This is a genomic window from Kitasatospora sp. NPDC059812, from assembly GCF_042732075.1.
GTDB lineage: Bacteria > Actinomycetota > Actinomycetes > Streptomycetales > Streptomycetaceae > Kitasatospora.
Genome location: NZ_JBHWIO010000015.1, coordinates 35666 through 90755, shown reverse-complemented (window position 1 = coordinate 90755; position 55090 = coordinate 35666). Strand labels below are relative to the sequence as shown.

Below are 55090 nucleotides of genomic sequence, written 5' to 3'. Positions count from 1 at the left end.
GTCCACGCCCCGGGCGTCCACCCGCCCGAGGCGGCGATCGACGCCGAGCGCTTCTTCGCCGACCTGGTACGCCACTGGCCGGGCGTCGGCGTCGTGGTGGAGGAGCGCCCGGGGGCGTGATCAGGGCGTCGGCGTCAGCGCCGGCGAGGTCAGGACACGACGGCCCAGCCCTGTCCGGGGACGGCGCCGTCGGCCGCGTCCGTGGTCACGGTCGAACCCGCCGTGCCGGTGCGGGCGTTGAGGACCAGGCCGGTGGCGACGTTGGTGATGGTGAGCTTGCCGGTGGCGCCGTCCTGGGCGACCCGCCACTCCTGCCAGCGGTTGCCGGGCGAGTAGCCGAGCAGGTAGGCGCTGTTGCCGGGGTCGGTGCCGGCGGCGAGCACGGTGTGCGCGTGGGTGGCGGTGGCGCAGTTGTCGGCGATCCGCACGGTGCCGTCCGGGTTGCTGGTGAAGGTCCACTGCTCGGAGGTGTGCGTGGGCCACCAGGTGTTGACGTCGGCGACGGCGCCGAGCGGCGAGCTGCAGGTCCCCGCCACTTCGAGGACCAGGCCGCCACTGCCGCCGGCGCCGATCGCGTGGTAGCGGCCGTCGTCGACCACCGCGGCCGGCCCGGTGGCCGGCCGGGCGCTGAGCCGGTACAGCGCCACGCCGTGCGGGGCCACCGAGGCGCCGAGCGTGCCGGTGACGGTCGAACTCGCGCCCGTCCACAGCTCCTTGGCGGTGTAGCCGGGCCCGGTGAGGCCGAGCTCGCCGAGGCTGGTGCTCACCGTGCGGCTCGCGGCCGGGTCCTGGTTGACGAGCAGCACGGCGGTGTCGCCGTTCGCCAGCCGCCGCTGGAGGACGACCGGCGCGGTGGCGTTCGCGGGCTTGGCGCCGACCAGGGTGGCGGGCTTGGCCAGCGCGTCCTGGTCGATCGCTATGACGTCGCGGTTCTTCAGGACCGCCAGGCTCGCGGCGTCGATCCCGGTGGACCAGGTGTGGCCGTCCGCGCTGTGCTGGGACTGTGCGGCGGTGCGCAGGTCGGCGCCGGAGACCAGGGGGGCGGCGAGCATCGCGAGGACGGAGGTCTCGGTGCGGGACTCGTCGTCGGTGAACGGCTTGTGGCAGGTGCAGGTGTCGGTGGTGCCCCAGGCGCCGTAGACGTCCTGCCAGCCGGTGAACATCATGTCGAGGTCGTTCCAGCTGCCCGGGCGCACGTTGCCGGGGTACTGCAGCGCGGTCTGCAACTGCCCGTTCCAGAGCACCCCGTCGAGCTCGCTGTCGCGGTCGCCGCCGATCCGGCAGAGGTTGGCGACCTGGCCGCACCAGACGCCGGTCGGCGCGTAGCCGGGCGCCTGGAACGGCGCGGTGCCGGCGGCCTGCACCACCGGGTCGGTGCGCGCCGGGTCGTCGGCGGCGAGCAGGTATGGGACGCCGGTGTGGGCGGGCTGGGCGGAGACGCTGAGGGTGACCTTGGGCCGGCCCTGCGCGGCGGAGGCGGCGTCGAGGGCGCGCTGGAAGGTCTGGACGCGGGCGTAGATCGAGCGGGTGAGTTCCTTGCCCTCGCCCTGGGTGAAGTAGTTGTGGCCGTCCGGGCCGGTGATCTGCGGGCCGTAGGGGCAGTCGTCGTACTTGACGTAGTCGACGCCCCAGGAGACGAAGTCGCTCGCGTCGGTGCTCTCGTGGCCGAGGCTGCCGGGGTGCATCTGGCAGGTGAGGTAGGTGTCGGTGGCGTAGAGGCCGAACTTCATGCCCTTGCCGTGCGCGTACTGGGCGAGGTACTCGATGCCGTTGACGGTCCGCCCGTTGACGGTCTGCGCGGGGAAGTGGTCCGGGCGGGGGAGGAGGTGGCCGGTGGTGGGGTCGTTGCCGGTGCCGTCGGTGCCGCTGACGGGGTTCCCGGCGGCGTCGTGGAGCTGGAGCCCGCCGTCGGCGTTGCGGACCAGGTCGGTGGTCTGGCCGTCGCGGTGCCAGAGCGACCAGCCGTCGTCGATGGTGACGGTGTCGTAGCCGGCCGCCACCAGGCCGTTGGCGGCCATGAAGTCGATGGTCTGGACGACCTGGTCCTCGGTGACCTCGGTGCCGAGGGAGTTCCAGGAGTTCCACCCCATGGGCGGGGTGAGGGCGTTGCCGTTGCCCAGGGCGGCGGCGGGGGCGGCCGTGCCGAGTGTGAGGGCGCCGAGGCCGGTGGCGGCGAGGGCCAGCGCGAGCACGGGTGCCGCGAGGCGGTGGGGGATGTGGCGCATGCGCGCTCCTGAGGGTGTGGGGGTGGTGACGGTGCGTCGGGTGGAGCGGGGTGTGCGGCCGACCGGTTGGGGGCCGGTCGGCCGGAAGGGTGGTGCGCTGGGGGGTCAGTCCGTGACGGCGGCGCTCGCGGTGCGCCCGGGGGCGACGGTGACGGTGGCGTAGGTGTAGCTCACGCCGTCGACGGTCCTGGTGCGGGTGGGCCGGGCCTTGCCGTCGACGGTGATCCCGCCGTGCGGGCCGGCGAAGCGGGCCTCCCAGGTGAGCGGCGCGCGGCCGGTGTTGGTGACGGTGCTGCTGCGGTGGCCGTCGTGCCGGACGGTGACCGAGCCCGCGCCGACCGGGATGTCGGCGACCTCCAGCCAGCCCATCGAGGCGGGCAGCCGGGAGGCGGTCACGAGGGTGTGCGCGGCGGCGTCGGGCTCGACGCCGAGCAGGCCCTGCACGGTCTGGCCGAGCAGCGTGAACGGGACCTCGGGGTAGTCGCCGTTGAGCAGCCGCCCGGTGGCGTGGAGCTGGTCGACGCCCTGGTAGATCTGCCGCATCCACTTCCAGGCGGTGTCGCCGTCCTGGTTGGCGAAGAAGGCGTCGGGCAGGTAGGTGTAGGCCTCCAGGTTGGTCGAGCGCTGCGGGCCGGAGTCGGCGGCGTCGATGGCGGCGAGGAGGGCGTCCCGGCGCGGGCCGGGGTCGAGCAGCTGCTTGACCGGCATCAGCACGCTGGACTCGTAGCCCCAGCCGGTCACCGGCTTGCCGGTGGTGTCGTAGCCGTGCACGACCTCGCCGGGCTGCTGCCGGTCCACGCTCCAGGTGGTGTTGACGTAGTCGCGCAGCGCGGTGGCGGCCTGCCGGTAGCCGGTGGCGGCGGCGGTGTCGCCCTTGGCGGTGGCCAGCGTCGCGGCGGCGAGGTACGCCTGGTACTGGGCGCCGATCGCGTCGCCGGCCTCGGCGTAGGTGCTGGTGGCGTTCTCGGCGTAGCTCGCGGTGCCGGCGAAGATGCTGCGGCTGGTGGCCTGCGGGATGGGCAGGCCGCCGTTGTCGACCGGGCCGGGGTGCTGGGCGATGAAGGGGCCGAGGGTGTTGCGGACGTAGCCGCTCAGCGCGGGGTCGTCGGCGTAGTCGCGGTCCCCCGTCCACCGGTAGGCCTCGCCGGCCTTCTCGACCAGCTCGAACGGCGCGGGCAGCTCGCGCACGAAGCGGTCGGGGCTCCGGTAGTCGATGCTGCCGTACGTCCTGGCGTCGAAGTTGAGCGCCCAGACCGGGTAGAGCTTGTTGGTCTCGGTGGCGGAGGCGGCGAACCCGCGCAGCATGGTCTTGTTCTCGGCGTCCAGGCCGAGCAGGTGGGCGCCGACCAGCTGGTGGGCGAAGTCGCGGCTGTAGAAGTCGGAGCGGAACGGGTAGCCGGCCCAGTAGGTGGTGTCGTAGGTGGTGGTGCCGGTGCCGCCGGGGTTGTTCTCGTCCTGGTTGAGCACGCCGGTGGTGCCGGCCTGCTGCACCCAGCTGTTGGCCTTGGTCTTGGCCCAGTCGAACAGGGCGACGACCTCCGGGTCCGAGGAGCTGATCCTCGGGTCGTTGGGGGCGGACGGGGCGACGGCGGCGTCGTCCGCGTTGACCCAGCCGGTGGGGGAGGAGCCGATGCCGAGGGTGAGCCGGTCGCCGGCCGCGACGTGCACCCGGGGCAGGGTGTACTTCGCGTAGACGGGCTGCTCGGGCAGGGTCAGCGAGCGGACCACGGTGCCGTTGACGCTGACCGATAAGGTGCCGCCGGCGCCGCCGGTGGCGATCCAGACGGACAGGTCGTAGCTGCCCGCGGTGACGGCGGTGACCTGCTGGGCGATCCGGTGGCCGGAGCCGGCGTCGAGGTAGGCGAGGCGGGTGCCGCCGTGCGGGTTGTTGGTGGCGACGCCGGTGTGGTCGCTGAACGTCCAGCCGTCCGTGCCCTGTTCGAAGCCGGGGTCGGTGAGGGTGAGCGGTTCGCTGCGGGTGAGGGTCCAGCGGTGGGCGGGCCGGGCGTCGCAACGGCGGCGGTCGGCGGCGTTGCTCTGCTCGCGGTCGGCGGCGCCGTCCTGCTCGTGGTCGCCTGCCGTGGTGAGGCAGGCGCCGTGCGCGGCCAGGGTGTGACTGCCGCCCGGTGCCGGGGAGATGGCGAAGGTCTCGGCGGCGGGGTCGGTGCCGCAGTCGGCCGTGCCGGGGCGCCGCCCGGTGCCGTCGAGGGTCAGGCAGCGTCCGCTCGCGGCGTTGACCAGCCGGTAGCCGTCGGTGGTGCGGTGCAGCTGCCAGCGCTGGCTGAGCAGCCCCTGGCAGGCCGCGCCGACGACGGGTGTGCCGGCCGCCGGTTGCGCGTACTGCGGGCCAAGGCAGCTGCCGTCCAGGGCGGAGCCGAGGACGTAGCCGCCGCCGTCGACCAGCGGGGCCGCGCCGTCGGCTCGGGCCGGTCCCGCGCCGACGGCCTGGACGGCCTGGACGGCGAGGACGGCCAGGGCAGCCAGGACCGCTGAGCCCGGGGGCAGGGCGCGGACCGGTCGGCGGCGCGGGGCGCGGGTGGGGGGCATGGGGGCTCTCCTGTCGGACGGCTGGCGGTGCGTCAGGGGCGGGGCGGCGTGCGCGGGCAGGGGTTTGAACGTTCAAATCCCTTGAGCGGCGTCGGGTGACATGTGCAATGTCACATGCCTATCCGAGCCGCGTCAACGGTCGGCGCACGGTCGGCTGCAGCCCTCCGGACTCGTCCTCGCTCGTTCTCCGGGTTCGCGCGCCGGGAGCCGGGGCCCGCCCGGCGTCAGCGCGGGGCGGTGGCCAGCGTCAGTGCAGGGTGGTGAACGGCATCAGTGCAGGGAGATGGCCGGCATCAGCGCAGGGCGGTGACCAGCATCAGCGCGGCCACGCCGAGCAGGGCGAACGCGAAGGCCCGTTGCAGGGTGCGCCCGCTGAGCCGGTCGGCGAGCCGCTTGCCGTCCCAGGCGCCGAGGATCGCGGCCCCGGTGAAGGGGGCGGCCACCGCCCAGTCGATGGCGCCGGTCGCGCCGAGGCGGGGCAGCAGCGCGGCCAGCGCGTTGGCGGTGATCACCAGCAGGCTGGTGCCCACCGCCTCGGCCATGGTGAAGGCGAGCACCGAGACCAGCGCGGGGACGGCGAGGAACCCGCCCCCGACCCCCAGCAGCCCGGTGACCGCGCCGAGCCCGGCGCCGGTCGCCGTCGAGCGGCCCCACCCGGCGGCGGAACGTTCCTGCGGGGCGGCCTTCGGCGGCACCAGCATCCGCCAGGCGGCCAACCCGGCCAGCACGGCGAACGCGCCGGTCAGCAGCGCCCCGGGCAGGTGCGCGGAGAGCGCCCCGGCGGCTGTGGCGGCGGGCAGCCCGGCGGCGGCGAACAGCGCGCCGGTGCGCCAGCGGACCCGGCCCGCCCGGGCGTGCGCGAGCAGGCCGGTCAGCGAGGTCGCGGCGACGATCACCAGGGCGGCGGTGGTGGCCAGGGCCGGGCTGAAGCCGAGCAGGTAGACCAGCGCGGGGACGGCGAGCATGCTGCCGCCCCCGCCGAGGCCGCCGAGGGCGAGGCCGACCACGGCCCCGGCGGCCAGCGCCAGGAGCAGCGCGGTCATATCGCGTCCCCGGCGTCCCTGGAGTTCCCGCCGCCACCGCTGCTGCTGCCGCTGCTGCTGCCGCTGCCGCCCGGCGTGGTGACCGGCAGCCCGGCCCGCTCCCAGGCGGCCATGCCGCCGACGACGTTCAGTACCTCGACGCCGCGCTCGGCGAGCAGCTGCGCCGCCCGTGCGGAGCGGTTGCCCGAGTGGCAGATCGCCAGGACGAGCCGTCCGTCCGCCTCGGGCGGCAGCGGTTCGCGGGCGGCCAGGGCGATCAGCGGCAGGTGGAGGGCGCCGGGGGCGTGGCCGGCCGTGAACTCGCCGCGCTCCCGGACGTCGAGCAGGACGGCTGCGCCGGCGTGGGCGAGCCGGTGGGCCTGGGCGGGGGTGGTCTGCCCGGGGTTGGGCGACAGCGGGGGCATGCGGTTCTCCGATGGTCTGGTGTGGCGTGGGCCGGTTCGCCGGGGGGTGTGAGCGCCTCCTTGGCGCCACCCGTCTCCGGTGGCGACGGCCGGTCCCTCGCAATGTCCACCATAGTACCCCTGGGGGTATTATCGACCTCGTTCGGCGATACCCCGCCCCGTATCAACCGTGGGGCGGTATGCTGGCACATATACCGGTGGGGGTATCGAAATCACGCCGAGGCGCCCGACGCCGCCCAGGAGGTTCCCCGTGTACTTCGCCCAGTTCTACCTCGACTGCCTCTCCCAGGCCTCGTACCTGATCGCCGACGAGCGGACCGGCCGCGCCGTCGTGGTCGACCCCCGCCGCGACGTCGACGAGTACGTCGCCGATGCCGAGGCCCGCGGCCTGACCGTCGAGGCCGTCATCAACACCCACTTCCACGCCGACTTCCTGGCTGGCCACCTCGAACTGGCCGACCGCACCGGCGCCTGGATCGGCTACGGCCGCCGGGCCGAGACCGAGTACCCGATCCGCAAGCTCGCCGACGGCGAACGGATCGAACTCGGCGACGTCGCCCTCCAGATCATGGAGACCCCCGGCCACACCCCCGAGTCGATCAGCATCCTGGTCTACGAGCAGCCCGACGACACCGTCCCGTACGGCGTGCTCACCGGCGACGCCCTGTTCATCGGCGACGTCGGCCGCCCCGACCTGCTCGCCTCCGCCGGCGTCACCGCCGACGAACTCGGCGCCATGCTCTACGACAGCGTCCACCACAAGCTGATGGGCCTGCCCGACGAGACCCTCGTCTTCCCCGCCCACGGCGCCGGCTCCGCCTGCGGCAAGAACCTCTCCACCGAGAAGCGCTCCACCATCGGCACCCAGCGCCGCACCAACTACGCCTGCCAGCCCATGGACCAGGACACCTTCGTCCGCATCGTCACCGCCGGCCAGACCGCCGCCCCCGCCTACTTCGGCCACGGCGCCGCCCTCAACCGGCAGGACCACCCGCTGCTCGACCGCACCAACGCCGCCCGCCCCCTGTGCCCCGAAGGCCTCAAGGAAGCCCGCACCGCCGGCGCCGTCGTCCTCGACGCCCGCAACCTCCAGGACTTCGGCGCGGGACACGTCCGCGGCGCCCTCAACGTCCCCCTCGACGGCCGCTTCGCCGAACAGGCCGGCACCGTCCTCACCCCCGACAGCACCATCGCGATCATCGCCCCGCAGGACCGCGAGGACGAAGTCGTCACCCGCCTCGCCCGCATCGGCTTCGACCGCATCGCCGGCTACCTGAGCAACCCCGACAACGCCCTGCCCGCCCTCGCCGACGACCTCACCCCCGCCAGCCGCCTCACCGCCGACCAACTCCGCACCGCACTCGCCGACGAACAGCCCCCCACCGTCCTGGACGTGCGCACCTGCGGCGAACGCGAAACCGGCGCCATCGAAGGATCCCTCCACATCCCCCTGACCGAACTCCCCAGCCGCCTGAACGAGATCCCCACCGGCCACCCCCTGGTCGTCCACTGCGCCGGCGGCCACCGCTCCTCCATCGCCGCCAGCCTGCTGCGCCACCACGGCCACACCGACGTCTCCGACCTCCTCGGCGGCTACAACGCCTGGCACACCCTCACCCACCCCACCCGGGCCTGAACCCAGCCGCCCCGGGCCACCCACCCGTCGGGGCACGATCCCGGTCCTGGAGTCCGGTGAAGTTCGTTCCCGAGGCGCCGTCCTGGGCGAGGGTTCGTCGAGAGAGAGTCCCGAGAACACCGCGTCAACAATGTCCTGAGGCCTCACATGACACGGATCGTGCGGTGTGCCGGGTTGAGGAGGGTGTGGGGTGCTGCTGGTCGGGAACCGACACAATCCGCTGACCTGCGACTTCACCCAGCCGGCAGATGGTTCGTTCCCACAACTCTGAAGATCGTTTCCCCGGCCCCCTGGCAGGGCAGGACAGCCAACCGTGCCGCCGGCCCCGTTCCCGCCGATCCGGATCAGGCTGGGCCAGACAGCGTCGAATAGGTGCTCGCCGGCCTCGGCGAAGGCCGTCTCCTTGGTTCGCGGGTCGGCGGAACCGGCATCGCCTGCGACCAGTTCGGCGGCCTCTTCCGCTTTCCCGGCTCGCACCAGTAGCAGGGCGAGGGTGGCCCGGGCGGCCTCGGTCGCCTCCGAGGGTTCGTCCTCGACCACCGCATGCAGCAGTTCGGCGGCCCGCTCCGGTTCGTCCTGCTCGATCAGCAGTTTGGCCAGGTGGAAGCGGGCCAGCTGGAGCGCGGGTCCCCTGGCGGTGTCGACGGCCGTCCTCAGGTGGGCCCGCCCCTCCTCCCACCGGTCCGTGTACAGCAGCAGCACGCCGAGCAAGGCCGTGGCGGTGCCCGCCGCCACGGGGTGCGCCGAGGCGATCAGCTCGTGCAGCAGCGCCTCGGACTCGTCGGACCGCTCAAGGTTGACCAGCAGCATGGCCAGGTCGATCCGGGCCGTCGGGCAGCCACCCGCGCAGGTAGCCGTCCAGGAACGTGCCCAGCTCGCCCATCCCCTCCTCCTCGCGTGCCAGATCGCCCACGCCAACAACCGCAAACTCACCGGCTGGCTCGACACCCTCCCCACCGACACCCACCCCGCCCGGCGCCGACCCTCAAACCGAAACAGGACGTTCAGTACGCGGCCTACCGGATCGTCCAGGAGGCACTGACCAACGCCCACAAGCACGTTCCGGACGCCGAAGTGGACGTCACCGTCGAGGTCAACCCGGACACACTGCGCATCGCCATCGTCAATTCCGCGGGCGGACCGCCCCAGACGCTGTTGTTGCCCTCCGGCGGCCACGGCCTCGACGGCATGCGCACCCACGCCTCCACCTCGACCGCGCTGGCCACCCTCACCGACCAGGAGCGCGCGGTGCTGGACCTGCTCGCCGAGGGCCTGCCCAACACCGCCATCGCCCAGCGCCTCGGCCTGGCTGTCTCCACGGTCAAGACCTACGCGAGCCGGATCAACACCAAGCTCGGCGTCACCAGTCGGCTCCAGGCCGCACTGCTGTTCCGACGGTCAGGGCAGGCTGAGGACGGAGTGGCCCCTGGCTGCGGGGGATTGCCTCCCGCAGCCAGGCGCACGTAGACGGGGGCGACCTGCTCCTAGCCGGGGAATCCGCGCTGCCGGATCTCCTCGAAGAGGCGGCGGGCGACGTGCAGCCCCGTGCGCACGGCTGGTCGATTATGGACGCTCTTGTCGAAACTTGGGCGGACGGTCGCCACGGGCGCGAGCTCATGCCGGTTGCGGATCTGGTCGGCCTTCTCCGACTTGACCGATTCGGGCTGAGGGCCGGGGTGGAACAGGCCGGTCGGCGTCCCCGTGTAGAGGGCATCGCGGTTCTCGCAGCCGCCGCGCAGCTCACCGTCCAGGACGGCGGCCATCTCGCCGGTGGCTTCGGCACGGCTCGTGAACGAGCAGCCCCAACAGGACGTAGTCGTCCACCTGCCTGATGTTCTCCGGCTACCACGGTTCGCGGAAGCTCCGCGAACTCTACGGGCCCGATCAGCCCGCGAGGGAGCGGTCGTTGGCGGCGGCGTCCGCGATTCCGGCGCGGAGGAGCTGGTGGCCGAGGTCGATCAGGGCGCGGGCGGCGGCGTACTCGTCGCCGATCTCGGGGACGAGCGGGTCGTGCGGGTTACGGCGGGCGGTGGTGCGGGACTCCAGGGTGTTGTCGCCGGTGTCGAGGACGGCGTGGACCTTGGTGGTGTCACCTTCCTCGAAGAGGTCGAGGCGCAGGCTCCACCGCTTGGTGCGTATCGGAGTCGTGGTGTTCGTGCTCATGTCCGGTCCTCTCGGGGCCGGGCGGGCTCGGGCCCGCCCGGCCGGTCAGGTCAACCGCCCCGCGTGATCTCGATCGTGCGAGCGGGCTTTTCGGTCGCGCCGATCGGTGCGCGGACGGTCAGGACGATGCGGCCGGTGTCCGGCAGGACCTCGGGAGTGAAGCGGGACACCGCGATGGTGCGTCCGCTGGTGGTGTGCATCAGCTGCCGGGTGGCGGTGCGGGAGTCGTCGGTCAGCACGGCCCGTGCCTCCGGTACTCAGGGCCCGGCACGATGAACCGGACCTCTCCTGTCCAGCAGACTGCCGCCGGGTGCGAGACAGCAGGGCTGTTCGGCCCTCCGGTGGGCCCTATCTGCGGGGGCCGGCGTGGACCTGTCCGACGAGGCCGGACGCATCGGTGAGCATCGGTGCCCGCTCGGTCGTGAGACCAGGGCCGTAGGACCCTCGCCCGGCGCCACCGACCCGACGGATGCTCGAAGTACCGGCGCTCCCCGCCGGGAGCTGGGAGCTGGGAGCTGGGAGCTGGGAGCTGGGAGCTGGGAGTGAATCATCATGACCACCGAAACCGCCCTCACCATCGCGGACCTGCATCTGCTGGCCGAAGCCGGAGGCCTGGCGCCCTCGCTGCACAACAGCCAGCCCTGGCGCTTCCGCCCCACGTCCGACCGGCTCGGGCTGGAGGTCCACGCCGACCTGAGCCGGGCCGTCCAGGCTGCCGACCCGGACCTTCGGGCGCTGCACATCTCGATCGGCGCTGCCCTGTTCAATCTGCGCGTGGCCGCCGCGCACCTCGGCCGCGAGGCCGCCGTCCGGCTGCTGCCGTCCGGCGAAGGCGCGCAACCGTGTGCCGTGCTCGACCTCTCCACGCAGGCCCGCACACGGCAGCCCTTCGGTGCCGACCTCTACCCGGCCATTGCCGGGCGCCACTCCAGCCGGCAGCCGTTCACCAACCGGGACGTCCCCGAGGCACTGGTCGCCGACCTCATCTCGGCAGCCCGGGACGAAGGCGTCACGCTCACCGTGCTGGAGGAGGACGGGGTGCGTCGCGTGCTCGCCCTCACCTCCGAGGCCGAGGCCGCGATGGCCGCCGACGTCACCCGCGAGGCCGAGACCCGCCGCTGGCTACGGCTGGAGCCCTCCTACGACGGCATCCCGCTCGCCGCCCTCGGCTCGCACGACCGCGACGCCCGCGTCCCGATGCGCGGCTACGCCGGACACCCGCCGCGTCATGCCACCCCAGCCGAACGCTTCGAGGCGCTGCCGCAACTGGCCACCCTCACCACCCACCTCGACGGCCAGGCCGACTGGCTGCGCACCGGACAGGCCATGGAACGGGTCTGGCTGCTCGCCACCGACCACGGCCTGCGTGCCTCCGTCCTGCACCAGGCCGTGGAGATCCCCGACACCCGCTGGCGTCTGCGCGATACGGACGAGGGGCCCGGGTACGTCCAACTGGTGCTGCGCCTCGGCTACGGCCCGCCCGGTGTGGCCAGCCCGCGTCGGCGGGTCGAGGACATCCTGGACCCGTCGGAGGAGTAGTCGGATGTCCGCCGGCCCGTCTTTTCAGGGGGAGACGGGCCGTATGGCGTGGCGTCGAGGGAGCGAGGGAGGGGGTTGGGGAACCGTGCAGGCGTGCACGCTCAGCCGGGCGGGCTCGCGAGCGTGGTCATCGCGGGATCCGTTCCACCTACTCGGGTGCGACGGTCGGAGGGCCGTCGGGGCGGATGACCCGGCCGCTGATCCCGGTGGGCCGGATGCGCATCCAGGTGTCCCGGGTACCGCCCGCCCAGGGGTGGGGGTCGGCGTGCCGCTTGAACCAGCTCAGGGCCTCCTCGTCGGAGACGAGTGAGACGGTCCCGTTCACGTGCACGCTCCAGCCGTGGTCCTCATGGCGATCTCCCTGTTCAGGCCGGTTCGCTGTTCGGGACGATCACCAGAGGGACGGTGCAGCGGTGCACCAAGGCGCGGCCGGTGGAGCCGAACAGCAGGTCGCGGAAGCCGCCGAGGCCCCGGCTGCCGATGACCAGGCAGCGGGCCCGGGTGGCGACGGCCGCCAGCATCGGGGCGGGAGAGCCGGTGAGCACCTCACGCCGTACCCGGATGTCCGGGTACTTCTCCTGCCAGCCGGCCAGCGCCTCGGACAGGTCCACCAGGGACTCCTCGACCAGGTCCGGTTGTGCGGCGTCGGCGGGGCGGCGGATCTCCACGGCCTGCACGTCGGCCCCGGCCAACGAGGCCTCCTCGAAGGCGAAGCCGATCGCGGCCCGGGAGGACTCCGAGCCGTCCACTCCGACCACGACGGGGCCGGGACCGGAGACGCCGTCGGGCGGCTCCGGGACGAGGGCGATCGGACAGTGCAGGTGTCCGACCAGGGAGGCGCCCTTGGACCCGATGGGCAGCGCGGAGTGCGCCTCGGTGAGCCGACGGATGCCGAGGACGAGTTGCGCGGCCTCGTCGGCTGCTTCGCGCAGCACCCGGACCGGGCGGCCCTCGGCGAGCCGGGGGGTGATCTCCAGCCCGGGGTGGCGTTCGGAGGCCAGCAACCGGGCGGTGTCCAGCAGCGTGTCGCCGGCGGCGCGGAAGCCGATCGTCCACCGGTCCCCATCGGGCCGGCCGGTGGGCCATTCCTGGGCGTGCAGGGGCTGGAGCGGCAGGCCGCGCCAGACGGCCTCGTCCGCCGCCCAGCGCACGGCCCAGCGGCTCGCCTCGGAGCGATCGATGCCCACGATCACGGGGCGACGGGTTTCGAAGCCGTTCATCGCGGTCTCCTTTCGGCCCTGGCCGGCGCCGTCACCGGCTCTGCGGGAGCCTTGACCACCCTCATCGTCGTGCGCTGTCGTGCACGTAGGGGAGGGCCGGTCGGGCCCGGCGACGCGGGCCGGTGGGCCCCGATGCCTTCGAGGAGGCGGTCCTCCGCGACCGGGGCCGCCCGCCGCCAGACCTCGGCTGCGAGCCGATCGCGCCGCGCGCATGGCGCCACGGTTGTCGGGGCCCGGTCCGCCTTCGCCTACTCCGGGACGAGCACCGCGACCCCGGTCACGCGGTCCGCGGCGAGGTCGGCGAGGGCCGCGTCGGCGTTCCGCAGCGGGTAGCGGCGTACGTGGACCACCGGGCGGGTCCGGGTGGCCTCGGCCAGGTAGGCCTGTCCGTCGGCCCGGGTGTTGGCGGTGACGCTGCGCAGCGTGCGTTCCTGGAAGAGGTGCCGCTGGTAGTTCAGTGGCGGGATGTCGCTGAGGTGGATGCCGGCCACCGCGAGCGTGCCGCCCCGGTCCAGCGCCGCGAGCGCGACCGGCACCAGCTCGCCGGCCGGGGCGAAGAGGACGGCCGCGTGCAGCGGCTCGGGGGGCGGGTCGTACGAGTCGCCGGCGAACTCGGCGCCGAGCTCCAGCGCCAGCCGTCGGGCCGCCGCACCCCGGGTGAACGCGGCCACCCGCGCGCCCCGGGCGAGGGCGAGCTGGGCGGTCAGGTGCGCGGACGCGCCGAAGCCGTAGATGCCCAGGAGCCCGCCCGGCGGCAGCTCGGCCCGCTCCAGCGCCCGGTAGCCGATGATCCCGGCGCACAGCAGCGGGGCGAGCTCCTCGGCGGGCGGCCCTTCGGGCAGGCGGTAGGCGAAACGGGCGTCCGCGACCACATGGCGGGCGTAGCCGCCGTGCCGGTCCCAGCCGGTGTAGCGCGAATCCGGGCAGAGGTTCTCCCGCCCCGTCCGGCAGTACCCGCAGCTGCCGCAGGTCCGGGCCAGCCAGGCCACCCCGGCGCGGTCCCCGACCGTGAACTCCTCGACCGCGGGACCGACCGCCCGCACCCGCCCGACCACCTCGTGCCCTGGCGTGCACCGCGCCACCCGGGGAGCGAGATCCCCCTCCGCCAGGTGCAGGTCCGTACGGCACACCCCGCACGCCTCCACCTCCACCAGGATCTCCCGCGATCCGGGCGCGGACAGCGGCCGCCGCTCCCACACCAACGGCCCCGGGCCCGCCCTACCCACCGGCCCCGGCTGCGCCACGACCCAGGCCTCGGTCTCTCCCGGTGCTTCTTCGGTGTTCATCGCTGCCTCGCGTGTTGTGGCCCCTCGCTTCAGGATCATCCCGGCCGAGCAGCCGCGCACACTGCGATCCTGTCCCTACCTCCATGGCGTACCACTGTGGGCGGGCTGTACAGGGGCCGGACGGCCCCGGCCCTGGGGCCCGCCGGTCCAAGCGGCGGGTACCCGATAGCCGGTGTGCTGGGGAATGCAGACGCAGCGGAGGGCCGGCGCTGCACGGAGGTGAACGAAATGAACGGCATCGACCGGACGACGGACGAGCGGCGGATCGTCGTCGGCGTGGACGGCTCGCGTCCGTCCCGAGCAGCGCTGCGCTGGGCTCTGGGGGAGGCCCGGCTGACCGGCGCGGTCGTGGAGGCGGTGACCAGCTGGGATGAGCCGGGTGTCTACGGACGGGGCATCACGGTGTCCCCGGAGGAGTCCGACGCCGTCGCCGGGTCGGAGCTCGCCGAGGTGGTGATGCGGGAGACGGGCCGGTGCCCGGGGGCCGTCGTGCGGCAGCGGGTGGAGCACGGCAGTGCCGGCGAGGTCCTGGTGAAGCTCTCTGCGGGGGCCGCACTGCTGGTGGTCGGCAGCCGAGGCCTCGGCGGCTTCGTCGGCGCGCTGCTCGGCTCGGTCTCCCGGTACTGCGTCCGGTACGCCCGCTGCCCCGTGGTCCTCGTCCGCGGCGACTTCACGGCCGGCCCGGCCGGGGACGAGCGACCTGCAGCGAAGGACCCCTCGGGCCCGACACCAGGGCCGTCAGGCCCTCGGGAGGCGGAAGCGGGCTCGGCAGACTGATCTGCGAGGGCACATGCCACCCCGGCACGGAGGAGGCGCGCCATGTCCGTCGCAGCCACCACACACAGCCACCCGGCCCCGCGCACGTCGCTGCGCCAGCACGTCCGGCGGGCCGTCGGTCTGGACCTCAATCCGCTCTGCCGCCCGGTGGACCGGACGTACAGCCGGTTGGTGGCCGCGCTGGCATTGACGGTGCTCGCCACGCTCGTGGTGGCTCTGGTGGCGGCGCTCCTGGTGTTCGGTGCGGGGACGCACACCGCGCAGCAGGTCGTCCGGCACCGGCACGTCGTCACCGCCGTCACCACGGGTCCGGCCCAGTCGGACGACCTGCGGGAGGGGAGCCCGCGGGCGCATGCTCCGGCCCGCTGGACGTACCCGGCCGGGCCGGGTGGCGGGACCATCCCGGTGCCGGATGGCACGCCGGCCGGGACGGCCGTTGTGGTCGGGCTGAACGACGCCGGGAACCCGGTCGGCGCCCCCAAGGAGGTCGCGGGGATCCTGTCGGACGCCGCTCTGGTGGGCCTGGGTACGGTCTTCGTGCTCGGGCTGGCTGCGGAGGGCGGCTTCGCGCTGTGCCGCCACCGGCTGGAACAGCGGGCGGAGGACGGCTGGGGGTCAGCCTGGGAGCAGGTGGAACCGGGTTGGTCCGGGCGGCGGTGAAGGCCGCTGTCAGAGGGCGAGTCAGGCTCATCAGCAGAACCACCAGTCACATCATCACTGTCAGAGGTGGAAGCGGCGGGCCTCGCCCGGTCGGATCACGGCTTGTGTGCCGCGCAGCCGGATCAGGACCGGCTCTTGGCGGTCCTCGCGCAGGCTCACCGTGACCGTGCGGCGGTCGACGGTGATGGTGAGGCCCCAGTGGCCGCGGTAACGCAGGTCGAGGTCCAGCCGGCCGAGGGCGGAGGGCAGGTGCGGGTCGAGCCAGAGGGCGTCCTCGCGGACCTCCAGACCGGTGTAGCAGCGCTGCAGCAGGTCGACCGCGCCCGCCATCGCGCCCAGGTGGACGCCCTCCGCCGTGGTGCCGCGCTGGCTGTCCCGCAGGTCGGCCGCCAGGGTGTCGCGGAAGTACCGCCAGGACGCGCGGCGGTCGGAGCGGGTGAGCACCCAGGCGTGCACCACGGAGCTGAGCGTCGAGCCGTGGACGGTGCGCCGCAGGTAGTAGTCCGTGGTGCGGCGGAGCAGCTCGTGGCCGGCGGGGTAGCCCAGGCGCCGTAGCAGGTCGCGGACCTCGCGGGCGGAGAACAGGTACCAGAGCATCAGGGTGTCGGCCTGTTTGGACGCCTTGTAGTGGTTGACCGTGTCGCCCTCGGCCTCCAGGATGCGGTCGAGCCGACGCAGGTCGGGGTAACGGCGCCGGTAGGCCGCCCAGTCGAGCTCTGCCAGCTGCTGGTAGCCGTCGAACTGGCTGAGGACGCCTTCGTGGAACGGGATGTGGAGGTGACGGCCGACCTCCTGCCAGCGGTCCAGCTCCAAGGCGTCGAGGGAGAGGCGCTCCAGCAGCTCCTCGCGCCGGTAGCCGGGCAGGACGTCCAGCGCGTCCTGGGCCCGGGCCAGCGCCCACGAGGCCATGAGGCTGGTGTAGGCGTTGTCGTCCAGACCTGGCCGGTCGGTCCCGGGGTAGGCGTCGTGGTACTCGTCGGGGCCGAGCACACCGCGGATCGACCAGCGCCCGCGTCCCCGGTCGTAGCTGGCGGCGGAGGACCAGAACCGGGCGATCTCCAGCAGCGTCTCGGCGCCCGCCGAGGCGAGGAAGTCCCGGTCCCCGGTGGCCTGGTAGTACTGCCACACGTTGTAGGCGACCGCGGAACCGACGTGCCGCTGGAGGTGGCTGTGGTCGGGGAGCCAGCGGCCGGACAGCGGGTTCAGATGGAGCTGCTGGGATTCCTCGCGGCCGTCGCTCGCGCTCTGCCACGGGTACATCGCCCCGCGCAGGCCGATCCGGTGGGCCTCCTGGCGGGCGGCGTTCAGGCGGCGGTGGCGGTAGCGGAGTACGGCGCGGGCGAGTTCGGGGAAGCGCAGGTTGAGCAGCCGCAGGACGAACAGCTCGTCCCAGAAGACGTGCCCTCGGTACGCCTCGCCGTGTAGTCCGCGGGCCGGGACGCCGACGTCCAGGTCGATCGAGTGCTCGGAGTAGGTCTGGAGCAGGTGGAACAGGTTCAGGTGCAGCGGACCGGTCCCGTCGAAGTCGGCCTCGATCCGGCAGCGGCGCCACAACTCGGCCCAGCGTACGGTGTGTTCGACCAGCAGGTCGTCGAAGCTCCCGGCCTCGGCGGCGAGCAGCCGGGAGGCGTGCAGCGGGGTCTCGATCGCCCGGTCGCGGGAGGTGTGCAGCGCCACGGTCTTCTCCACCGTGACCGGTCGGCCGCGTTGGACCTGCACGGTGAGGACGTGGGCCGCCCAGCCGTCGCGGCACTCGGCCGTCACCTCGGCCCGGTGCGCCCTGGTCCGGGCACAGAGGGCGATCCGAAGGGGAGAGCCTGCCGCGGCGGCCTCAAGCCAGAGCAGCCCGTCTCCCTCCACGCCTTGGCCGAACGAGGCGAAGTGGCGCTCGGCCAGTCCGCCGTAGCGGGCGACGCCGGTGTTGGCGACGTCGCCGTCCAGCGCCGAGCGGACTTCCAGCGCACCCGACCAGTTCTCCGGGGTGTACGTGCTCTCCAAGGCGAGCAGGTGCGGTCGGGCCTGGCTGGCGAGGCGGCGCTGGACCAACCGGGTCCGCCGCCCCTGGTCGTCGACCACGAGGGCGGTGCGGGTCAGCAGACCCCGGCGCAGGTCCAGCTCCACGGTCTGCTCGGCGGGCGGGCCGGCGAACCAGGCGCCGCCGACCGGGCGGAAGGTCAGCGGCAGCCAGTTCGGGCAGTTGACCAGGTCCTCGTTGGTCACCACCCGCCCCGCGACCGTCGACTCGGCCCGGTCGTAACAGCCCGCCAGGTACGTCCCCGGGTAGCGCACCCCGTCGGCGACCGCCTCCGGCGCGGCACCCCGGCTGACCAGGTAGCCGTTGCCGACCGCGCACAGCACCTCCCGCAGCCCCTCCTCGGCCGGGTCGAAGCCCCGGTGGCGAAGGGTCCAGGGATCGGGCATGACGGGGTACCCCGCCGGTGTGTCGGTTGCCACGACGAGACCTCCGCTGCCGACCGGCCTGACCCCAGTCTGCGCAACACCCGACCGGCCCGCCCCTCGGACGGCGCACGGCCGGGCCGCCGGTCGGCCGGGCGGGCGGGGCCGGTCGGCCCTCCCGTGGCCGTGGCCGGGCGTGGAGGCTGGAGGAGACCGATCGGCGAGGGCCGAGGAGACGCGCCATGTCCACCGTTCATCCGCCGCGCAGTACCGCCGAGGCGCTGCTGGCCGACGGCACCACCGTCGGGATCCGCCCACTCGACCCGCAGGACCACCAGGCGGTGCTCGACCTGCACACCACCGGGATGTCCGAGGAGAGCCGTCGGATGCGGTTCTTCGGGGTCAGCCGCACCGCGCCGGGGCAGACCGCCGACCGGCTGTGCGGGCCGCCGCGCCCCGGCCTGCTGGCGCTCGGCGCCTGGGCGGGGGAGGAACTGGTGGGCGAGGCGGACTGCGAACTGCTGGACGACCCGCCGGAGACGGCGGAGCTGGCGCTCGCGGTGGCCGACCCCTGGCACGGCCGAGGTGTCGCCACCCTGCTCCTGGAACACCTCGTGCACGCCGCCCGGGCGGCAGGCATCCGCGCCTTCGAAGCCGACACCCTGTTCGGCAACCGCGCGGTGCACAAGGTCTTCGCCGACCTCGGCCTGCCCGTCCAGCGCCGCTTCGCCCAGGGCGAGGTCAGGCTCCGGGTCCCGCTGGAGGAGACGGACGAGCGTTACCGCCTGGCGGTCGACGACCGCGGGCGCCGGGCCGACCTGGCGAGCCTGACGGCGTTGCTGCGCCCGGCCTCGGTCGCGGTGGTCGGGGCGTCCCGCCGGGAGGGGTCGGTCGGGCGGACCGTCCTCGGAAAGATCCGGCAGGGCGGCTTCGCCGGACCGGTCTGGGCGGTCAACCCGCACACGGACGAGGTCGGCGGCGAGCGCGCGTACCCGTCCGTCGGCGCGCTGCCCGCCGTGCCGGACCTCGCCGTGCTGGCCGTGCCCGCCGCCGCGGTCCCGGGGGTGGCCGAGGAGTGCGGCGCCGCCGGGGTCCGGGCGCTGGTGGTGCTCACCTCCGGGCTCTCGGCGGAGGAGGCCCGGCGGCTGATGGGTGCCTGCCGCCGACACAGCATCCGGCTGGTCGGGCCCAACAGCCTGGGCATGGCCCAGACAGACCCCGCCGTCCGGCTGGACGCCGAGTTCGGCGGCGCCTTTCCCCGGCCCGGTACCGCTGGGGTGGCCGTGCAGAGCGGCGGCGTGGGGATCGCGCTGCTGTCGCGGCTGGCCTGGCTGGGCATCGGAGTGTCGAGCTTCGTGTCGCTCGGCGACAAGTACGACGTCAGCGGCAACGACCTGCTCCAGTGGTGGGAGGCGGACGGTCGCACCGACCTCGCGCTGCTCCACCTGGAGTCCTTCGGCAGCCCGCGCGCCTTCGCCCGTACCGCCCGCCGCGTGACCCGGACCGTCCCGGTGCTCACCGTCGACGCCGGACGCTCGACGGCCGGCCGCCGGGGTGCGGCCTCGCACACTGCGGCGGCCGCCACTCCCACCGTGACCAGGGAGGCGCTGTTCCGGCAGGCGGGTATCACGGCCACCCGGAGCATCGAGGAACTCGTCGAGGCCGCCGCCCTGTTGCACGCCCAGCCGCTGCCCGCTCCGCGCGGGGCGGTCGCTGTGGTGTCCAATGCGGGCGGTATCGGCATCCTGGCCGCGGACGCCTGCGCCGACGCCGGCCTGACGCTGCCCGAACTCCCTGCGGAACTGGGGGAACTGCTTCCGTCCGGAGCCTGCGTCCGCAACCCGGTGGACACCACGGCGGCGGTGCGTCCGACCGAACTCGCCCTTTTCCTGCGTGCGTTGGAGCGCGAGGAGGCCGTCGACGCGATTCTGGTGTGCCTGGCACCGACGGCTCTGTGTGACACCCCCGCGCACGAACCGGTGCGCGCCCTGCTGGAGGGCCCGGCCCGGCGCCGCGTCTCGGTCGCCGCCGTGCTCCTCGACCAGCAGGTGCCCGTCCGCTACCGCGGTTGCGCCGACGGCGGCATGCTGCCGGCCTACTCCGACAGCCTTGCCGCAGCCCGGGCCCTCGCCCACGCCCGGGACCGCGCCCGGTGGCTCGCCGAAGCCCCCTCCGCACCCGCCGAAGCCCCGGACTGCGACCGGCGCGCCGCCCGCAGTCTGATCGACGGCTACCTCGCCGCGTACCCCGAGGGAGGCTGGCTCGACCCGCTGTCCACCGCCGACCTGCTGGAGGCGTACGGGCTGCCGCTGACCGTCTCGGTGTGGGCCCGGGACGAACACATGGCCTCCGTCGCCGCCACTGGTCTGCGCCGGCTCGGGCACGAGGGGAAGGTGGCCATGAAGGCGTACTGGCCCGGCCAGGTGCACAAGAGCGCGCTGGGTGCCGTCCGCACCGGCCTGGCCGCCGATGCCGAAGTGCGCTGCGCCTACCGCGAGTTCGCCCAGAATTTCGGTCCCGAACTGGCCGGGGCGGTGATCCAGCCGATGGCGGCGCCCGGGGTGGAACTGCTCGCCGGCGTGGTCCAGGACCAGGTCTTCGGCCCGCTCGTCGTCCTCGGGATGGGTGGCACCGCCGCCGACGTCCTGGCCGACCGGACGGCCCGGCTCGCCCCGCTGAGCGAGCGCGACCTGACCGCCATGGTCGCCGAACTGCGCAGCGCACCCCTCCTTTTGGGAAATGGCGGGGCGCCTCCCGTCGACCTCGCGGCGGTACGGTCCGTCCTGGCCCGGCTGTCCCGGCTCGCCGACGACTTCCCGGAGCTCGTCGAGGCCGACCTCAACCCCGTCATCCTCCGCCCCGACGGCGCGGTCTGCGTGGACGCCCGGGTCCGCCTCGAACGCAGGCCGTCCTTCGACCCCTACCTGCGGCGGCTGCGCTGGCCGGCGGCCGCCGAGGGGGAGTGAGCACCATGAAGCACAGCATCCCGACGGCACGTCGGCCGACACCTTCCCGGCCTCCGGTTCTGCGCGGCCGCGGACTGCCGTTGGGCGGCCTCGAAGGCGTGGACGAGCCGTAAGTCCGCCCGTCGGCGGAAGGCCTCGTCGACGGCCCAGTCGACTGCGGCCCGGCTCCGGGTCGACGGGTCCACACCCACGACGACGAATCGGTTCATCGGCGGCACCTCCGCACCGCGTCGATCTGCCCCGCCCTTCAGGCTGTGCCGCTCACCGGATCAGCACCCGTTCGCCCGAGCGCGGCACCACGGCGGTCCAGCCGAGCTCGCGGTCGATGCGGTCGCGCAGCGCCTCCGAGCCCTCCGGCTCGCCGTGGACGAGGTAGACCGTGCTGGGTGGCGGCGCCGGGCGCAGCCACTCGATGAAGGACGGGATGACGACGGTGCCGCCTCGGGCGAGGGTGCGCTCCAGTGCCTGGGAGAACCACTCGCGGGCGGCCGTCTCGTCGTGGTGCCGGTGGCCGTAGGTGGACTCCATCAGCAGGACGTCGGCGCCGGTGAAGGGCTCGGGCGGGCGTAGGAGCGGGATCCTGCCGCAGCCGTTCTCGCCTTCGCGCGGAAGACCGCCACGAACTGGGACGTCCCACTGAGGGTCGTCTACGCGTGGACGCCGCTCGCGCCTGGTGCCCGATCGCCGTCCCGCGTGACTGACACGGGTGCGCCAGGTGGCGTGGACGCGCAGAATCGGTGGAGTCACCGCCCGCGCACCCCAGGGAGCAGGCCATGGACACGCCCCAGCCCGTCCGGGTGTTCCTACTCGACGACCACGAGGTCGTCCGGCGCGGCGTCCGCGACCTCCTGGAGGCCGAGCCGGACCTCGCAGTCGTCGGCGAGGCCGGCAGCTGCGCCCAAGCCCTCGCCCGGGTGCCGGCGCTGCGCCCGGACGTCGCCGTGCTCGACGTACGGCTCCCGGACGGCGACGGTGTCACCGTCTGCCGCGAACTCCGGGACCGGATGCCCGACCTGGTCTGCCTGATGCTGACGTCCTTCGATGACGACGACGCCCTGCTCGACGCGATCATGGCTGGAGCGGCCGGCTACGTACTGAAACAGGTCAAGGGCGCCGACCTGGTCAGCGCGGTGCGTACGGTGGCCTCGGGCCAGTCCATGCTCGACCCGGCCACCACCCACCAGCTGATGGAGAGCCTGCGCCACCACCAGGAGAGCGGGACCGACGCGGCCCTCGCCGGGCTCACGCCCCGCGAACGGGAGATCCTCGCCCTCGTCGGGGAGGGCAAGACCAACCGCCAGATCGGCCAGGAGCTCTACCTGGCCGAGAAGACCGTGAAGAACCACGTCTCGCGCCTGCTCGCCAAGCTCGGGGTCGAGCGCCGCCTCCAGGCCGCTGTTCTCGCCGCCCACGCCGAGTCGCCCGAGCAGCATCACCAGCGTCCGCACTGAGGTTCCGGTGCCCGGGTGGGCCAGGAGATTGAGCCGAACGGCCCAAGTGCCGCCCCGGGCCCCGGCCGCACGGTGGAGTTGGAACCCGCCCACCCACGGAGGCGGTCATGACCACCCTCGCCCTCGATGTCGCCGCACTGGAGAAGCTCGTCTCCGCAGCGGTCGCCGCACCCTCGATCCACAACAGCCAGCCCTGGCGCTTCCGCCTCCAGCCGGCCACCTCGACCCTGGAGGTCCGGGCCGACCGGAGTCGGGCCGTCCCCGCCGCCGATCCGCAGGGCCGGGCCCTGTACATCTCGGTCGGCGCGGCCGTCCTCAACCTGCGGGTCGCTGCCCGGCACCTCGGCTGGGCACCCGAGGTGCGCCTGCTGCCCGATCCGGCCGAGCCGGATCTGCTCGCCGCCGTCCGGTTGGACGCCCCGTCCGCCGCGCCCGTTCCGGGCACCGAGCGACTGTACGAGGCGATCTGGCACCGACACTCCATCCGTACGCCGTTCACCGGCGAACCCGTCCCGCCGGCCGTCCTCGACGAACTGGCCACCGCCGCCCGGTCCGAGGACGCCATGCTCCACCTGCCCGACCTCGCGGAGACCACCCGGCTGCTCCACCTCACCGCCGAGGCCGAGCGCCGCAACATCACCGACGAGGCCCAGCGCGCCGAGAGCCGCAGCTGGATCCGTACGGGCGACGCACCGCCCTACGGCATCCCGGTCGGTGCACTCGGCCCGCAGGACCTCGCCGGCCACCTGCCGATGCGCGACTTCACCGCGATCCGCGCCTCCGAGCACCAGGCCCCCGCCTTCTTCGAACGCGAGCCGTGCATCGCCGTCCTGACAACCGGGCACGACACCCCCGAGGACTGGCTGCGAGCCGGCCTCGCCCTGGAACACGTCCTGCTCGCCGCCACCGTCCACGGCGTCCGAGCCTCCCTGCTGCACCAGGCCATGGAGTGGCCCTACCTGCGCCGGGAAGCCCGTGACCCCCACCGGCGTCCCGGCTACGTCCAGATCCTGATCCGCCTCGGCTACGGCCCTGAGGGGCCCTCGACGCCTCGGCTGGAGGCCGGTGACGTGTTGGACCCGGAGCCTTAGGGCTGCGAGAGGGGCACTCTCCACACCAGACCGGTGCCGCCTTCAGGACGGGAACAGGCGGTGAAGGTGCCGCCCAGCGAGGTGGCGCGGTCGGCGAGATTGGTGAGCCCGCTGCGGCGACCGTTTTCGGGAAGGCCTACTCCGTCGTCGGTGACCACGATCGTCAGCTCCTGGTCGGCGTCCACCGAGATCTCCACGGCGCCCGCCCGGGAGTGGCGGGCGGCGTTGGACAGGGCCTCCTCCAGGACCGCGACGGCGGCGTCCGCGATCTCGGTGGGGACGACGACGTCGAGCAAGCCGCTCATCCTCAGAGCGGGGGCGAAACCGAGGGCGCGGGCAGCGCGTTCGACGACGTCGACGAGCCGGGCACGCAGCCCGCTCGCTGCCGGGCCGCTCTGGCGCAGACGCAGGCCGAAGATGGTGGCCCGGATGGTCCTCGCGGTCTCGTCCAGGTCGTCGATGGCCCGCAGGACACGGTCGGTCGCCTCGGGGTGCTCGATGAAGCGGGTGGCGCCCTGGAGGGTCATGCCGGTGGCGAAGAGGCGTTGGATGGCCAGGTCATGCAGGTCTCGGGCGATTCGGTCGCGTTCCTGCAACAACGCGATCTGCTCGGAGTCGCGGCGCCGCTCGGCGAGTTCCATCGCGACCGCGGCCTGGGCGGCGAAGCCCAGCAGCGGCCCGGACTCGCCTTCGTCGAACAGCGCTGCGCCGGCCGCCCGGGCCAGCAGCAACACACCCCTGATCCCGCGCTCGGCCGTGCCGACCGGCACCGCCACCGCCGGGCCCAGTCCCCTCCAACGCGGTGGTCCGGCGGTGATCCGAGGATCCTTCTGGACATCGGGACTCACCACGAGGCCGCCGGTGCGGAAGGCCGCGCCCATGAACGTGCCCTCGACCGGCAGCACCAGACCGCGGTGTGCCCGGTCGCCGAGGCCGATGGCGATCCGCACCTCCAACTCCCCGACATCCGGCCGCGGCACAGCCACGACGGCGAGATCCGCGCCGGCGATCTCGGCGGCCCGGGCGAGCAGCAGGTCCAGCACCTCCTGCTCCCCGCTGCCCGACAGCAGGCTGCTGGTGACCTCCGCACTCGCCTCCAACCAGCGCTGCCGCCGGCGTGCCCGGGCATAGAGACGGGCATTGTCGATGGCCACACCGGCGGCGACGGCGAGGGTGGCGAGCACCGACTCGTCCTCGGCGTCGAAATCGCCGCCGCCACGCTTCTCGGTCAGGTAGAGGTTGCCGAACACCTTGCCCCGGATCCGGATCGGCACCCCCAGGAAGGACCGCATCGGTGGGTGGTTGGCCGGAAAACCGTAAGAGGCCGGGTGGTCCGCGATACGGGAGAGCCGCAGCGCTTCAGGGCGGCGGATCAGCTCGCCGAGGATGCCGTGCCCGGACGGTAGCGAGCCGATCAGCTTGACCTGGTCGTCCGTGACCCCGACCGGGATGAACTGGGACAGCCGCTGGTCCTCGCCGATCACACCGAGCGCGCCGTACTCGGCGTCCACCAGGGTGACCGCCGCCTCCACGATGTGCTGCAGGGCCTCGGTCAGCTCCAGGTCGCGCCCGACCGCCAGCACCGCCTCCAACAGGTTGTGCACCCGGTCGCGGGTACCGCGGGCGGCGTCCAACCGGGCCTGGAGCTCCTCCAGGAGCTCGTCCAGCCGTAGCTTCGGCACGGGGTCGGGACTCTCCGACGCACTGCTCAAGGGATCCTCCGTGGCTCGCCCTCGGTGCCCACTGACCAGCGTAGGCGCGCCGGCTGCGGCGCGTCAGGCGCAAGGGGGCCCATCGGCCCAGTGGGAGCACCCCATCGGACCCCTGGCGGCGGGTACGACCGCGGGGAACGCTGGAAGAACGAGCGGAAGCGCCCGGCTCCGCCCTCCGAGAGGAGTGACCGCAGCATGAAAGCGCTCACCTACCACGGACCCGACCGTCGCACCTGGGGCAACGTCCCCGACCCGGCCGTTCGAGCCCCGGAGGACGCCGTTGTGAGGGTGGACGCGGTCACCATCTGCGGCGCCGACACGGCGCTGACCGTGGCCGAGGCCGCCCCGGAGGCCGTCCGCGAGCTGAGCCGGGACGGGCTCGGCGTGGATGTCGCGATCGAGGCGGTCGGCGTCCCCGAGACCTTCGAACTGTGCACCCGCCTGGTGCGCCCCGGCGGTCGGGTGGCCAATGTGGGCGTGCACGGCAAGCCGGCGGTGCTCCACCTGGAGGACCTGTGGCTCCGGAACGTCACCATCACCACCGGCCTGGTGGACTCGTACAGCACCCCGTTGCTGCTCGACACGCTCGCCGTCGGCCGCCTGGACGTGGGTGGCCTGGTCACCCACCGCTTCGGCCTCGACGAGATGCAGGACGCCTACGACGTCTTCGCCGACGCCGCCGACACCGGGGCGCTCAAGGTCGTGCTCTTCCGGACGTGACCTCCCATGTACGGAGGAGTTGAAATGATGACCAGTCGTACCGACCCGGGCGACATCGCCCGCCGGATCGTCCAGCGGTGCGACCAACTCGGCATGAGTGAACGGATGCTCGCCCACCGGGCCGCCATGTCGCCCTCCTATCTGCGGCAACTCCTGCAATCGGGGCCGGAGTTCGACCCGCCCGGGCTCGTCCGGATCGCCGCCGTGCTCGGGATGACCTGGCCGGAGCTGCTCTCGGGCCGGCGCCCCGACGCCCCACCGGGGCAGGACGACGCCGATCCGCGCCCCCTGCTGCTCCATCTGACCGAGCCGCAGTGCTGGGAGTTGCTCGGTACCCACGGTGTCGGCCGCATCGGCCTGCCCGGCGCCACGGCCCCCGTCGTGCTCCCGGTCAACTACGTGGTGGACGCCAGGACGATCGCCTACCGTACAGCTCCCCGAGGCGCCGCCGCCCCGAAGGACGGCGCACCCGTCTCGTTCGAGGTGGACCACATCGACGACCATCGGAGCCGTGGCTGGAGCGTCCTCATCCTCGGCGAGGCCCATCACGCCGACACTCCGGACGAGGAGCAGCGGCTCTCGACCCTCCCGGGCGCCACCCCGTGGGCCGGCGGTTCCCGCCCGCTGTGGGTGCGCGTCCAGCCGGTCGGCGTCACCGGCCGCCGGATCGGCACCGGGTGAACGTGCCCCTGTACAGGGGCACGTTGACGTATGCAGAACAGAAGGCGGCACGGCGGCAGCGGATCGGGCCGCAGTCCGAGCCGTTCGAGCAGGTGGGGCGGGGCATCGGCGATGATGCGTCGGCAGACACGGTCTTCCACTCGGATCACGGGACGTGGAGAAGTCCATGATCTTGGAAGCTGTGCCTGCTTCCGATCCCAGAGCCACCTGCCCCACGGGCCGTCACGAACCTGACGCCAGGCGGCTACGCCGAAGCTCTGGGTTGCCTCGTCGTATTCGCTTGCAGTCAGGCAGGTTGGAAGGATGCGAGCATTTTCTGGCTGGCGTCCGGCGACGCCAGCATCTCCTGCATGTCCGCGGACTGTCGGCCGACAGCGCCGGTGCGGTCGAACATCTCGCGTTCGTACTCCTCGACGGCGGCGGGGTGGTCGTCCGGGTGGGCGGCCAGTGCGAGGCCGAGCAGGGCGCCGTCGAGCATCGCCATGTTGGCGCCCTGCCCTACCGGGGGCATCAGGTGGGCGGCGTCGCCCAGGAGGGTGACGCCTGGGGTCGAGGGCCAGGTCAGGCCGACCGGGCCGTACCTGGAGCGCACCTTCGCCACGGGCCGATTCCCCGCGCTGGCCACGGTCGTCCGCGACGGTCCTCACCTGGACGCCGATCAGACCTTCCGGACCGGCCTCGACTTCCTCCTCGACGGCATCGAAGCCCGCATCTCAAGCTGACACGCGGCTGAGGGACCGGACGAGCGCCACCCGTGGCACCAGGTTGGCACTGACGCATTGCGACGACGCAACCTCATCAATGCGCCTGATCAATGCGCCTGGAAATTGGGCGGATCACTATGAACCGGGCGCCGAGCGACTACACCGAAGCCTGGGTCTTGCGCGGCGTTGGTGCTGGCCCAGGCTTGTTGGGTGGTGTGGATTTCCTACTTGTGGGCTGAACTGGGCGGCTGGGCATGAATCGGGTGGCGATGATCATGCGGCGGAGTCTGGTGACCATGTCGCACAGTGAAAGGTCCTCCTGTTCGGTCCGGGTGATGTCCAGAGTTGCGGCGATGTTCTTTCTGGCGTGAGCGGACGCGGGCTGTGGCGGCTCATCGAGCTGCGATCGTGGCCAGATGCTGGTGAAGTCGTCGGGCGTCGTGGCTGCTGCCGATCCTGTCGGCGTAGGCGGCAGACCCGACGCCACTGGCGGGGCCCGTCGCCAAACGCCGGCGGAGCACGACCGCGTCATGGCCGACGCCGACCCGCGCGGGTACGTCCGCCGGCAGTACCGGCTCTGGTGGGACGTCAGGTCGTAGGGGCCGCCCCCGGCTCCAGCAGCTGATCCAGCACCCGGCCGAAGACCAGGCGCCCGGCGCGGGCCACGAGCGGGTCGAGCAGCGCGGGCAGGCGCGCGACCCGGAGTTCCTCCGTCCAGGTCACCTCGGACCAGGCGGCCTCCCCGGTCTCCCCGGTGTCCTGGCCGGGGGCCCGCACGCGCAACTCGGCCCAGCCGAGCACCAGTCGGCCGCGCTTCTCCAGCCGGCACAGCCCGTCGCGCCCGGCCTCGGGGGCGGTCAGGCCGACGATCTCCATCGGGTCGTCGAACCGGAACGGCCCGATGGCCGTCCGGGCCAGGATGGCGTCCCCCGCCCGCCCGCCGCCGCCCCGCACCACGGTGACCCGGGTGAACGGCACCCGGTCCCCGTGCCGGGGCCAGGCGGTCAGCCGCTCCCAGCAGACGGCCGGGGGCAGGGGCGAACGGCGGGTCAGGACGAAGCGGGCCATGCCTCACCCTAGGGCGTGTCTGACCATTCCCGCCGGGCGTGCGGTGTCTGGGCACGCACCTCGCCGCGTTGTCGTCAGTCGCCGATACTTCGCATGGACTCCCTCCTCCGCCTTGCGATGCACGCACCCAGACGCCGCACGCTGATCCGACGCGAATGGTCGGACACGCCCTGCTCCCGCGGGCAGGGCGTCACGGCGGGGGCGGGCCGGCGAGGAGGGGGGCCAGGGCGAACAGGTCGGACGGGGCGGCGTCGTCGGGGAGCAGGACGACCAGCGGGGGGCGGGCCGGCGGGCCGAGTCGGGCGACCTCGTAGGCGGTGACGCCGCTGCCGTGCGCGGCGACCAGGGCGACCGGGGCCGGGGACTCCAGCAGCGGGGCGAGGACCGGGCGGTAGGCGGCCGGTGACGGCGGGCCGGCGGCCGGGCGGAGCACGCCGAGGGCCTGCGGTCCCGGCCAGCCGCGTGCGGTGCCGGGGTAGCGGGTGTGCGGGGCGTCGGGCGGGGGCAGCAGCAGCACCCAGCCCGCGCCCGGGCGGGCGGCCCGGCGCAGCACCTCCAGCCGGACGGCCGGGCCGTCCGTCGGTGCGTCCGCCGGCGCGTCCGGGCCCGGCGGGTGGTCGGCGGGCCCGCCGGGCCGGGGCGCCGGGTGTCCGGCGAGGGTGGAGCGCAGCACTTCGGAGGTGCTGAGGCCGCTCGGCAGGTCGGGGAAGGTGCGCAGCAGGTGGGCGCTCTGGCTGAGGAGTTCGACGGCGTCCCGGTCGGCGAGCAGGGCGCGGTCGTGGGTGGTGGTGAGGACGAGCCCGCCGGTGGCGTCGTAGTGGGCGGCGAGGGTGATCGGGTACGAGGTGAAGGTGCCGGCCGGTACGGGGTTCTCCACGTGGATGCCGTGCGCGGCCAGGTCGGTCTCCAGCCGCAGGTGGTGCGGGGCGGTCGGCTGGTGTTCCAGGACGACCAGGCTGTGCGGCCGCTGCCCGCGCGGGGTGGCGCTCCAGCGGTGGGCCTGTCCGGGCGAGACCCACTCGTAGGCGGCGAGGTCGAGCACGTCGTCGCGCAGGGCGGCGAGCAGTTGCGGCACCGTCGTGCTCGGGTGGACCCGGACGGAGATCGGCAGCGGGTTGCGCAGCGCGCCGGGCAGTCGGTCGATGCCGTCCAGCGGGATGCCCCGCCCGGAGACCGTCACGGCGAAGCCGACCCGTACCGCCCGGGCCGGTGGGCGCTGCTCGTGGGACTGCGCCGCGCGGTAGAGCAGCAGCGCCCAGGCGGCCTGGAGGGCGCTGCTCTCGCCCGCCCCCCAGGTGGCCGCCCAGCCGCGCAGCCGGACCGCCTCGTACGGGGTGAGCCGGCGCCGGGCGCGTCCGCTGCCGTGCCGGGCCGGGTCGGGGGCGAGCGGGAGGACGGCGCTGGCGGCGGTCCGGGTGGCCCAGAACTGCCGGGCGGCGTCGCTTTCCTGGGCGTCGAGCCAGCGGGCGTGGTCGCGGACGTCGGGGCGGCGCTCGCCGCCGGGCAGGACGCCGCCGGTCAGGTAGGCGCGGTAGAAGGCCTGGAGGAGCAGCCGCACGCTCCAGCCGTCGAGCATCGCGTGGTGGTAGGTGAGCAGGACCCGGGTGGCCGGTCCGTCGTCCTGGTCCTGTGGGCCGGTGTCGAGCAGGGTGGCGCGCAGCAGGGCGGGTCGGCGCAGGTCGAAGCCGCGGTGCCGGTCGGCTTCCAGGAGGTCGTCCCAGCCGATCGCGCCGTGCGGGTGCCGGGTGACGTCGGGGACGGCGCGTTCGTGCAGCACCATCCAGGGGTCGCCGGCGGTGTCGTCCCAGTCGAAGGCGGCGCGCAGCACCGTCTCGTGGTCGAACACGGACTGCCAGGCGGCGGTGAACCGGTTGGTGTCCAGCGGCCCGTGCCAGTTCCAGGACAGCTGTTCGACGTGTCGCCCGCCGTGGTCGGCGCGCCCGATGACCTGGCGCAGCATCTCCCGTTGCAGCGCGCTGGTCGGCACGGTGACGGGCTCCGGCGGGTGCGCCAGTGCCTCCCGCAGCCGCTCCACGAGTTCGGCGGCGCGCGCGGACGGTCCGGCGGCGATGCCGACGAACAGGCGCCGGAGGCCGCCCTGGCGGTCCTCGACCAGGACGGCGCGCAGCCGTGCTCCACCGGCGAGGGCGCGTCCGAGGTCGGCCAGGACCCGGTCGAGCCCGTCGGGGCCGTCCACCGTGCGCTCCCAGAGCGCGTCCGACCGGCCCTGGGGCGTGGGACGGGCCCCGTCTGCTGCCCCGCCTTCCGGTGCGACGGCGCGCAGGGCGGCGCGCAGCACGTCGGCCTCGTACGTCTGCTGCAGTTCGACCAGCAGGAACTCCGGGGGCCGGTCGGCCCCGCGCGGCTGCGGCGGCCGCCACCGGCGGGTGGCGGTACGGGCCAGCGCGGCGTTGACCGCGCCGGTGTCGAGCCGTCTCGGCGGGCGGGCGGCGGGCAGGCAGGGCTCGGGCGACGGGGCGCCGGCCACCAGCAGGGTGACGGGTGCGCTGGAGAAGTGACGGTTCGTCATCGCTGATCAGCGGGCACCGGAGCCCGGTTCCTTCCCGTGGGCCGGCCAGGGTTGCGCCGGGGTTACTGGGTGGCGAGGCCGCCGCAGACGTTCAGTGCCTGGGCGGTGATGCTGGCGGCGGTCGGGGAGGTGAGGTAGCCGGCCAGCGAGGCGACCTCCTCCGGGGTGGTGTAGCGGCCGAGCGGGATGTGCGTCTGGAAGTGCTGGTGGATGGTCTCGGGGGTGGTGTTGTAGGCGGTGGCGTACTCGTGGTGGATCCGGGTGGTGTGCGGGGTGTTCACGTAGCCCGGGCAGATGGCGTTGACGGTGGTGCCGGTCGGGGCCAGTTCCTTGGCGAGTGCCCGGGTGAAGCCGATCACGGCGTGCTTGCTCGCGGTGTACGGGGCGCCGAGGGTGACGGCCTGCTTCCCGGCGGTGGAGGCGATGTTGATGATCCGCGGGTGCGCGGTGCCGGTGAGGTGGCCGTGTTTGAGGGTCTCCCGGGTGACGAGGAAGACGGCGTTCAGGTTGGTGTCGATGACGTCGTACCAGAGGTCGTCCGTGGTGGTGGCGATCGGCCCGCCGCCGGTGCGGCCGGCGTTGTTGACCAGCACGGTGATCGGACCGTGCTCGGCCACCACGTGCCGGATCAGCGCGCTGACCTGGGTGGGGTCGCGCACGTCGCAGGTGGTGCCGTCGGCCTGGTGGCCCTCGCCGCGCAGGGTGGCCAGCGCCTCGGTGATGTGCGGGCCGGTGCGGGCGCAAATGAAGAGGCGGTGGCCGCGGCTGCCGAGCTCGCGGGCGATGGCGAGGCCGATCCCGCGGGTGCCGCCGGTGATCAGGGCGAGGGGTTGCTCGGGTGCGGTGGTCATGGCGGGTCCTGGGGGTGAGGGCGGGCTGGGAGCTCGGGCCGGTGGTGGGTGGTCGGTGGTCGGGGGTCGGTGGGGTGGTCGGGGCGGGAGCTCAGGCCGGGTAGAGGTTGTAGGTGGTCGGGTGGGCCGTGGTCGGGGTGTTGAGGGCGGGGTCGAGGGTGAGGATCGCGTGGTGCACGTGTTGCAGGTGCGGGGAGGGCTGGATGCCGAGCTCGGTGGTGAGGCGGTGCCGCAGGTGGTGGTAGGTGGCGAGGGCGGTGGTCTGCCGGCCGGCCCGGTAGAGCGCGACCATGGCCTGGGCGTGCAGGCCCTCGTGGTGCGGGTGCTGGTGGGTGAGGTGGGTGAGTTCGGGGATGAGCTCGTTGTGCCGGCCGAGCCGCAGGTCGGTGTCGATGCGGCGTTCCAGGGTGATCAGGCGGCTCTCCTCCAGGCGCATGATCTCGATGGCGAGGATCGGCCCGGGCCGCACGTCGACCAGGGCCGGGCCGTGCCAGAGCGCGAGGGCCTGCCGGAAGTGGGTGGCGGCCTGGTGGTCGTGGCCGTGGTTGAAGGCGTGCTGCCCCTGGGTGGTGAGCAGGCTGTAGGTGTGGACGTCGAGGTTGTCCGGGTGGGTGGTGAGCTGGTAGCCGCCGTGCCGGGTGGTCAGGATGTCCTTGGCGGTGATGTGCGGGGTCGGCCCGAGGCCGTGGGTGATCCGGCGGCGCAGTTGCAGGATGTACGTCTGCATGGTGGTGAGCGCCTGTCTGGGCGGGTCGTCGCCCCAGATCTCCTCGATCAGGGTGGCGGTGGGCAGGATGCGGTTCGGGTAGAGCGCGAGGAGGGCCAGGATCTGGCGCTGCTTGGCGGCGGTGGGGACGACGGAGATGCCGTTGAGGTCGGCGGTGAGGGGGCCGAGGACCTTGAGGTGCATGGCGGTTCTCCTCTCGGGCGCGGAGCGTCCGCTCGGGTGGGCGTCATTCGGCTGCTTGTTCGGGTCGACGGAATGGTGGGGCGGACGCGTCGCACCCTAGTTGGGCCGAGGGGCGGGGGCCGGATTCCTCAAGTGCCCGTCGAGCGCGGTTCCGGGCGCTCTGGTGGGGCCTCCGGGCAGACCGGTGCGGCAGAGCGGTGCGGCGGGTCGGCGCGGCGGGCCGGCGCTCGACGGTGTGACGGGCGGGGCGCCCGGCGCGGACGGGGCCCGGGAACGTACGATCGGCGAATGGCTGACATGACGGAAACCACGCCAGGCTGGCTCGCCCCCGAGGAGCTGGAGACCACCCGCGCCAAGATGCCGATCCTGTACGTCGAGGCCGTGCCGGTCCGCGTCGACGACGCCGGCGAGGTCACCCAGGTCGGTCTCCTGCTGCGGATCGGACCGGACGGGACGGTCAGCCGCACGCTGGTCTCCGGCCGGGTGCTGCACCACGAGCGGATCCGCGACGCCCTGCTGCGGCACTTGGAGAAGGACCTCGGCCCGGTGGCGCTGCCCCGGATCCCCGCCTCGCTGCAACCGTTCACGGTCGCCGAGTACTTCCCGACCCTGGGGATCACCGAGTTCCACGACCCGCGCCAGCACGCGGTGTCGCTGGCGTACGTCGTGCCGGTGGTCGGCGACTGCCGGCCGCGCCAGGACGCGCTCGACCTGGTCTGGTTCAGCCCGCAGGAGGCCGCCTCCCCGCTGGTGCAGCAGGACATGCCCGGCGGTCAGGGGGCGCTGCTCAAGCGGGCCCTGGCGCACGTCGGCTGCCTGAGCTGAGCACTCCGGCCGGGGCCCGCACCGGTGAGGTGCGGGCCCCGGCCGGGAGCCGGTCAGGGGATCGGTCAGGGAGCCGGTCAGGCCCCGGCGGATGCCAGCCGGGCGGTGCGCCGGGCGGTCGCCTCGACGGGGTCCAGCACCGGCACGGCCGCCAGCAGGCCCTTGGTGTACGCGTGCTGGGGGGAGTCGTACACGGCGTCGGCGTCGCCCTGCTCGACGATCCGCCCGGCCCGCATCACCGCGACCCGGTCGCTCACCTGCCGGACCACGGCCAGGTCGTGGGCGATGAAGACCAGCGCGAGGCCGAGGTCGCGCTGCAACTCGCCCAGCAACGCGACCACCTGGGCCTGGGTGGTGACGTCCAGTGCGGAGACCGGTTCGTCGCAGACGATCAGTCGCGGCTGCGGCGCGAGCGCCCGCGCGATGCCGACCCGCTGGCGCTGTCCGCCGGAGAACTCGTGCGGGTAGCGGTGGTACCAGCCGGCGTCGAGGCCCACCCGTTCGAGGAGCTCGCCGACCCGGGCGCGGATGCGGCGATCGTCGCTCTCACCGGCGATGCGCAGCGGGTCGGCGATGGACTCCCCGATGCTGCGGCGCGGGTTGAGCGAGGACACCGGGTCCTGGAAGACCATCTGCAACTCCCGCCGGAGCGGGCGCAGTTCCTTCTCCCCGAGCGCTCCGATGTCCCGGCCGCGGTAGTGCAGCCGGCCGCCGGTCGGCTCCAGCAGCCGGACCAGCATCCGCCCGAGCGTGGTCTTGCCGGAGCCGGACTCGCCGACGATGCCCAGCGTCTCGCCCGCACGCACGGTGAGCGAGACGCCGTCCACGGCGGCCACGGGGGCCGTGTGGCGGGTGAGGCCGCCGCGGGTGGCGAACTCCCGGCGCAGGTCGGTGGCTTCGAGCAGGACGTCGCCGTCGGTGCGCTCGGCGGCTCCGTCGTCGGCGGCGCCTCCGGCAGGGCCGGCAGGCCCGGTGTGCGCAGCGCCAGCAGCGCCAGGAACGCCCGGAGCGTCGACCCGGGGCACCGCCGACAGCAGCGCGCGGGTGTACGGCTCGCGCGGCGTGCCCAGCACCTCGGTGACCGGGCCGTGTTCCACCGCCCGGCCGTCCTTCATCACCAGCACCCGGTCGACGCTCCCGGCGACCACCCCCAGGTCGTGGGTGACCAGGACCAGACCGGCCCCGGTCTCGGCCCGCAACTCGTGCAGCAGGTCGAGGATCTGGGCCTGGACGGTGACGTCCAGCGCGGTCGTGGGCTCGTCGGCGACCAGCAGCCGCGGCTCGCAGGCCAGGGCCATCGCGATCAGCACCCGCTGGCGCATGCCGCCGCTGAACTCGTGCGGGCGCGACCGCGAGCGCCGCGCCGGATCGGGGATGCCGACGCGGCCGAGCACCTCGACGGCCCGGGCCCTGGCGGCTCGGCGGGAGACGGCCCGGTGGACACGTACGACCTCGGCGATCTGGTCGCCCACCGCGTAGTACGGGTCGAGGGCGGAGAGCGGGTCCTGGAACACCATGGCCGCCAACCCGCCGCGCAGCCGCCGCAGTTCGTCGCCCTCGGCGGTGACGGCGTCGACGCCGGCGACCCGGACGGAGCCGCCGACCCGGGCGCCGGTGCCGCGGTGCAGGCCGAGCAGTCCGTAGGCGACGGTGCTCTTGCCGGACCCGGACTCGCCGACGATGCCGAGCGCCTGCCCGGCCTCCAGGGTGAAGCCCACGCCGTCGACGGCGCGTACGTGCCCGTCGCCGACCGGGAAGTCGACGACCAGGTCCCGGACGTCGACAAGGGGAGGAGCCAGGGGTTCGGCGCTCACGTCAGGACCACCCTTCGATCGGTCACCGCGTAGAGCACGTCCGCGACGACGTTGGCGAGGACCACGGCGAACCCGGTGACGAGGGTGAGGCCGACGACGGTCGGCAGGTCGATCAGGCTGACCGAGCTGACCAGCAGCTTGCCGAGCCCCGGGAGCCCGAACAGTGACTCCGTCAGCACGGCGGACCCGAACATCGTCCCGAGGTCCATGGCGGTGAGCGCGATCACCGGGGTGAGCGCGCCGCGCAGCGCGTGCCTGGTCACCAGGCGCCGCTCGCTGACGCCGTACGCCCGGAAGGTCCGGATGTGGTCGTCGGCGAGGGTCTCCAGCATGGACGAGCGGGTCAGCCGGGCGTACTTGGCGGACTCGATGAGCGCGAGCGAGACCCAGGGCAGCAGCAGGCCCCAGAACCACTGCTGCGGGTCCTCGGTGAGCGGTACGTAGCTCGGGAACGGCAGCCACTGGAGCTGGGCGCACAGGACGATGAGCAGCACCAGGCCGATGACGAAGACCGGGATGGAGTTGCCGGCCAGCGTCAGCGCGGTCAGCAGCCGCTCGCTGAGCCGGCCCCGGCGCAGCGCGGAGAGCAGCCCGGTGCCGACCCCGAGGGCCAGCCAGAGCACCATCGCGCCGAGCGCCAGCGAGGCCGTCACCGGGAGCCGGGCGGCGATCATGTCGGTGACCTGCTCGCCGCTGCGGTAGGAGACGCCCAGGCACGGCGCCGGGCAGTGCAGCAGGCCCGTTCCGGCGCTGAAGTCGCGGCCGGCGACGACGCCCTGGAGGAAGTGGGCGTACTGGAGGTAGACCGGTGCGTCGAGGCCGAGGCGTTCGCGCACCTGGAGGACCTGGGCGGGGCTGCACTTCTCGCCGCAGGCCAGCTGGGCGGGGTCGCCGGGGGCGATGTAGAAGACCGCGTAGACGATCAGCGAGATGGCGAGCAGGACGCCGACCATGCCGATGGCCCTGCGGAGCAGGAAGCGGGTCATGCGGTGGCCTCCTCGGCGGCGGCGGCCGACGGGCCGGGGCGGGCGGAGTCCGACGAGCCGCTGCCCGACGAGCCGGCGCCGCGTGCCGTTCCGACCCGCAGCCGGGAGGCCGCGCGGGGGTCGAGCTCGGTGCGGACGGCGTCGCCGAGCACGGTGAAGGCGAGCACCGTGGCGAACAGCAGCGCGGACGGGAGCAGCACGTACATCGGGTCGGCGCGGAACCAGGTGGTCGCGCCGGAGAGCATCTGGCCCCACGACGAGGTCGGCGGCTTGACGCCCACGCCGAGGAAGGACAGCCCGGCCTCGGCGATCACGTTGGACGGCAGCAGCACCGCGGCGTAGGTGATGACGGGCGCGGCCAGGGACGGCAGCAGCTCCCGGCGGGCGATCCGCCAGCGGGTGGCGCCGGCGAGCCGGGCCGCGGCCACGTAGTCGAGCTGGCGGAGGCTGAGCGTCTGCGCCCGGACCAGCCGGGCGGTGCCGGCCCAGCCGAGCAGCCCGATGACCAGGGTCAGCAGGAGCGGGCGGGGGAAGTCGGAGGGCACGACCGCCATCAGCGAGATGGCGAAGACCAGCGAGGGCAGCGCGAGCATCACCTCGGTGGTGTTGCCGATCAGCTGGTCGAGCAGCCGGCTGCCGAGGCCCGCGGCGAGGCCGAGCAGGACGCCGATGGTGACCTGGACGAGGGTGGCGCCGACGGCGACGAGCAGCGAGATCCGGGCGCCGTGGACCAGTCGGGCGAACACGTCGCGCCCGGTGCCGGGTTCGACGCCGAGCCAGTGCTCGGGGCTGACGCCGCCGAAGGAGCCGGTGGGCACCCCGCCGGCCGCCGAGTCGAGCAGGTCGTTGTGGTAGCTGGTGGGGTCCTGGCCCTCGATCGCGCTGAGCAGCGGTGCCGCTGCCGCGATCAGGGCGAGCAGGGCGATGACGAGGCCGGCGGCGAGGACGGCGCGCCGCGCGAGCAGCCGCCGCCACACCGTCCGGCCCCCGGCGGCCGGGGAGGCCGCGAGGGCCTCCCCGGCCTGGGGTTCCTGTGGAGCCATGGTTGTCTGACCGATCCGTCCGATCCCGCCCGCTACTTGACCGCGACCTGGGAGATGTCGAGCACGCCGGTCCAGTCGCTGATGACGATGTTGCGGACGTCCTTGCCCGACAGCCGCTTGTAGACGGGGTGGAACAGCGGGACGGTGAGGGCCTGGTCGCCGATCCGCTTGTCCAGGGCGCCCCAGCGCTTGGCCGCCTCGGCGTGGTCGGTGATCTTGTTGATCTGGTCGATCTCGTCGTTCACCGACGGGTCGTCCAGCTGCGCGGAGTTGAAGTTGTAGCCGTCGGTGACGATCTGCCGGCCGTCGAAGATCGGTGCGAGGAACGGGCCGCCGGAGGGCCAGTCGGCGCCCCAGCCGGAGAGGAAGAGGCCGGGTTCGGTGCTGACGGTGTGGATCGTCTTGGAGTACCTGGTGGAGTCCAGGGCGTCGAGCTGGACGGTGATCCCGGCCGCCTTCAGGCCGTCCTGGACGGCGGTGGCCAGGTTCGGGCCGTAGCCCTTGCCCGATTCGGTGGAGTGGGTCAGCGTGATGGTCAGGCCGTCCGGGTAGCCGGCCTCCTTCAGTAGCTCCTTCGCCTTCTCCGCGTTGCCGGTGGCGCCGGCCGGGAACGGGTCGTACGGCGTGTACCCGAAGGTCTCCTGGGTGGGCAGGTAGGTGGTGGCGGCCTCGGCGAGCGAGGAGCCGCCGGCGGCGTTGACGACCGAGGTGCGGTTGAGCGCGTAGGCGACGGCCTGCCGGACCTTGGGGTTGTCGAAGGGCTTGACCTTGGGGTTGAACGCCAGGTAGTTGACGTAGCCGAAGTGGCCGGTGCCGACGCGGGCGGCGAGCGCCTTGTCGTCCTTCACCTGGGCGAGCTCGGAGGGGCCGAGGTTGGTGTCGGTGGTGACGGCGGCCGCGTCGGCGCCGGTGCCGGCGGAGAGCCGCTGGTTGATCACCGCCGGGTCGAGCCCGGACTGCACGTCGACGGTGTCCGGGTACGCCTTGCGCTGGTCGTCGTTGGCCGCGGACCAGTTGGGGTTGCGCTTGAGGACGAGGTGCGCGCCGTCGTTCTCGTTCTTGACGACCTGGTAGGGACCGGAGGAGACGGGGTGCTCCTGGTACTTCGTCCCGGTGTCCTTGGCCTTCGGGACGGGGGCGAACTGCGTCTGGGTGGCCAGGTACGGGAAGTCGCCCTCGGGCTTGTTGAGGCGGAAGGTGATGGTCTTCTCGTCCGGGGTCTCGATCGCGTCCAGAGCGCGGCCGTCCTTGTACGGGCCCTGGTAGTCGGCGGCGCCGACCAGCCAGTCCCTCAGGAATGGCGCCCCGCCCGAGAGTTCGGGGGCGAATGACCTTTCGATGCCGTACTTGATATCGGCGGTGGTGATCGCCGAGCCGTCCTCGTACTTCAGGCCGTCCTTGAGGTGGTACGTCCACACCGTCGCGCCCTCCGAGGGGGTGCCGGTGTCGGTGGCGAGGTCCGGGACGACCTTGGTGCCGGCCGCGCCGTCGGCCCGGTTGCGGGTGGTGAGGGTGCGGAAGACCAGGGAGGGCACGTTGCCGCCGCCGGAGGTGTAGAGCCGTGCGGGGTCGAACTGGTCCTGCGGGTTCTGGTTGAGGACGGTGAGGGTGCCGCCCTGCTGCGGTGCGGCGTCCTTGCCGGTGCTTCCACCGCCGTCGCCCTTCGGTCCGCACGCCGCGACTCCGACGGCCAGGGCGACGGTGACGGTCGCCGCGGCGAGGCGGCGGGGGGTGAAGGTGGTTCGAGACATCGGAAAGGGGGCCTTTCGCTACCGATGGTGTACGGAGGAAGGCGGGCGACAGTGAGGCCGTGAGGAGAGTGAGCGGCACCGCGCCCGCAGGGAGGGGCGACGTCCCGGGGCGGCGATCACCGCTACGTGTCGGGACAGGCGGATTCAGCGACAGAGATTGTCGGAAACGCAGTGCGCGGCCACGCCGATCAGCGCCAGCTCGATGGCGGCGCACTCGATCGGGTGACGGTCAGACATGCCGAGAAGACTGTATGACTTTAAGCAGAATGTCAAAACTCCGGATACCATCCGGCCGCCACCGGAACTCCGGGAACGGATTACGGCCCGGGCGCCGGGAGACCGTGCGGAAGCGGGGGGAAACCCGGGGCCCGGGCCCGCCGGACCGGCGGGCGCGACATCACCCGAGTGGGTGCCGCGACCCTTCGAAGCGCCGGCGCCCCGAAGGCCCCGAACCGCCCGCCGGGCGGCCGTCCCGGGCCCTCGCGCACTTCCGTCTGCGGGTTGCCGCGCGCGGGCGCCTGCCCAAGCATGGGTGAACGTGATCGGCGATCGCGCGCAGCGCGGCCGCCCTACCGAGCGGAGCCGGACGTGGCCCCTTACCTCGAAACCGATCAGGACGCCCTGGTGGCGAGCGCACTCGCCGGATTCGCCCGGGCCCACCCATCGCTCGTCGTCCACGACCCCGACCTCGGATTCGTCCGCGCCCGTGACCGGGCCCCCGGGCGCCGGGTCGGACTGCTCTCCGGCGGCGGCTCCGGGCACGAGCCCCTGCACGTCGGATTCGTCGGCCGGGGCATGCTCGACGCCGCCTGCCCGGGCCGGATCTTCGCCTCACCGCACAACCGGCAGATCTTCGAGGCCTCGCGCGCGGTCGCCGGCGAGGACGGCGTCCTGCACATCGTGAAGAACTACACCGGCGACCGGATCAACTTCGGCATCGCGGCCGAACGGCTGCACCGCCAGGGCATACCGTGCGCCAGGGTCCTGGTGGACGACGACCTCGCCTCCGAGTCCGAGTCCGTCGCCGCCGGCCGGCGCGGGACGGCGGCCACCGTCCTGGTGCAGAAAATCCTCGGAGCGGCCGCCGACCTCGGGCTCGGACTGGCGGAACTCTCCCTGCTGGGAGCCGAGTTGGCCGGGCGCTGCCGCAGCATCGCAGTGGCCGGCGCCGCACACACCTCCCCGGCCACCGGCCGGCCGGCCTTCGAGGTGTCGGACCGGACGGTCGAGTTCGGCGTCGGCATCCACGGCGAACGGGCCGAACTCTCCCTGGAGTGCGAACCACTGGCCGTCCTGGTGGGCCGGATGGCGCTGCGCCTGCTGGAGGCGCTGCGCCCGGCCCGCGCCCCCCTGGTCGCGCTGGTCAACGGGCTGGGCGCGACCACCGGCCTGGAGCTGTACGCGGTCCTGTATGAACTGGCCGCCGTCCTGGACGCCGGCGGGCGCCGCCTGGCGCGCAGCCTGGTCGGCGACTACGTCACCGCCCTCGACATGCGGGGGTTCTCGATCACCCTGCTCGCCGCCGACGAGCAGACGCTCGCGCTGCTCGACGCCCCCGCGTACACGGCGGCCTGGCCGGTCGCGCAATCGGCGCCGGCCCCCGGTCACCAGGAGGTCAGGAGATGACGGGCACGAAGGCCTTCGACGGCGTCTTCACGGCGGGCTGGATGCGACGGTTCGCCGAGACCGTCGCGGTCACCGAGGAGGAGCTCACCCGGCTCGACCAGGCCGCCGGGGACGGCGACTTCGGCGTCAACCTGCTCACCGGCGTGCGGTGCGCCCTGGCCGCGCTGGACCGGCTGCCGCCGGGGCGCCAGGCCGCGGCGGTACCGCTGGGCGCGGCGGCGGGCGCGTTCCTGGACGAGGTCGGCGGGACGAGCGGGCCGCTGTTCGGCCTGGTGCTCCAGGAACTGGCGGCGGCCGTCGGCGCCGGCCCGCTGACCGGCCCGGCCCTCGCCCGGGGAGTGACGGCGGCGCTGGAGGCCGTCCAGCGGGTGGGGGAGGCGCGGCCGGGTGACAAGACGCTCGTCGACGCCCTGCACCCGGCCGCACTGGCCCTGCGCGGCTGCACTCCCGATGCCCGCCCGGACGACTGCCTCGCCGCGGCCGCCGCCGCGGCCGCGGCGGGCGTCCGCCGGACCAGGGCCCTGCGGGCCCGCCGCGGCCGGGCCAGCTACCTTGGCGAACGGGCCTCGGGAGTGCCCGACCCGGGCGCCGTGGGCATCGCGCTGCTGTTCGCCTCCGCGCACGCGGTGCCGCGGACGCTGGACGGCGTGCTGCTCGGTGACGGCGTTGCTGACACCGCGTCCGCCGACACCGTGCCGACCGACACCGCGCCCACCGACACCGCGTTCGGCGGGCCCGATCCGCTGTGCGGCCCCGAGCCGGCCCCCGCCGGACCGTGACCGCCCGGCCCCGGCCGGGCGGCGCCCAGCCGGCTCCCCAGCCGGCTTGCGCCCCGCCGGGCGCTGCTCGGCCGGGGGTTGTTCGGTCAGGGGCCGCCCCGCCGGGGGCTGCTCAGCTGGTGAGGGCGAGAGCACTCCGGCGCCGGACCCAGTCGAGCAGTCCCGGCTCGCCCAGGGTGGCGACCCACAGGTCGACCGCCTCCCGCGCCTCGGTCGACGGGTGCGGTCCGACACCGATCACCCGCAGCCCCGCCAGGACGGCCGAGCGGATGCCGCAGAAGGTGTCCTCCACGGCGAGGCAGTCGGTGGGCTCGGCGCCGCAGAGCCGGGCGGCGGTCAGGTAGACGTCCGGCGCCGGCTTGGGCCCGATCCCCTCGGCCGGGACCACGATGTGCTCGAAGTGTTCGAGCAGTCCGGCGCCGCCGAGTCCGGCCTCGATCACGTCGCGCGGGCAGTTGCTGGCGACCGCCAGCGGGACGAACCCGCTGAGCCGGCCGACCAGTTCGGCCGCGCCCGGCATCGGGACCGGGTCGGCGTCGACGAGCGCCCGGAAGCTCACCAGCAGCCGGTCGGTCAGCTCCGGCGCCAGCGAGGGGTCGCCGGCGGTCTCGGCCATCAGCCGCCCGCAGTCGGAGTAGTGCAACCCGGCCGCGCGCGCCGTGAACTCCGGTCCGGCCGTGAGTCCGTAGCCTCGCAGCACCTCCGCACGGGCCTGGTGCCAGTGCGACTCGGTGTCCATCAGCGTGCCGTCGCAGTCGAAGACGACGGCTGCAGGGGTCCAGTCGTTGATTCTCTCCACGGTCATGCCTACGCCCTTCAGGTGGGATTGGCTTTGTGGGATTCGCCGGAGTGCGCGTCGGGACGAGGGGGGCGGGGGGCGCGCCGCGCGCGCGGGCCCCCTCCTCGTGCATGTGTCCCATCCTCGTGCGCTGTGTCTCAGCGCACCCGGGTGGAGAACAACCGGGCCGACCAGTACACCGACAGCACGGTCATCACCACGACGACCAGCAGGCCCTGCCACACCGCACTGTCCCCGAGGTGGCCGGAGAACAGCGCGCGCATGCCCTCCACCGCCCAGTAGAAGGGGTTCCACTTGGCGGTCTGCTGCAGCCAGTGCGGTGCCAGGGTGAGCGGCAGCAGCACCCCCGAGAGCAGTGCGATCGGCTGTGCGAGGGTGTTCACCACCGGTGCCATCGCCGCGTCCGTCGGCACCATCAGCGCGATGCCGTAGGAGATCGCCGAGGTCATCAGCGCCAGCAGCCCGAGCAGCAGGTAGGCGAGCAGCAGGTTCAGCGGGCTCACCCGCAGCCCGAACGGCAGCGCGATCAGGGTGATCAGGATGGCCTGCACCAGCAGCGCCACCATCTCCCGCAGCGCCCGCCCGAGCAGCAGCGCCAGCCGGCTCACCGGCGTCACCCGGGCGCGCTCGATGATGCCGGCCTTCAGCTCGCCGAGCAGGCTGAAGCCGGTGAACAGCCCGCCGAAGATGCACAGCACCGCCAGCAGGCCCGGCACGTACACCTGGTAGGTGTCGGCGTAACTGCTGGTACCGCCGGGGACGAGCACCTTCTTCAGCAGCGGGGCGAACAGCAGCAGGTAGAGCACGGGCTGGATGATCCCGACGGCGATCCAGATCGGGGTGCGGATCATCAGCAGCACCTGGCGCTGGAAGACCAGCCAGGTGTCGCGGGCGAGCTTCATGGTCTCCCCAGGAGTGGGCGGATCAGGACTGCTGGAGCGAACGGCCGGTGCGGGCCAGGAACACGTCGTCCAGGCTGGGGCGTTGGAGCTGGACGGTGCCGGGTGTCACGCCCGCCCCGTCCAGCGCGCGCAGCAGCTGCGGGATGGCCGCCGCGCCGTCCTCCAGGTAGAGCCGCAGTCCGTCCTCCCCGCTGAACTCCAGCCGGTGCAGGTAGGGCTGCGGGCGCAGCACCTCGGCGGCCCGCTCGGCGACGCCCTCTCCGGGCTCCAGTCCGAGCAGCACGACGTCGCCGGAGATCTCGCGCTTGAGCACCTCGGGCGTGCCCTCGGCCACCACCTGGCCGTGGTCGACGATCGCGACCCGGTCGCACAGGGCGTCGGCCTCGTCGAGGTAGTGGGTGGTGACGACGACGGTCATGCCCTCGGTGCGCAGCCGGCGGATCTCCTCCCACACGTACGCCCGGCTGGCCGGGTCCAGCCCGACCGTGGGCTCGTCCAGGAACAGCACCCGGGGCTCGTGGATGACGCCGAGCGCGATGTCCACCCGGCGGCGCTGGCCGCCGGAGTAGGTGGCGCACGGGCGGTCGCCGAATTCGGCCAGGTCGAAGGCCTTGAGCGCGCCCTCGGCGGCCTGGACGGCCTGCGCCTTGGCGGCGCCGTACATCCGGGCCTGGAGCACCAGCTCCTCGCGGGCGCTGACGGTGTCGGTGGTGCCGCCGCCCTGGGCGACGTAGCCGATCCGGCGGCGTACACCGGCCGGGTCGGTGAAGAGATCGGCCCCGGCGATGCTGGCCTGACCGCCGTCCGGGCGGATCAGGGTCGCCAGCATGCGCAGGGTGGTGGTCTTCCCGGCGCCGTTGGGCCCGAGGAAACCGTAGATCTCGCCCGCGTCGACGGACAGGTCGATGCCGCGCACAGCGTCGACGGTGGGGTTCTCGCCGCTCTTGCGGGAGGTCTTCTTGCGATAGGACTTGCGCAGTCCCGTGGTCTCGATCAACCGGAACTCCCGTGCTGGGATGGGCTGCCACGGCACCTGGGAAGGCGGTGCTCGGCACCTGCGAAGGCGGTGCTGGGCGCCACCCTAGGGCGAACCCCGGCCCGGAGACAATGGCCTAGACCAATGGACGTTGATCTTCCGGTCTGCTACAGGGACCCCGGTAGCGGCTGCCGGAAGTCCCGCCCGGCTCGGGCCGCCAGGCCCTCCAGCCGGTCCGCGGCCGCGGCCGCCCCGCCGCCCGCGCGCAGCGCCTCGCCGACCCGAACCGCGTTGTGCCGGTAGTCGGCCGTGTCCAGGACGGCCCGCAGGGCCTGCGCCAGCCGCTCCGGCGTCACCCGGGCGAACGGCACCCGCAGCCCCGCCCCGGCCGCCGCCACCTGCGCCGCGACGAACGGCTGGTCGTGCCGGATCGGTGCGGTGACCAGCGGCAGGCCGTGCGTCAGGGCCTCGCCGACGGTGTTCATCCCGCCGTGGCACAGCACCGCGTCCAGCGCGCCGCGCGCCATCAGCTCCAGCACCGGCGCCCGGTCCACCGCGACGGCCTGCGGTGGCAGTTCGGGCAGCAGCTCGCGCGGGGTGGCGAACACCGGCTGCACGTCGTCGCCGCACAGCTCCAGCGCCCGGGCGGCCCGCGCGTGGAAGTCCGCGCCCAGCTCGCCGGCCAGCGTGCCCATGGTGACCAGCACCCGCCGGCGCCCGGGCAGCAGCCGCTCCCACGGGAAGTCCGGGTCGGCCGGCCGGGCGGACTGGACCGGCCCGACCAGCGCGTGGTGCGGGGGCGGCGCGTCGTCACCGGTCAGCGCGGGGCCGGTGGTCGCCAGCACCAGGGCGGGCGAGAAGCGCGGGTCCACGTACTCCTGCGCGGGCAGCCGGGCACGCTCCCACAACCCGCGCAGCAGGCCGGTCATCCAGGCCTCCACCTGCGGCAGTGCCCGGTACGGCCGGCCCAGTTCCATCGCCCCGGGCGCGAAGCTCGCCCACGGCAGGCCGTGCCGGTGGGCGGCCAGCGCGCCCGCCGGGGTGTGCTGGTCGACGAGCAGGACGTCCGGCCGGAACTCCCGCACGATCGCGTCCAGCGGCTTCGCGGTGAACCGCGCGTACGGGACGATGAAGCCCTCCCAGAGCGAACGCAGCGCGGCGAGCCCGTGCCCGCCCTGCGCCCGGAACGCCCGGGTGCCGGTGCCGAGCACCTGGGCCTGGGGGCCGAGCAGCGGGCGCAGCACCGACTCGGTGCCGGTCCAGGCGACGTCGTGTCCGCGCGCGGTCAACTCGGCGGCGATGCCCGCCGCGGGATTGACGTGCCCGGTCAACGGGGGCATCACCAGCAGGAACCGGGTCATCGTGCACCCTCCTCGGGGATCAGTTTCTGCAGGTCGGCGACGGTCAGCGCTTCCAGGGCGGCCAGGTCCAGCCCGGCGCGCAGCCGGGCCAGGTCGGCGGCCGGGCCGAAGCGTTCGCGCAGGCGCCCGGCGAGCGCGGCCAGCTCGCCCTCGTCGAGCAGCAGGTCGCCGTCCAGCCGGGCGTCCGGGGTCAGCCGGTCGGCCCAGCCGGGGGGCGCCCCGGCGGCCTCGACCAGCAGCGCGACCAGCTCGGGGTGCAACGGCGCGGCGGGGTGGTGCGGTTCACGGTCGGACGACGTGTGAGAAATGGCATCGGACATCGAAGGGGGTCTCCCACCTGCTCGACGGCACGGGGGTGAACGCGCCCGCCCCGGAGGCGGATTCGGCGGCCTCGGAGACGAACGCGACGGTGAAGGGGCCCGAGATCACTTGTGCGACCAGGCGGGCGTCGGAATACTAGCCCGCGTGACAGCACTGGAGGCAGTGGCCGTTCACCTCCCCCCGCACGCCGTGCCCATCGAGGCGGTTGGTGAGCGGATCGGCCTGACCCCACGTCAACTTCGACTCTTCCGCCGCTTCCACGGACTGGACCAGCTCCGTCTGGACCCGTCCGGGACGCTGCCCGACCTGCTTGACTCCGCCCTCGACAACCTGCCTGAGCTGCGCGGACGCGAACGGGACGTCCGCTTCGTGATCCACGCGCGCAGCATGCCGGTGGCGGTGCCCTACCCGCTCAACCCACTGCACGACCTGCTCGCCCCGCGCGGCCTCGCGCACGCCAACGCCTTCACGGTGACCCACCACGCGTGCGCGGTGGGCCTGCTGGCCATCGACCTGGCCGGCCGGCTGCTCGCCGCCGAGCCCGACCCGCGGGCGCTGGCGCTCATCCTGGCGGGCGAGAAGACCTTCACCAAGGACGCCCAGGTGGTGCCCGAGACGGGTATCTTCGCCGAGGGTGCGGCCGCCTGTCTGGTGAGCGCCGACGGCGAGCGCCACCGGGTGCTCTCCTTCGCGGTGCGCCAGCGCCCGGAGTTCGACGGCCGACTGGCCGAGGACGCGGACCTCCTGGCCCGCTACCAGCGCGAGTACCCGAACGTGATGGTGGAGGCGATCGAGGCCGCCCTGGACGAGGCAGGTCTGGACCTCTCCGACCTGGCCGCGGTGCTTCCGCACAACGTCAACCAGGCGTCGTGGCGGATGATAGCGCGCCGGATCGGCTATCCGCTCGACAAGGTGGTGCTGGACAACGTGCTGTCGGTGGGGCACAGTTTCGCTGCGGACAGCCTCATCAATCTTCACACCGCCACCACGCGGGGGCTGCTGCGCCGCGGCGACCACTACCTGATCGCCGCCGCCGGTGTCGGAGCCACGTTCTCCGCGATGGCGGTCCGCTGCTGACGAAGCGTCGGCTTCGTCCATCCTTCCCATGCCAGACCACTCTCCCACGTACGACGGGACGGGACACCCATGTCAGAACCTGTGGTCCAGACCACTGACCCCGAGCTGCGCGAGCGGATCCGCACCGGCATCGGCGAACTGCTGCCCCGCGTCCTCAAGCGCGAACTGCCCGAGATCCCCGAGAACGCCTGCCTCTTCGACGACCTCGGCCTCACCTCGGCCGGCACCATCGAGCTCATCCTGGAGCTGGAGGAGTCGCTCGACATCCAGGTGGACGTCGAGCAGATCACCGAGGACGACCTGCGCTCGGTCACCAAGCTGGCCGACTACGTCGCCGGACACGTCATCCCCGAGGACTGACCAGGTGGCCGACCACGGCCTGCGGATCACCCGGGTGCTCGCGCGGCGCTTCGACGGGCGCTCGGAGGCCTCGCTCCACCCGGACCTGCGGGTGTTCGTCTCCGACCTCGTCCGCCCCTACGGCCTGCCGCTGCGCGAGGACCTGCTGCGCGAGGGCGTCGGCCACTCCTACGAGGAGCTGGCCGCCGACCTGCTGCGCGAGGCGCTCGCCGAGGACGAGCCCGTCGACCTGCTGATCCTGGCCTTCGACACCCCGGACGTCCGACCGGGCGCGCCGTCCTCGCTGGCGCTCAGCCGGTCCTGTCCGGGCACGCCGCTCGCCTTCGCGGTCTGCGACCAGGGCGTCGCCGCGGCCTTCACCGCGCTGCGCCTCGCGGTCGACTACCACCGCACCGGATCCTGCCGTCGGGCGGTCGTGGTGCTCGCCGAGCAGACCGCGCTGCACCACGAGCCGGCCGCGCCGGTGTCGCTTCCGGAGCGGCACGGCGTGGTGGTGCTGGTCTGCGAGGAGGCCCCCGGGCCTGATATGACGATCCATCAGATGCCTGGTGCCGGGCTGCCGGACACGGCGGTGCGGGATCGGGCTGCCGGGCTGGGGTCCGACCCGGCGCTCGTGCTCGGCCCCGGGCTGGCCGGTGCCGAGAGCCCGGCCGCCCAGCCGTTCACCGGGGCCTGGGCGGAGCTCGCCGAGCAGCTGCCCGCCTGGCGGGCGCAGGGGCGCCCCGTCCTGGTCGCCGACCTGGACCGCCGGCTCGGCGTGCTGAGCACGTTGACCCTTCCGTAGCCATGGTTCGGTTCATGCCAACTCGCTTGTCTCGCACAGGAATTGGCGAACCATCGGTTTGGTAGACGATTGGTCTGGACCAGCGTGCGAGGTCGCTGGTAGCGTCCCGATCGCACCCCCGCTGAACCCTTCCCGGCGAGCCGAAAGGCGCGTACGACGTGACCCCGTACGGCGAGACACAGACCAGTAGGCGGATCGAGGTCCGGTACGCGGCCCCGGCCGACGGTGCGGCCGGCGGTTCGGGGCCGCTCACGCTCGGCCAGGACAACATGATCCGGTGCATCGGGCGTGACGCCCCCGAGCAGATCAACAAGGATTCGCTCTGGCCCGTCCCGGACGGCACCTCGGTGTCGGCCGGGGTGGCCGCCCTGCGCCGGCTCGTCGAACGGCACGAGTCGCTGCGCACCTCCTTCCCCGCCGGCCCCGGCGCGGACGGCTTCCCGGAGCGCCAAGTGGTGCACCCGGAAGGCCGGTTCACCGTCACCGTGATCGAGGCGGGCGATCGCGACGGCACCCAACTGGACGCGTTCGCAGCGGAGTTGGGCCGAGCCGACGTCGCCGTTCCGTTCGACCTGGCCGCCGCCCCGCGGCTGCGCGTCACCCTCGTCGCCGACGGGGAGCAACTGCTGCGGCTGGTTGCGGTGGTCTGCCACGCGGGCGCCGACGGCGCCGCCACCGTGCTGCTGATCCAGGACTGGCTGGACCTCGCCGCCGGCAAGGACCTCCCGCCGGTCACCGCCCCGACCCCGCTGCGGATCGCGGACGCGGAACGGAGCGCGCAGGGCCGCCGCAAGTCGGCCGCCGCCCTGCGGTACTGGGCCCGCAGCCTCGCCACCGGCCCGCAGGTGGTGTTCGCCGACGCGCGGATCACCGGCCCCCCGCGCGACCACTCGGCCGTCCTGGTCCGCTCCCGCACCGCCGCCGAGGACCTCGCCGCCGTCTGCCGCCGCACCGGCGCGAGCCCGTCCGTCGTCCTGCTCGCCGCCTTCGCCGCGCTCGTCACGCACCGGTCCGGCCGTCCCGAGCTGGCGCTCTCGGCGCTCTCCGCGAACCGCCAGCGCGCCGCCCTGGTCGACCACGTCGGCACCCTGGCGCAGGACGCCCTGATCCGGCTCGACACCGGGGCGGCCGACCTCGACCAGCTGATCGGCCGGGCCAAGGCGGCCTCGCTGAGCGCCTACTGGCACAGCACCCTGGACGCCGAACAGGTCTGGCGGCTCATCGAGGACTGCGCCCACCTGCGCGGCAGCCGCTTCCCCCGGCATGTCGTGGTCAACGACCTGAGCCTGACCATCCCCGCGGCCGTCGCCGACGCCCAACCCGCCGCGGCCGCCGACCCCGAACTGACCCGGGTGCCCGCCCCGCCGCTGCCGGTCCGGCTGATGTTCACCATCCTGCGGATCAGCGGCAGCCTCGACTTCGCCCTGATCAGCTGCCCGCAGGTGCTGGACCCGGACGAGACCGACCGGTTCGCGCAGGCGCTGCTCGCCGTCCTCGCCGCCGCCGCCCGCGGGCCCGTGCCGCTCGACGCCCTGCCCGGCGTCGGCGGCGTGCCGACCCCCGGCCGGAGCGGGGAGTGGCACCTGGTCGACGGCTCCTGGATCGACCTGGCCGCCGTCCGCGCCCTGCTGGAGGCCGCCCTCGGCGCGCGGGCGGACATCGAACTGGCGCTGGACGAGGGAAGGCTGACCGCCAGGCTGACCAGCGCGGACCACGAACTCACCCCGGCCGTCGCCCACCACGCGGTGGTCGCCGCCCTGCCCGGCCGCGACACGGCGATGGCGCCGCACCACTACGTCGTCCGGCACACCGGCCCCGGGGCGGAGGCCGTCACCTCCGGCGGCGGCCGCGACCCGGACATCGCCGCCCGGCAGGCGGCGCTCACCTGAACGGGGGGAGGACGGGCAGACGCGGTCGGCTCACTCCAACGGGTCCTCGCCGTCCCACCGGACGTCCCACGAACACACCGAGGTCGCCCCCGAGGTGAGCCCCCACGGGCTCGGCACCTCCTCCTCGTCCTCGTCGCCCTGCACCGGCAGCCGGTCGATCGCCGCGACCAGCCGCGGCGGCAGTTGCGGCGCCAGCCCGTGGTGGACCCGGGACAGGATGTCGCGCCGCACGTCGTCCGGCAGCAGCGGCCTGGTCATCCGCAACGGCATCGGCCCGGAGGGGCGTCCGGCCGCCGCCAGCTGGTCTGACCAGGCCCGCCAGTAGTCGGCGTCGTCGTTCTCGCCGAGCTTCAGATGGTGCAGGTGCAGGCAGTACGCCGCCGTGCCGCAGCCCGATCCGGCGGCGAAGCGCCACCAGAACTCGGCGCCCTCCTCCCGCCCGGTCGCGTACAGCAGCGCGGCGAACACCTCCGCCCCCTCGGGCTGGATCCGGCGGGCGTTCACCAGGAGGTCGAGCCCCCGGGAGGCGTCCGGCGCGCCCAGCACCAGGGCCACCACCAGGCCCAGTTCGAAGGCGGCCTGCTCGAACTCCGACGGCAGGTGTGTCGGCGCGGCCGTGAGCCGGGCCTGGCGCAGTGCTGCGATGCGCTCGGCGTGCGCGCGTTCCGGCCGGGGCACGTGAACCACCGCACGCCCCCCACCGCTCGTACCCGCCCCACCGCTCGTACCCGCCCCGTCGGGCGGGTCGGCTTCCGGCCCGGGCGTCACAGCTGACCCGCGCGGTCCGGCAGTTCACCCGCGCGGTCGGCCGGTTCGCCCGAGCTGTCCGGCAGTTCGCCCACCCCGAGCCGGCGCGCCAGCCGCTCCCGCGCGTGCCGCAGGTTGGAGTGCACCGTCGCCACCGGCCGCCCCAGGTAGGCCGCGATCACCTTGACGTGCAGGCCCAGCAGGTACCGCAGGATGATCACATCCCGCTGCCGGTCCGGGAGTTCGAGGATCGCCGCGTACAGCCGCACCTCGTCCGCCTCGCTGTGCAGCAGCCCGTTCGCGACCTGCTTGAACGCGCCGATCACCGCGGCGAAGGTGACGGCCTCCACCGCCACCGGTTCCTCGGCGGACATCCAGTCCGAGACGTGCCGGTTCGCCAACCGCCAGGCGTACGCGGCCGGCTCCTCGAACCGCAGCACCTGCGGCCAGCAGCGGGCCAGGTCCGCCTTCACGGCCTCGACCACCAGCGCGGCGTCCGCCTGGCCGCCTATCCTGGTCAACGCGAGGGCGTGCCAGGCGGGTTCATGGGTCTCGCAGAACGACGCGTAGGTGAGGTCCAGCCGCAGGCCGAGGTCGCCACCGGCCTCCCGGTCCGACTCCGGGCCGTCGGCGCGCTCCAGCGTGGGCCCTCCCCGGTACCCGCGCACGGGGGCGCCCCTGTCGATCGTCATCGAGCCTGCTTTCCGTGGCCGCCGGCAGCTCGGCGGTCCACTCGAGGGTCGGGCTGTCTGCGCCCATCCTCAGTCCATCCGGCTCGTCACTCCAGGCCGTATCCCGAATACGGATTGTCATCCCATCGGATCAGTCGACCGGTTGGAATGCGGCGGACCGCGCCTGACCTCCGGATACGGTGGGCACCAATCGACAGGTGTCCGCGACGCCAAGGGGAACGCGATGAGCCTCTACGACGGAGTCGACCTGCGGCTCAACATGCCGCACTCGGCCCGGATGTACGACTACTACCTCGGCGGCTTCACCAACTTCGCCGCCGACCGCGAGGCCGCCGGGCACGCCCTCGCCCTCGGACCCTGGCTGCGCGTCGCCGCCCGCGCCAACCGGTCCTTCGTCCACCGCTCCACCCGTGCCCTCGCCCGGGCCGGCATCGACCAGTTCCTCGACATCGGCACCGGCATCCCCACCCCGCCCAACCTCCACGAGGTCGCCCAGAGCGTGGAACCGTGCGCCCGCGTCGTCTACGCCGACAACGACCCGATCGTGCTCTCACACGCCCAGGCCCTGCTCACCGGCACCCCCGAAGGCCGCACCGCCTACGTCGAGGCCGACGTCACCGACCCCGCCCGGCTCCTCGCCTCGCCCGGCCTGCGCGACACCATCGACCTCACCCGGCCCGTCGCGCTCTCCCTCAACGCCCTCCTGCACTTCGTCCCCGACACCCACGGCGCCCACGAGCTCGTCGAGCACCTCAAAGCGGCCCTCGCCCCCGGCAGCGCCCTGGTGATGACCCACGTCACCCCCGACTTCGCCCCGGCCGAGATCGCCGGCCTGGTCCGGATCTACGAATCCGCCGGCACCGCCGCCCAGGCCCGCACGCTCCCCGAGTTCACCCGCTTCTTCGACGGCTGGAGCCTCATCGCCCCCGGCATCGTCCCCACCCCCCACTGGCGTCCCACCCCCACCGACCCGCCGGCCACCGCCCCCGAAGCCGCCGCCTACGCGGCCGTGGCCCTCAAACCCTGACCCCGCCGGCCGCGCCGCCCCCACCCGCTCCACCCGTGCGGCCTCGCCGCCCCGGGGACAGACTGGTGGTGGATCGATGCTGCCCGTGAGGCTGGGAGAGGCATGCTGCTGGGACTCACCACCGCCTTGGTCGCGACCGTGTGCTTCGGGTTCGGGGCGGTGTTCCAGGCGCGTGGGGCGCGGTCGGCGCCGCAGGCGGACCGGGTGCGGGCGGGGCTGCTGGCCGCGCTGGCGCGCTCGTGGGAGTTCCTGCTCGGCACCGTGCTGGACATCGTCGGTTTCGCGCTGAGCATCGTGGCGCTGCGCAGCCTGCCGCTGTTCCTCGTGCAGGCCGTCACCAATGCGAGCCTGGCCGTGACGGCGCTCGCCGCCGTCCGGCTGCTCGGGGCACGGCTGCGCCGGGGGGACGCGGTCGGAATCGTCGCCGTGGTGGTCGGCCTGACGCTGCTGGCGTCGGGGTCGGGCCGGGAGGGCCGGGAGCACGCCCCGCCGCTGTTCCACTGGGCGCTGCTCGCGACGACGGCCGTGATGCTGTTGCTGACCCTCGTCCTGGTGCGCCGGGCCGGCACCGTGGCGGCGGCCGGGCTGGGGCTGCTGGCGGGGGTGGGGTTCGGGGTGACGAGCCTGGCGGTGCGGGTGATGGACGCGTCGAGCCTGGTCACCGTCCTCACCGACCCGGCGGCGTACGCGCTCGTGGTGGGCGGCCTCGGCGGCTACCTGGCGTACGCGCTGGCTCTGCAGCGCGGCACGGTCACGGCCGCGACCGCCGCCGGGACGGTTGCCGAGACCTTCGGTCCGGCGCTGGTGGGCGTGGCGGCGCTGGGCGACGCGGCGCGTCCGGGGTTCGAGTGGTGCGCGCTGGCGGGCTTCGCGGTGGCGGTGGGCGGCACCTTCCTGCTGTCCAGGTTCGGGGAGTTGGAGGGGCAGTCCGCGGAGGTGGCCGGTGCGCGGCCGGGCGTGGCGGACCGGGACCCTGAACCCGGCCCGGGTCCGGAGGCGGAGTCCGAGCCGGCCGTCCCGCCCCGGTAGCCCGGGCGGCGCCGCCGTGCGAAGGTGACTTGCCGGACAAATCGGACGGTTGAACGCCCACGGAGCGGCAGGTGCGCGATGGCGGACGAAGCCCAGCCGGGCCCCCGACGGCCGGGGCCCGCCGACCCTCCGGTCGTGCTCGTCACCGGCGCCTCCTCCGGCATCGGCCTGGCCACGGCCGTCCGCCTGGCCGACGCCGGCTGGCGGACCCTGCTGTCCGGTACGGACGGCGCCCGCCTGGACGAGGTCGCCGCCCGGACCGGTGGCCGCGTCCTGCCCGAGGACCTGAGCAAACCGGACGGCCCGAGTCGGCTCGCGGAGGCGGCCCTCGCGGAGGCCGGCCGGGTGGACGCGCTGGTCGCCAGTGCGGGCCTGGGGTGGCGCGGACCGTTCGCGGACACCCCCTCGGACGTCCTGGACCGGATGATCGAGGTCAACTTCGCCGCCCCGCTGCGGCTGGTCCGCCTGCTCCTGCCGGGCATGCTGGAGCGCCGCCGGGGCCGGATCGTGCTGCTCGGCTCGATGGCCGGCCAGGTCGGCGTGCGCGACGAGTCGGGGTACGCGGCGACCAAGGGCGGGCTGGCGATGTTCGCGGAGAGCCTCTGGTACGAGCTGCGCGGCACCGGGGTGGGGGTGCGCCTGGTGCTGCCGGGCCCGGTGGACACCCCGTTCTTCGACCGGCGCGGCACGCCCTACCAGCGGGAGCGGCCACGGCCCGTGCCGGCGGAGCGGGTCGCCGACATCGTGGTCGCGACCATCACCACCGGTCGTGACCGGCTCTTCGTGCCGCACTGGCTCGGCTTCCCGGCCCGGATCCACGGCGTGGCGCCGGGCGTGTTCCGGCGCATGGCCTCCCGCTTCGGGTGAGCCCGGTGAACACCGCGACCCGGGTGCTCGCGGCGGCGACTGCGGCGGAGTTCGCGCACCTGGCCCCGGCGGCGGTGCGCCTCCCGGCACTGCGCCGCACGCTGGCCCGTCGAACCGCCGGCCTCGGCGCCGACCCGCACCACGTCGCCCTGACCTTCGACGACGGCCCCGACCCGCGCAGCACCCCGGAGATCCTGGATGCGCTGGACGCGCTGGGCGGTGTCCGGGCCACCTTCTTCCTGCTGGGCTCGATGCTGGAGCGCGCCCCCGCCCTCGGCCGGGAGCTGGTGCTGCGCGGCCACGAGGTGGCCGTCCACGGCTGGCACCACCGGCCGCAGTGGTACCCGGCCCCGGCCCGTGACCTGCGCGAACTGCGCCACGCGACCGAGGCGGTGACCGCGCTGTGCGGGGTGCGCCCGCACTGGTACCGCCCGCCGTACGGGGTGCTGACGGCGGGCCCGGCCCTGGCCGCCCGGCGGCTGGGCCTGCGCCCGGTGCTGTGGACGGCCTGGGGCCGGGACTGGACGGCGGAGGCGACCGGGGCCTCCGTCTACGCGACCGCCCGCCCCGGCCTCACCGGCGGCGCGACCCTCCTCCTGCACGACTCCGACTGCACCTCCGCCCCCGACTCCTGGCGGGCCACCCTCGCCGCCCTCCCGCTGATCGCCGCCCACTGCCGCGCCCACTCCCTCACCCTCGGCCCGCTCCGCGACCACGCCGTCCCGGGGGCCGCCCGCGGCTGACGGCGAAGCCCCCCCCCCCCCCCCCCGGGGGGGGGGCGGGGGGGGGCGGGGGGCGGCGGGGGCAGCGGGGGCGGGGCACCCCGGGATTGGCGCGGGCGCCCCCGCTCCGAC

General features: G+C 73.9%; 51 protein-coding genes and 3 pseudogenes (1 of these 54 only partly in view). 23 read left to right on the top strand and 31 right to left on the bottom strand.

Annotation, left to right across the window (positions count from 1 at the left end; translation table 11 throughout):
• Window positions 1–120: the 3' end of a saccharopine dehydrogenase family protein gene (locus ACFV6D_RS11060; RefSeq protein ID WP_380559293.1), read on the top strand. The gene continues 1065 nt to the left of window position 1, outside the view; the window shows 120 of its 1185 coding nt (coding positions 1066–1185); the start codon falls outside the window, past its left edge; it ends in the stop codon at window positions 118–120.
• 29 nt (window positions 121–149) lie between these two features.
• On the opposite strand, the gene ACFV6D_RS11055 is transcribed toward ACFV6D_RS11060, so the two are convergent.
• The 4 genes from ACFV6D_RS11055 to ACFV6D_RS11040 all read right to left on the bottom strand — a co-directional run bounded on the left by ACFV6D_RS11055 (window position 150) and on the right by ACFV6D_RS11040 (window position 6219).
• A complete protein-coding gene (locus ACFV6D_RS11055) occupies window positions 150–2225 on the bottom strand; it encodes a hypothetical protein (RefSeq protein WP_380559291.1) in 2076 nt (691 codons plus the stop codon).
• A 105-nt stretch (window positions 2226–2330) separates the two neighbouring features.
• A complete protein-coding gene (locus tag ACFV6D_RS11050; protein ID WP_380559289.1) occupies window positions 2331–4772 on the bottom strand; it encodes an RICIN domain-containing protein in 2442 nt (813 codons plus the stop codon).
• Between the two features lie 293 nt (window positions 4773–5065).
• Window positions 5066–5815 (bottom strand): sulfite exporter TauE/SafE family protein, encoded by a 750-nt coding sequence (locus tag ACFV6D_RS11045; RefSeq protein ID WP_363376397.1) that lies wholly within the window; start codon window positions 5813–5815, stop codon window positions 5066–5068.
• A complete protein-coding gene (locus ACFV6D_RS11040; RefSeq protein WP_380559287.1) occupies window positions 5812–6219 on the bottom strand; it encodes a rhodanese-like domain-containing protein in 408 nt (135 codons plus the stop codon). Before ACFV6D_RS11040 ends, ACFV6D_RS11045 begins: the two co-directional genes overlap by 4 nt.
• Window positions 6220–6469: 250 nt before the next feature.
• On the opposite strand from ACFV6D_RS11040, the gene ACFV6D_RS11035 reads away from it, so the two are divergent.
• Both ACFV6D_RS11035 and ACFV6D_RS11030 read left to right on the top strand, forming a co-directional pair.
• Complete coding sequence (locus tag ACFV6D_RS11035; protein ID WP_380559285.1) at window positions 6470–7855, top strand: rhodanese-like domain-containing protein; 1386 nt, start codon at window positions 6470–6472, stop codon at window positions 7853–7855.
• Window positions 7856–8929: 1074 nt separating this feature from the next.
• Window positions 8930–9322 carry a response regulator transcription factor gene (locus ACFV6D_RS11030; protein ID WP_380559283.1) on the top strand — a complete coding sequence of 131 codons (393 nt, stop codon included), beginning with the start codon at window positions 8930–8932 and terminating at the stop codon, window positions 9320–9322.
• 17 nt (window positions 9323–9339) lie between these two features.
• Here the strand turns inward: ACFV6D_RS11030 and ACFV6D_RS11025 are convergent, their stop codons facing one another.
• The 3 genes from ACFV6D_RS11025 to ACFV6D_RS11015 form a co-directional block, all read right to left on the bottom strand.
• Window positions 9340–9618: a hypothetical protein gene (locus tag ACFV6D_RS11025; protein ID WP_380559282.1), complete on the bottom strand. Its 279-nt coding sequence runs from the start codon at window positions 9616–9618 to the stop codon at window positions 9340–9342.
• Between the two features lie 121 nt (window positions 9619–9739).
• A complete protein-coding gene (locus ACFV6D_RS11020) occupies window positions 9740–10018 on the bottom strand; it encodes a dsRBD fold-containing protein (protein WP_079135306.1) in 279 nt (92 codons plus the stop codon).
• A gap of 50 nt (window positions 10019–10068) precedes the next feature.
• Window positions 10069–10257 carry a hypothetical protein gene (locus tag ACFV6D_RS11015; RefSeq protein WP_380559280.1) on the bottom strand — a complete coding sequence of 63 codons (189 nt, stop codon included), beginning with the start codon at window positions 10255–10257 and terminating at the stop codon, window positions 10069–10071.
• A 313-nt stretch (window positions 10258–10570) separates the two neighbouring features.
• On the opposite strand from ACFV6D_RS11015, the gene ACFV6D_RS11010 reads away from it, so the two are divergent.
• A complete protein-coding gene (locus tag ACFV6D_RS11010; RefSeq protein WP_380559278.1) occupies window positions 10571–11557 on the top strand; it encodes an Acg family FMN-binding oxidoreductase in 987 nt (328 codons plus the stop codon).
• Between the two features lie 148 nt (window positions 11558–11705).
• On the opposite strand, the gene ACFV6D_RS11005 is transcribed toward ACFV6D_RS11010, so the two are convergent.
• The 3 genes from ACFV6D_RS11005 to ACFV6D_RS10995 all read right to left on the bottom strand — a co-directional run bounded on the left by ACFV6D_RS11005 (window position 11706) and on the right by ACFV6D_RS10995 (window position 14063).
• Complete coding sequence (locus tag ACFV6D_RS11005) at window positions 11706–11882, bottom strand: hypothetical protein (RefSeq protein ID WP_380559276.1); 177 nt, start codon at window positions 11880–11882, stop codon at window positions 11706–11708.
• 40 nt (window positions 11883–11922) lie between these two features.
• A complete protein-coding gene (locus ACFV6D_RS11000) occupies window positions 11923–12777 on the bottom strand; it encodes a universal stress protein (protein WP_380559274.1) in 855 nt (284 codons plus the stop codon).
• A 248-nt stretch (window positions 12778–13025) separates the two neighbouring features.
• The gene (locus ACFV6D_RS10995) at window positions 13026–14063 is read right to left on the bottom strand and encodes a zinc-dependent alcohol dehydrogenase family protein (protein ID WP_380559272.1); all 1038 of its coding nucleotides are present in this window, start codon (window positions 14061–14063) and stop codon (window positions 13026–13028) included.
• Window positions 14064–14291: 228 nt separating this feature from the next.
• Here ACFV6D_RS10995 and ACFV6D_RS10990 point away from each other — a divergent pair, with 228 nt between their 5' ends.
• On the top strand, window positions 14292–14840 hold the full coding sequence (locus tag ACFV6D_RS10990) for a universal stress protein (RefSeq protein ID WP_380423146.1): 549 nt from the start codon (window positions 14292–14294) through the stop codon (window positions 14838–14840).
• Window positions 14841–14882: 42 nt separating this feature from the next.
• Complete coding sequence (locus ACFV6D_RS10985) at window positions 14883–15500, top strand: hypothetical protein (protein WP_380559270.1); 618 nt, start codon at window positions 14883–14885, stop codon at window positions 15498–15500.
• Window positions 15501–15560: 60 nt separating this feature from the next.
• Here the strand turns inward: ACFV6D_RS10985 and ACFV6D_RS10980 are convergent, their stop codons facing one another.
• Window positions 15561–17921 carry a glycoside hydrolase family 65 protein gene (locus tag ACFV6D_RS10980; RefSeq protein ID WP_380559268.1) on the bottom strand — a complete coding sequence of 787 codons (2361 nt, stop codon included), beginning with the start codon at window positions 17919–17921 and terminating at the stop codon, window positions 15561–15563.
• A gap of 218 nt (window positions 17922–18139) precedes the next feature.
• On the opposite strand from ACFV6D_RS10980, the gene ACFV6D_RS10975 reads away from it, so the two are divergent.
• A complete protein-coding gene (locus tag ACFV6D_RS10975; RefSeq protein WP_380559266.1) occupies window positions 18140–20863 on the top strand; it encodes a GNAT family N-acetyltransferase in 2724 nt (907 codons plus the stop codon).
• Here ACFV6D_RS10975 and ACFV6D_RS10970 read toward each other — a convergent pair.
• Together ACFV6D_RS10970 and ACFV6D_RS10965 are read right to left on the bottom strand one after the other, a co-directional pair.
• Complete coding sequence (locus ACFV6D_RS10970; RefSeq protein ID WP_380423142.1) at window positions 20818–21072, bottom strand: universal stress protein; 255 nt, start codon at window positions 21070–21072, stop codon at window positions 20818–20820. The genes ACFV6D_RS10975 and ACFV6D_RS10970 overlap by 46 nt on opposite strands.
• Before the next feature lie 52 nt (window positions 21073–21124).
• Window positions 21125–21391 (bottom strand): MBL fold metallo-hydrolase RNA specificity domain-containing protein, encoded by a 267-nt coding sequence (locus ACFV6D_RS10965; RefSeq protein ID WP_063345864.1) that lies wholly within the window; start codon window positions 21389–21391, stop codon window positions 21125–21127.
• A 245-nt stretch (window positions 21392–21636) separates the two neighbouring features.
• Between ACFV6D_RS10965 and ACFV6D_RS10960 the strand changes: the two genes are divergently transcribed.
• Together ACFV6D_RS10960 and ACFV6D_RS10955 are read left to right on the top strand one after the other, a co-directional pair.
• Window positions 21637–22314 (top strand): response regulator, encoded by a 678-nt coding sequence (locus ACFV6D_RS10960; protein WP_380559264.1) that lies wholly within the window; start codon window positions 21637–21639, stop codon window positions 22312–22314.
• A 107-nt stretch (window positions 22315–22421) separates the two neighbouring features.
• A complete protein-coding gene (locus tag ACFV6D_RS10955; protein ID WP_380423141.1) occupies window positions 22422–23405 on the top strand; it encodes an Acg family FMN-binding oxidoreductase in 984 nt (327 codons plus the stop codon).
• Here ACFV6D_RS10955 and ACFV6D_RS10950 read toward each other — a convergent pair.
• On the bottom strand, window positions 23402–25087 hold the full coding sequence (locus ACFV6D_RS10950; RefSeq protein ID WP_380559262.1) for a GAF domain-containing sensor histidine kinase: 1686 nt from the start codon (window positions 25085–25087) through the stop codon (window positions 23402–23404). The two genes, ACFV6D_RS10955 and ACFV6D_RS10950, sit on opposite strands and share 4 nt — an antisense overlap.
• A 315-nt stretch (window positions 25088–25402) precedes the next feature.
• On the opposite strand from ACFV6D_RS10950, the pseudogene ACFV6D_RS10945 reads away from it, so the two are divergent.
• A pseudogene (locus ACFV6D_RS10945) lies at window positions 25403–25837 on the top strand (zinc-binding dehydrogenase); the annotation flags it as partial.
• 24 nt (window positions 25838–25861) lie between these two features.
• Window positions 25862–26518 carry a helix-turn-helix domain-containing protein gene (locus ACFV6D_RS10940; protein ID WP_380559260.1) on the top strand — a complete coding sequence of 219 codons (657 nt, stop codon included), beginning with the start codon at window positions 25862–25864 and terminating at the stop codon, window positions 26516–26518.
• A gap of 286 nt (window positions 26519–26804) precedes the next feature.
• On the opposite strand, the pseudogene ACFV6D_RS10935 reads toward ACFV6D_RS10940, so the two are convergent.
• Window positions 26805–27092 (bottom strand): annotated as a pseudogene (locus tag ACFV6D_RS10935) (FAD-dependent oxidoreductase); the annotation flags it as partial.
• On the opposite strand from ACFV6D_RS10935, the gene ACFV6D_RS10930 reads away from it, so the two are divergent.
• Window positions 27001–27240 carry a TetR/AcrR family transcriptional regulator C-terminal domain-containing protein gene (locus ACFV6D_RS10930; protein ID WP_063345857.1) on the top strand — a complete coding sequence of 80 codons (240 nt, stop codon included), beginning with the start codon at window positions 27001–27003 and terminating at the stop codon, window positions 27238–27240. The pseudogene ACFV6D_RS10935 and the gene ACFV6D_RS10930 overlap by 92 nt on opposite strands.
• Before the next feature lie 570 nt (window positions 27241–27810).
• Here the strand turns inward: ACFV6D_RS10930 and ACFV6D_RS10925 are convergent.
• The 4 genes from ACFV6D_RS10925 to ACFV6D_RS10910 form a co-directional block, all read right to left on the bottom strand.
• On the bottom strand, window positions 27811–28290 hold the full coding sequence (locus tag ACFV6D_RS10925) for an SRPBCC family protein (protein WP_380559258.1): 480 nt from the start codon (window positions 28288–28290) through the stop codon (window positions 27811–27813).
• Window positions 28291–28480: 190 nt separating this feature from the next.
• Window positions 28481–30820 carry a condensation domain-containing protein gene (locus ACFV6D_RS10920; RefSeq protein WP_380559256.1) on the bottom strand — a complete coding sequence of 780 codons (2340 nt, stop codon included), beginning with the start codon at window positions 30818–30820 and terminating at the stop codon, window positions 28481–28483.
• A gap of 62 nt (window positions 30821–30882) precedes the next feature.
• Window positions 30883–31671, bottom strand: a complete 789-nt coding sequence (locus ACFV6D_RS10915; RefSeq protein WP_063345853.1) for an SDR family NAD(P)-dependent oxidoreductase — start codon at window positions 31669–31671, stop codon at window positions 30883–30885.
• Window positions 31672–31762: 91 nt separating this feature from the next.
• Window positions 31763–32581, bottom strand: coding sequence for a BTAD domain-containing putative transcriptional regulator (locus ACFV6D_RS10910; RefSeq protein ID WP_380423135.1), 819 nt, complete (start codon window positions 32579–32581; stop codon window positions 31763–31765).
• A gap of 297 nt (window positions 32582–32878) precedes the next feature.
• Between ACFV6D_RS10910 and ACFV6D_RS10905 the strand changes: the two genes are divergently transcribed.
• Complete coding sequence (locus ACFV6D_RS10905; RefSeq protein WP_063345851.1) at window positions 32879–33406, top strand: NUDIX hydrolase family protein; 528 nt, start codon at window positions 32879–32881, stop codon at window positions 33404–33406.
• A gap of 77 nt (window positions 33407–33483) precedes the next feature.
• Here ACFV6D_RS10905 and ACFV6D_RS10900 read toward each other — a convergent pair whose 3' ends face one another.
• From ACFV6D_RS10900 to ACFV6D_RS10880, 5 genes are all read right to left on the bottom strand, one after another.
• A complete protein-coding gene (locus ACFV6D_RS10900; protein ID WP_380559316.1) occupies window positions 33484–35205 on the bottom strand; it encodes an ABC transporter ATP-binding protein in 1722 nt (573 codons plus the stop codon).
• Between the two features lie 11 nt (window positions 35206–35216).
• Window positions 35217–36206: an ABC transporter permease gene (locus tag ACFV6D_RS10895; protein ID WP_363622942.1), complete on the bottom strand. Its 990-nt coding sequence runs from the start codon at window positions 36204–36206 to the stop codon at window positions 35217–35219.
• Window positions 36203–37249, bottom strand: a complete 1047-nt coding sequence (locus ACFV6D_RS10890; RefSeq protein WP_380559254.1) for an ABC transporter permease — start codon at window positions 37247–37249, stop codon at window positions 36203–36205. The genes ACFV6D_RS10895 and ACFV6D_RS10890 overlap by 4 nt, the downstream gene beginning before the upstream one ends.
• Before the next feature lie 32 nt (window positions 37250–37281).
• Window positions 37282–39000 (bottom strand): ABC transporter substrate-binding protein, encoded by a 1719-nt coding sequence (locus ACFV6D_RS10885; protein ID WP_380559252.1) that lies wholly within the window; start codon window positions 38998–39000, stop codon window positions 37282–37284.
• Window positions 39001–39144: 144 nt separating this feature from the next.
• Window positions 39145–39237 carry an Ms4533A family Cys-rich leader peptide gene (locus ACFV6D_RS10880; RefSeq protein WP_317620150.1) on the bottom strand — a complete coding sequence of 31 codons (93 nt, stop codon included), beginning with the start codon at window positions 39235–39237 and terminating at the stop codon, window positions 39145–39147.
• Window positions 39238–39588: 351 nt separating this feature from the next.
• Between ACFV6D_RS10880 and ACFV6D_RS10875 the strand changes: the two genes are divergently transcribed.
• Window positions 39589–40626, top strand: coding sequence for a dihydroxyacetone kinase subunit DhaK (locus ACFV6D_RS10875; protein WP_063345848.1), 1038 nt, complete (start codon window positions 39589–39591; stop codon window positions 40624–40626).
• Window positions 40623–41270: pseudogene (gene dhaL, locus ACFV6D_RS10870) on the top strand (dihydroxyacetone kinase subunit DhaL); the annotation flags it as partial. The gene ACFV6D_RS10875 and the pseudogene dhaL, both read left to right, overlap by 4 nt.
• A gap of 247 nt (window positions 41271–41517) precedes the next feature.
• Here the strand turns inward: dhaL and ACFV6D_RS10865 are convergent.
• The 5 genes from ACFV6D_RS10865 to ACFV6D_RS10845 form a co-directional block, all read right to left on the bottom strand.
• Window positions 41518–42210 carry an HAD family hydrolase gene (locus tag ACFV6D_RS10865; RefSeq protein WP_380431184.1) on the bottom strand — a complete coding sequence of 231 codons (693 nt, stop codon included), beginning with the start codon at window positions 42208–42210 and terminating at the stop codon, window positions 41518–41520.
• Between the two features lie 131 nt (window positions 42211–42341).
• Window positions 42342–43106 (bottom strand): ABC transporter permease, encoded by a 765-nt coding sequence (locus tag ACFV6D_RS10860; RefSeq protein ID WP_380491835.1) that lies wholly within the window; start codon window positions 43104–43106, stop codon window positions 42342–42344.
• Between the two features lie 22 nt (window positions 43107–43128).
• On the bottom strand, window positions 43129–44103 hold the full coding sequence (locus ACFV6D_RS10855) for an ATP-binding cassette domain-containing protein (protein WP_063350668.1): 975 nt from the start codon (window positions 44101–44103) through the stop codon (window positions 43129–43131).
• Window positions 44104–44249: 146 nt separating this feature from the next.
• Window positions 44250–45443 (bottom strand): glycosyltransferase, encoded by a 1194-nt coding sequence (locus ACFV6D_RS10850; RefSeq protein WP_380559250.1) that lies wholly within the window; start codon window positions 45441–45443, stop codon window positions 44250–44252.
• Entirely contained in the window at window positions 45440–45763 is a 324-nt protein-coding gene (locus ACFV6D_RS10845) for a hypothetical protein (protein WP_159398581.1), read from the bottom strand. Before ACFV6D_RS10845 ends, ACFV6D_RS10850 begins: the two co-directional genes overlap by 4 nt.
• 145 nt (window positions 45764–45908) lie before the next feature.
• Between ACFV6D_RS10845 and ACFV6D_RS10840 the strand changes: the two genes are divergently transcribed.
• The 4 genes from ACFV6D_RS10840 (at window position 45909) to ACFV6D_RS10825 (ending at window position 49874) form a co-directional block, all read left to right on the top strand.
• Window positions 45909–46841, top strand: coding sequence for a 3-oxoacyl-[acyl-carrier-protein] synthase III C-terminal domain-containing protein (locus tag ACFV6D_RS10840; RefSeq protein ID WP_363582555.1), 933 nt, complete (start codon window positions 45909–45911; stop codon window positions 46839–46841).
• Window positions 46842–46910: 69 nt separating this feature from the next.
• Window positions 46911–47201 (top strand): phosphopantetheine-binding protein, encoded by a 291-nt coding sequence (locus tag ACFV6D_RS10835; protein WP_079136143.1) that lies wholly within the window; start codon window positions 46911–46913, stop codon window positions 47199–47201.
• A 4-nt stretch (window positions 47202–47205) separates the two neighbouring features.
• The gene (locus ACFV6D_RS10830) at window positions 47206–47985 is read left to right on the top strand and encodes a hypothetical protein (protein ID WP_380491839.1); all 780 of its coding nucleotides are present in this window, start codon (window positions 47206–47208) and stop codon (window positions 47983–47985) included.
• Window positions 47986–48143: 158 nt separating this feature from the next.
• Window positions 48144–49874 carry a condensation domain-containing protein gene (locus ACFV6D_RS10825; RefSeq protein WP_380491841.1) on the top strand — a complete coding sequence of 577 codons (1731 nt, stop codon included), beginning with the start codon at window positions 48144–48146 and terminating at the stop codon, window positions 49872–49874.
• Between the two features lie 30 nt (window positions 49875–49904).
• Here the strand turns inward: ACFV6D_RS10825 and ACFV6D_RS10820 are convergent, their stop codons facing one another.
• Complete coding sequence (locus ACFV6D_RS10820; protein ID WP_380491843.1) at window positions 49905–50552, bottom strand: hypothetical protein; 648 nt, start codon at window positions 50550–50552, stop codon at window positions 49905–49907.
• Between the two features lie 86 nt (window positions 50553–50638).
• The gene (locus tag ACFV6D_RS10815; RefSeq protein WP_063350675.1) at window positions 50639–51313 is read right to left on the bottom strand and encodes an RNA polymerase sigma factor; all 675 of its coding nucleotides are present in this window, start codon (window positions 51311–51313) and stop codon (window positions 50639–50641) included.
• Window positions 51314–51536: 223 nt separating this feature from the next.
• On the opposite strand from ACFV6D_RS10815, the gene ACFV6D_RS10810 reads away from it, so the two are divergent.
• From ACFV6D_RS10810 to ACFV6D_RS10795, 4 genes are all read left to right on the top strand, one after another.
• Window positions 51537–52340: an SAM-dependent methyltransferase gene (locus tag ACFV6D_RS10810; protein WP_380343185.1), complete on the top strand. Its 804-nt coding sequence runs from the start codon at window positions 51537–51539 to the stop codon at window positions 52338–52340.
• 102 nt (window positions 52341–52442) lie between these two features.
• Complete coding sequence (locus ACFV6D_RS10805) at window positions 52443–53369, top strand: hypothetical protein (RefSeq protein ID WP_380491845.1); 927 nt, start codon at window positions 52443–52445, stop codon at window positions 53367–53369.
• 78 nt (window positions 53370–53447) lie between these two features.
• Window positions 53448–54236, top strand: coding sequence for an SDR family NAD(P)-dependent oxidoreductase (locus ACFV6D_RS10800; RefSeq protein ID WP_380559248.1), 789 nt, complete (start codon window positions 53448–53450; stop codon window positions 54234–54236).
• Window positions 54237–54241: 5 nt separating this feature from the next.
• Entirely contained in the window at window positions 54242–54979 is a 738-nt protein-coding gene (locus ACFV6D_RS10795) for a polysaccharide deacetylase family protein (RefSeq protein ID WP_380559246.1), read from the top strand.
• The last annotated feature ends 111 nt before the right edge of the window (window positions 54980–55090 follow it).

Bases quoted from the DNA above. Each gene is read 5' to 3' on its own strand.
- ACFV6D_RS10815 (WP_063350675.1), bottom strand. From the start codon at position 51,313: ATGACGATCGACAGGGGCGCCCCCGTGCGCGGGTACCGGGGAGGGCCC.
- ACFV6D_RS10880 (WP_317620150.1), bottom strand. From the start codon at position 39,237: ATGTCTGACCGTCACCCGATCGAGTGCGCCGCCATCGAGCTGGCGCTG.
- ACFV6D_RS11040 (WP_380559287.1), bottom strand. From the start codon at position 6,219: ATGCCCCCGCTGTCGCCCAACCCCGGGCAGACCACCCCCGCCCAGGCC.
- ACFV6D_RS10940 (WP_380559260.1), top strand. From the start codon at position 25,862: ATGATGACCAGTCGTACCGACCCGGGCGACATCGCCCGCCGGATCGTC.
- ACFV6D_RS10930 (WP_063345857.1), top strand. From the start codon at position 27,001: ATGTTGGCGCCCTGCCCTACCGGGGGCATCAGGTGGGCGGCGTCGCCC.
- ACFV6D_RS10800 (WP_380559248.1), top strand. From the start codon at position 53,448: ATGGCGGACGAAGCCCAGCCGGGCCCCCGACGGCCGGGGCCCGCCGAC.
- ACFV6D_RS11055 (WP_380559291.1), bottom strand. From the start codon at position 2,225: ATGCGCCACATCCCCCACCGCCTCGCGGCACCCGTGCTCGCGCTGGCC.
- ACFV6D_RS10905 (WP_063345851.1), top strand. From the start codon at position 32,879: ATGACGGAAACCACGCCAGGCTGGCTCGCCCCCGAGGAGCTGGAGACC.
- ACFV6D_RS10865 (WP_380431184.1), bottom strand. From the start codon at position 42,210: ATGACCGTGGAGAGAATCAACGACTGGACCCCTGCAGCCGTCGTCTTC.
- ACFV6D_RS10835 (WP_079136143.1), top strand. From the start codon at position 46,911: ATGTCAGAACCTGTGGTCCAGACCACTGACCCCGAGCTGCGCGAGCGG.
- ACFV6D_RS10990 (WP_380423146.1), top strand. From the start codon at position 14,292: ATGAACGGCATCGACCGGACGACGGACGAGCGGCGGATCGTCGTCGGC.
- ACFV6D_RS10810 (WP_380343185.1), top strand. From the start codon at position 51,537: ATGAGCCTCTACGACGGAGTCGACCTGCGGCTCAACATGCCGCACTCG.
- ACFV6D_RS10975 (WP_380559266.1), top strand. From the start codon at position 18,140: ATGTCCACCGTTCATCCGCCGCGCAGTACCGCCGAGGCGCTGCTGGCC.
- ACFV6D_RS10920 (WP_380559256.1), bottom strand. From the start codon at position 30,820: ATGACGAACCGTCACTTCTCCAGCGCACCCGTCACCCTGCTGGTGGCC.
- ACFV6D_RS10915 (WP_063345853.1), bottom strand. From the start codon at position 31,671: ATGACCACCGCACCCGAGCAACCCCTCGCCCTGATCACCGGCGGCACC.
- ACFV6D_RS10805 (WP_380491845.1), top strand. From the start codon at position 52,443: ATGCTGCTGGGACTCACCACCGCCTTGGTCGCGACCGTGTGCTTCGGG.
- ACFV6D_RS11010 (WP_380559278.1), top strand. From the start codon at position 10,571: ATGACCACCGAAACCGCCCTCACCATCGCGGACCTGCATCTGCTGGCC.
- ACFV6D_RS10960 (WP_380559264.1), top strand. From the start codon at position 21,637: ATGGACACGCCCCAGCCCGTCCGGGTGTTCCTACTCGACGACCACGAG.
- ACFV6D_RS11000 (WP_380559274.1), bottom strand. From the start codon at position 12,777: ATGAACGGCTTCGAAACCCGTCGCCCCGTGATCGTGGGCATCGATCGC.
- ACFV6D_RS10910 (WP_380423135.1), bottom strand. From the start codon at position 32,581: ATGCACCTCAAGGTCCTCGGCCCCCTCACCGCCGACCTCAACGGCATC.
- ACFV6D_RS10970 (WP_380423142.1), bottom strand. From the start codon at position 21,072: ATGAACCGATTCGTCGTCGTGGGTGTGGACCCGTCGACCCGGAGCCGG.
- ACFV6D_RS10895 (WP_363622942.1), bottom strand. From the start codon at position 36,206: ATGACCCGCTTCCTGCTCCGCAGGGCCATCGGCATGGTCGGCGTCCTG.
- ACFV6D_RS10925 (WP_380559258.1), bottom strand. From the start codon at position 28,290: ATGGCCCGCTTCGTCCTGACCCGCCGTTCGCCCCTGCCCCCGGCCGTC.
- ACFV6D_RS10980 (WP_380559268.1), bottom strand. From the start codon at position 17,921: ATGCCCGATCCCTGGACCCTTCGCCACCGGGGCTTCGACCCGGCCGAG.
- ACFV6D_RS10965 (WP_063345864.1), bottom strand. From the start codon at position 21,391: ATGGAGTCCACCTACGGCCACCGGCACCACGACGAGACGGCCGCCCGC.
- ACFV6D_RS10860 (WP_380491835.1), bottom strand. From the start codon at position 43,106: ATGAAGCTCGCCCGCGACACCTGGCTGGTCTTCCAGCGCCAGGTGCTG.
- ACFV6D_RS11050 (WP_380559289.1), bottom strand. From the start codon at position 4,772: ATGCCCCCCACCCGCGCCCCGCGCCGCCGACCGGTCCGCGCCCTGCCC.
- ACFV6D_RS10955 (WP_380423141.1), top strand. From the start codon at position 22,422: ATGACCACCCTCGCCCTCGATGTCGCCGCACTGGAGAAGCTCGTCTCC.
- ACFV6D_RS11020 (WP_079135306.1), bottom strand. From the start codon at position 10,018: ATGAGCACGAACACCACGACTCCGATACGCACCAAGCGGTGGAGCCTG.
- ACFV6D_RS10850 (WP_380559250.1), bottom strand. From the start codon at position 45,443: ATGACCCGGTTCCTGCTGGTGATGCCCCCGTTGACCGGGCACGTCAAT.
- ACFV6D_RS11025 (WP_380559282.1), bottom strand. From the start codon at position 9,618: ATGGCCGCCGTCCTGGACGGTGAGCTGCGCGGCGGCTGCGAGAACCGC.
- ACFV6D_RS10995 (WP_380559272.1), bottom strand. From the start codon at position 14,063: ATGAACACCGAAGAAGCACCGGGAGAGACCGAGGCCTGGGTCGTGGCG.
- ACFV6D_RS11045 (WP_363376397.1), bottom strand. From the start codon at position 5,815: ATGACCGCGCTGCTCCTGGCGCTGGCCGCCGGGGCCGTGGTCGGCCTC.
- ACFV6D_RS10885 (WP_380559252.1), bottom strand. From the start codon at position 39,000: ATGTCTCGAACCACCTTCACCCCCCGCCGCCTCGCCGCGGCGACCGTC.
- ACFV6D_RS10845 (WP_159398581.1), bottom strand. From the start codon at position 45,763: ATGTCCGATGCCATTTCTCACACGTCGTCCGACCGTGAACCGCACCAC.
- ACFV6D_RS10890 (WP_380559254.1), bottom strand. From the start codon at position 37,249: ATGGCTCCACAGGAACCCCAGGCCGGGGAGGCCCTCGCGGCCTCCCCG.
- ACFV6D_RS10985 (WP_380559270.1), top strand. From the start codon at position 14,883: ATGTCCGTCGCAGCCACCACACACAGCCACCCGGCCCCGCGCACGTCG.